Annotated in this window: 58 protein-coding genes (1 of these 58 running past the window's edge); 5 read left to right on the forward strand and 53 right to left on the reverse strand. The window is 41.7% G+C overall.

The window, feature by feature from the left end; genetic code table 11:
- Positions 1 to 316: 316 nt before the first annotated feature.
- The 10 genes from HPK16_RS16795 to HPK16_RS07305 all read right to left on the reverse strand — a co-directional run bounded on the left by HPK16_RS16795 (position 317) and on the right by HPK16_RS07305 (position 8,040).
- Positions 317 to 547, reverse strand: coding sequence for an arsenate reductase/protein-tyrosine-phosphatase family protein (locus tag HPK16_RS16795; RefSeq protein WP_246369328.1), 231 nt, complete (start codon positions 545 to 547; stop codon positions 317 to 319).
- Complete coding sequence (locus HPK16_RS16800; protein ID WP_246369330.1) at positions 532 to 729, reverse strand: arsenate reductase/protein-tyrosine-phosphatase family protein; 198 nt, start codon at positions 727 to 729, stop codon at positions 532 to 534. Before HPK16_RS16800 ends, HPK16_RS16795 begins: the two co-directional genes overlap by 16 nt.
- Before the next feature lies 1 nt (position 730).
- Positions 731 to 1,777: an L-threonylcarbamoyladenylate synthase gene (locus HPK16_RS07270; protein WP_181676342.1), complete on the reverse strand. Its 1,047-nt coding sequence runs from the start codon at positions 1,775 to 1,777 to the stop codon at positions 731 to 733.
- Positions 1,740 to 2,012, reverse strand: a complete 273-nt coding sequence (locus HPK16_RS07275; protein WP_181676343.1) for a hypothetical protein — start codon at positions 2,010 to 2,012, stop codon at positions 1,740 to 1,742. Before HPK16_RS07275 ends, HPK16_RS07270 begins: the two co-directional genes overlap by 38 nt.
- 77 nt (positions 2,013 to 2,089) lie before the next feature.
- The gene (prmC, locus tag HPK16_RS07280; protein ID WP_181676344.1) at positions 2,090 to 2,935 is read right to left on the reverse strand and encodes a peptide chain release factor N(5)-glutamine methyltransferase; all 846 of its coding nucleotides are present in this window, start codon (positions 2,933 to 2,935) and stop codon (positions 2,090 to 2,092) included.
- Between the two features lies 1 nt (position 2,936).
- Positions 2,937 to 4,013 carry a peptide chain release factor 1 gene (gene prfA / locus HPK16_RS07285; protein WP_181676345.1) on the reverse strand — a complete coding sequence of 359 codons (1,077 nt, stop codon included), beginning with the start codon at positions 4,011 to 4,013 and terminating at the stop codon, positions 2,937 to 2,939.
- 33 nt (positions 4,014 to 4,046) lie between these two features.
- Complete coding sequence (locus HPK16_RS07290; protein WP_181676474.1) at positions 4,047 to 4,619, reverse strand: thymidine kinase; 573 nt, start codon at positions 4,617 to 4,619, stop codon at positions 4,047 to 4,049.
- A 206-nt stretch (positions 4,620 to 4,825) separates the two neighbouring features.
- Complete coding sequence (gene thrB / locus HPK16_RS07295; RefSeq protein ID WP_181676475.1) at positions 4,826 to 5,692, reverse strand: homoserine kinase; 867 nt, start codon at positions 5,690 to 5,692, stop codon at positions 4,826 to 4,828.
- Entirely contained in the window at positions 5,692 to 6,750 is a 1,059-nt protein-coding gene (gene thrC / locus HPK16_RS07300) for a threonine synthase (protein WP_181676346.1), read from the reverse strand. Before thrC ends, thrB begins: the two co-directional genes overlap by 1 nt.
- A 3-nt stretch (positions 6,751 to 6,753) precedes the next feature.
- Positions 6,754 to 8,040 (reverse strand): homoserine dehydrogenase, encoded by a 1,287-nt coding sequence (locus HPK16_RS07305; protein WP_181676347.1) that lies wholly within the window; start codon positions 8,038 to 8,040, stop codon positions 6,754 to 6,756.
- A 254-nt stretch (positions 8,041 to 8,294) separates the two neighbouring features.
- Here HPK16_RS07305 and HPK16_RS07310 point away from each other — a divergent pair, with 254 nt between their 5' ends.
- Together HPK16_RS07310 and HPK16_RS07315 are read left to right on the forward strand one after the other, a co-directional pair.
- Entirely contained in the window at positions 8,295 to 8,726 is a 432-nt protein-coding gene (locus HPK16_RS07310) for a MarR family transcriptional regulator (RefSeq protein ID WP_181676348.1), read from the forward strand.
- 16 nt (positions 8,727 to 8,742) lie between these two features.
- The gene (locus tag HPK16_RS07315) at positions 8,743 to 10,116 is read left to right on the forward strand and encodes an MATE family efflux transporter (RefSeq protein ID WP_181676349.1); all 1,374 of its coding nucleotides are present in this window, start codon (positions 8,743 to 8,745) and stop codon (positions 10,114 to 10,116) included.
- Between the two features lie 44 nt (positions 10,117 to 10,160).
- Here the strand turns inward: HPK16_RS07315 and gorA are convergent, their stop codons facing one another.
- The 7 genes from gorA to HPK16_RS07350 all read right to left on the reverse strand — a co-directional run bounded on the left by gorA (position 10,161) and on the right by HPK16_RS07350 (position 19,293).
- Positions 10,161 to 11,513, reverse strand: coding sequence for a glutathione-disulfide reductase (gorA, locus tag HPK16_RS07320; protein ID WP_181676350.1), 1,353 nt, complete (start codon positions 11,511 to 11,513; stop codon positions 10,161 to 10,163).
- Between the two features lie 438 nt (positions 11,514 to 11,951).
- Positions 11,952 to 12,197 carry a type B 50S ribosomal protein L31 gene (locus HPK16_RS07325; RefSeq protein WP_036065627.1) on the reverse strand — a complete coding sequence of 82 codons (246 nt, stop codon included), beginning with the start codon at positions 12,195 to 12,197 and terminating at the stop codon, positions 11,952 to 11,954.
- 102 nt (positions 12,198 to 12,299) lie between these two features.
- Positions 12,300 to 13,571: a transcription termination factor Rho gene (gene rho, locus HPK16_RS07330; RefSeq protein WP_181676351.1), complete on the reverse strand. Its 1,272-nt coding sequence runs from the start codon at positions 13,569 to 13,571 to the stop codon at positions 12,300 to 12,302.
- Positions 13,572 to 14,156: 585 nt separating this feature from the next.
- The gene (locus HPK16_RS07335; protein WP_181676352.1) at positions 14,157 to 15,428 is read right to left on the reverse strand and encodes a UDP-N-acetylglucosamine 1-carboxyvinyltransferase; all 1,272 of its coding nucleotides are present in this window, start codon (positions 15,426 to 15,428) and stop codon (positions 14,157 to 14,159) included.
- A gap of 438 nt (positions 15,429 to 15,866) precedes the next feature.
- Positions 15,867 to 17,012, reverse strand: a complete 1,146-nt coding sequence (locus tag HPK16_RS07340; protein WP_181676353.1) for an FAD-dependent monooxygenase — start codon at positions 17,010 to 17,012, stop codon at positions 15,867 to 15,869.
- Between the two features lie 227 nt (positions 17,013 to 17,239).
- Positions 17,240 to 18,094, reverse strand: coding sequence for a class II fructose-1,6-bisphosphate aldolase (fba, locus tag HPK16_RS07345; RefSeq protein WP_181676354.1), 855 nt, complete (start codon positions 18,092 to 18,094; stop codon positions 17,240 to 17,242).
- A 281-nt stretch (positions 18,095 to 18,375) separates the two neighbouring features.
- Positions 18,376 to 19,293 carry a diacylglycerol kinase gene (locus tag HPK16_RS07350; protein ID WP_181676355.1) on the reverse strand — a complete coding sequence of 306 codons (918 nt, stop codon included), beginning with the start codon at positions 19,291 to 19,293 and terminating at the stop codon, positions 18,376 to 18,378.
- A 453-nt stretch (positions 19,294 to 19,746) separates the two neighbouring features.
- On the opposite strand from HPK16_RS07350, the gene HPK16_RS07355 reads away from it, so the two are divergent.
- A complete protein-coding gene (locus tag HPK16_RS07355; protein ID WP_181676356.1) occupies positions 19,747 to 22,047 on the forward strand; it encodes a GW domain-containing glycosaminoglycan-binding protein in 2,301 nt (766 codons plus the stop codon).
- 55 nt (positions 22,048 to 22,102) lie between these two features.
- On the opposite strand, the gene HPK16_RS07360 is transcribed toward HPK16_RS07355, so the two are convergent.
- The 14 genes from HPK16_RS07360 to HPK16_RS07425 form a co-directional block, all read right to left on the reverse strand.
- Entirely contained in the window at positions 22,103 to 22,927 is an 825-nt protein-coding gene (locus tag HPK16_RS07360; protein WP_181676357.1) for an aldo/keto reductase, read from the reverse strand.
- Positions 22,928 to 23,203: 276 nt separating this feature from the next.
- The gene (locus tag HPK16_RS07365; protein ID WP_181676358.1) at positions 23,204 to 23,848 is read right to left on the reverse strand and encodes an ABC-2 transporter permease; all 645 of its coding nucleotides are present in this window, start codon (positions 23,846 to 23,848) and stop codon (positions 23,204 to 23,206) included.
- A 17-nt stretch (positions 23,849 to 23,865) separates the two neighbouring features.
- A complete protein-coding gene (locus tag HPK16_RS07370) occupies positions 23,866 to 24,501 on the reverse strand; it encodes an ABC-2 transporter permease (protein WP_181676359.1) in 636 nt (211 codons plus the stop codon).
- Positions 24,502 to 25,374 carry an ATP-binding cassette domain-containing protein gene (locus HPK16_RS07375; RefSeq protein WP_181676476.1) on the reverse strand — a complete coding sequence of 291 codons (873 nt, stop codon included), beginning with the start codon at positions 25,372 to 25,374 and terminating at the stop codon, positions 24,502 to 24,504.
- 12 nt (positions 25,375 to 25,386) lie between these two features.
- On the reverse strand, positions 25,387 to 25,761 hold the full coding sequence (locus tag HPK16_RS07380; protein ID WP_181676360.1) for a GntR family transcriptional regulator: 375 nt from the start codon (positions 25,759 to 25,761) through the stop codon (positions 25,387 to 25,389).
- A gap of 247 nt (positions 25,762 to 26,008) precedes the next feature.
- Complete coding sequence (locus tag HPK16_RS07385) at positions 26,009 to 26,818, reverse strand: ABC transporter permease (protein ID WP_181676361.1); 810 nt, start codon at positions 26,816 to 26,818, stop codon at positions 26,009 to 26,011.
- Positions 26,815 to 27,729 (reverse strand): ABC transporter ATP-binding protein, encoded by a 915-nt coding sequence (locus HPK16_RS07390; protein WP_246369332.1) that lies wholly within the window; start codon positions 27,727 to 27,729, stop codon positions 26,815 to 26,817. Before HPK16_RS07390 ends, HPK16_RS07385 begins: the two co-directional genes overlap by 4 nt.
- Positions 27,726 to 27,917 (reverse strand): PLDc N-terminal domain-containing protein, encoded by a 192-nt coding sequence (locus tag HPK16_RS07395; RefSeq protein ID WP_425487925.1) that lies wholly within the window; start codon positions 27,915 to 27,917, stop codon positions 27,726 to 27,728. Before HPK16_RS07395 ends, HPK16_RS07390 begins: the two co-directional genes overlap by 4 nt.
- A 116-nt stretch (positions 27,918 to 28,033) precedes the next feature.
- Positions 28,034 to 29,629 carry a CTP synthase gene (pyrG, locus tag HPK16_RS07400; protein ID WP_181676363.1) on the reverse strand — a complete coding sequence of 532 codons (1,596 nt, stop codon included), beginning with the start codon at positions 29,627 to 29,629 and terminating at the stop codon, positions 28,034 to 28,036.
- 388 nt (positions 29,630 to 30,017) lie between these two features.
- Positions 30,018 to 30,560 (reverse strand): DNA-directed RNA polymerase subunit delta, encoded by a 543-nt coding sequence (rpoE, locus tag HPK16_RS07405; RefSeq protein ID WP_036094225.1) that lies wholly within the window; start codon positions 30,558 to 30,560, stop codon positions 30,018 to 30,020.
- Between the two features lie 138 nt (positions 30,561 to 30,698).
- Positions 30,699 to 30,848: a hypothetical protein gene (locus tag HPK16_RS07410; RefSeq protein WP_181676364.1), complete on the reverse strand. Its 150-nt coding sequence runs from the start codon at positions 30,846 to 30,848 to the stop codon at positions 30,699 to 30,701.
- Between the two features lie 61 nt (positions 30,849 to 30,909).
- Positions 30,910 to 32,580 carry an arginine--tRNA ligase gene (argS, locus tag HPK16_RS07415; protein WP_181676365.1) on the reverse strand — a complete coding sequence of 557 codons (1,671 nt, stop codon included), beginning with the start codon at positions 32,578 to 32,580 and terminating at the stop codon, positions 30,910 to 30,912.
- Positions 32,577 to 33,026 carry a YwiB family protein gene (locus tag HPK16_RS07420; protein ID WP_343064806.1) on the reverse strand — a complete coding sequence of 150 codons (450 nt, stop codon included), beginning with the start codon at positions 33,024 to 33,026 and terminating at the stop codon, positions 32,577 to 32,579. Before HPK16_RS07420 ends, argS begins: the two co-directional genes overlap by 4 nt.
- A gap of 68 nt (positions 33,027 to 33,094) precedes the next feature.
- Positions 33,095 to 33,748, reverse strand: coding sequence for a site-2 protease family protein (locus HPK16_RS07425; RefSeq protein ID WP_181676366.1), 654 nt, complete (start codon positions 33,746 to 33,748; stop codon positions 33,095 to 33,097).
- 78 nt (positions 33,749 to 33,826) lie between these two features.
- Here HPK16_RS07425 and HPK16_RS07430 point away from each other — a divergent pair, with 78 nt between their 5' ends.
- Complete coding sequence (locus HPK16_RS07430; RefSeq protein WP_181676367.1) at positions 33,827 to 34,012, forward strand: 2-hydroxymuconate tautomerase; 186 nt, start codon at positions 33,827 to 33,829, stop codon at positions 34,010 to 34,012.
- A 75-nt stretch (positions 34,013 to 34,087) separates the two neighbouring features.
- On the opposite strand, the gene HPK16_RS07435 is transcribed toward HPK16_RS07430, so the two are convergent.
- The 13 genes from HPK16_RS07435 to HPK16_RS16975 all read right to left on the reverse strand — a co-directional run bounded on the left by HPK16_RS07435 (position 34,088) and on the right by HPK16_RS16975 (position 45,479).
- Positions 34,088 to 35,416, reverse strand: a complete 1,329-nt coding sequence (locus tag HPK16_RS07435) for an HD domain-containing protein (protein WP_181676368.1) — start codon at positions 35,414 to 35,416, stop codon at positions 34,088 to 34,090.
- Between the two features lie 21 nt (positions 35,417 to 35,437).
- On the reverse strand, positions 35,438 to 36,283 hold the full coding sequence (gene lipL, locus HPK16_RS07440) for a lipoyl-[GcvH]:protein N-lipoyltransferase (protein ID WP_181676369.1): 846 nt from the start codon (positions 36,281 to 36,283) through the stop codon (positions 35,438 to 35,440).
- A gap of 193 nt (positions 36,284 to 36,476) precedes the next feature.
- Positions 36,477 to 37,307 (reverse strand): TIM barrel protein, encoded by an 831-nt coding sequence (locus HPK16_RS07445; RefSeq protein ID WP_181676370.1) that lies wholly within the window; start codon positions 37,305 to 37,307, stop codon positions 36,477 to 36,479.
- A gap of 24 nt (positions 37,308 to 37,331) precedes the next feature.
- Positions 37,332 to 38,438 (reverse strand): beta-galactosidase BglB, encoded by a 1,107-nt coding sequence (gene bglB / locus HPK16_RS07450; protein WP_181676371.1) that lies wholly within the window; start codon positions 38,436 to 38,438, stop codon positions 37,332 to 37,334.
- 26 nt (positions 38,439 to 38,464) lie between these two features.
- The gene (locus tag HPK16_RS07455) at positions 38,465 to 38,704 is read right to left on the reverse strand and encodes a hypothetical protein (protein WP_181676372.1); all 240 of its coding nucleotides are present in this window, start codon (positions 38,702 to 38,704) and stop codon (positions 38,465 to 38,467) included.
- Positions 38,705 to 38,727: 23 nt separating this feature from the next.
- Complete coding sequence (locus HPK16_RS07460; RefSeq protein ID WP_220132281.1) at positions 38,728 to 40,167, reverse strand: MFS transporter; 1,440 nt, start codon at positions 40,165 to 40,167, stop codon at positions 38,728 to 38,730.
- A gap of 271 nt (positions 40,168 to 40,438) precedes the next feature.
- Entirely contained in the window at positions 40,439 to 41,245 is an 807-nt protein-coding gene (locus HPK16_RS07465; protein ID WP_181676373.1) for a gluconate 5-dehydrogenase, read from the reverse strand.
- Positions 41,246 to 41,267: 22 nt separating this feature from the next.
- Positions 41,268 to 42,098: a 5-dehydro-4-deoxy-D-glucuronate isomerase gene (gene kduI, locus HPK16_RS07470; RefSeq protein ID WP_220132285.1), complete on the reverse strand. Its 831-nt coding sequence runs from the start codon at positions 42,096 to 42,098 to the stop codon at positions 41,268 to 41,270.
- A gap of 21 nt (positions 42,099 to 42,119) precedes the next feature.
- Positions 42,120 to 43,124, reverse strand: coding sequence for a sugar kinase (locus HPK16_RS07475; RefSeq protein ID WP_181676375.1), 1,005 nt, complete (start codon positions 43,122 to 43,124; stop codon positions 42,120 to 42,122).
- 2 nt (positions 43,125 to 43,126) lie between these two features.
- Positions 43,127 to 43,774, reverse strand: coding sequence for a bifunctional 2-keto-4-hydroxyglutarate aldolase/2-keto-3-deoxy-6-phosphogluconate aldolase (locus tag HPK16_RS07480; RefSeq protein WP_181676376.1), 648 nt, complete (start codon positions 43,772 to 43,774; stop codon positions 43,127 to 43,129).
- Positions 43,775 to 43,983: 209 nt separating this feature from the next.
- Complete coding sequence (locus tag HPK16_RS07485; protein ID WP_181676377.1) at positions 43,984 to 44,736, reverse strand: IclR family transcriptional regulator; 753 nt, start codon at positions 44,734 to 44,736, stop codon at positions 43,984 to 43,986.
- 319 nt (positions 44,737 to 45,055) lie between these two features.
- The gene (locus HPK16_RS07490; RefSeq protein ID WP_181676378.1) at positions 45,056 to 45,262 is read right to left on the reverse strand and encodes a hypothetical protein; all 207 of its coding nucleotides are present in this window, start codon (positions 45,260 to 45,262) and stop codon (positions 45,056 to 45,058) included.
- A gap of 82 nt (positions 45,263 to 45,344) precedes the next feature.
- A complete protein-coding gene (locus tag HPK16_RS16975) occupies positions 45,345 to 45,479 on the reverse strand; it encodes a hypothetical protein (protein ID WP_281368027.1) in 135 nt (44 codons plus the stop codon).
- 346 nt (positions 45,480 to 45,825) lie between these two features.
- Here HPK16_RS16975 and HPK16_RS07495 point away from each other — a divergent pair, with 346 nt between their 5' ends.
- Entirely contained in the window at positions 45,826 to 46,491 is a 666-nt protein-coding gene (locus tag HPK16_RS07495) for a CPBP family intramembrane glutamic endopeptidase (RefSeq protein ID WP_181676379.1), read from the forward strand.
- A gap of 230 nt (positions 46,492 to 46,721) precedes the next feature.
- Here the strand turns inward: HPK16_RS07495 and HPK16_RS07500 are convergent, their stop codons facing one another.
- From HPK16_RS07500 to rpe, 9 genes are all read right to left on the reverse strand, one after another.
- Entirely contained in the window at positions 46,722 to 48,629 is a 1,908-nt protein-coding gene (locus HPK16_RS07500; RefSeq protein ID WP_181676380.1) for a beta-glucoside-specific PTS transporter subunit IIABC, read from the reverse strand.
- A gap of 215 nt (positions 48,630 to 48,844) precedes the next feature.
- Positions 48,845 to 50,611, reverse strand: coding sequence for a right-handed parallel beta-helix repeat-containing protein (locus HPK16_RS07505; RefSeq protein WP_181676381.1), 1,767 nt, complete (start codon positions 50,609 to 50,611; stop codon positions 48,845 to 48,847).
- Between the two features lie 107 nt (positions 50,612 to 50,718).
- On the reverse strand, positions 50,719 to 52,374 hold the full coding sequence (locus HPK16_RS07510) for a peptide ABC transporter substrate-binding protein (RefSeq protein WP_181676382.1): 1,656 nt from the start codon (positions 52,372 to 52,374) through the stop codon (positions 50,719 to 50,721).
- A 111-nt stretch (positions 52,375 to 52,485) separates the two neighbouring features.
- On the reverse strand, positions 52,486 to 53,100 hold the full coding sequence (locus tag HPK16_RS07515; RefSeq protein WP_181676383.1) for a DUF1648 domain-containing protein: 615 nt from the start codon (positions 53,098 to 53,100) through the stop codon (positions 52,486 to 52,488).
- Positions 53,101 to 53,122: 22 nt separating this feature from the next.
- Positions 53,123 to 53,758: an isochorismatase family protein gene (locus HPK16_RS07520; protein WP_181676384.1), complete on the reverse strand. Its 636-nt coding sequence runs from the start codon at positions 53,756 to 53,758 to the stop codon at positions 53,123 to 53,125.
- A 6-nt stretch (positions 53,759 to 53,764) separates the two neighbouring features.
- Positions 53,765 to 54,283, reverse strand: a complete 519-nt coding sequence (locus tag HPK16_RS07525) for a dihydrofolate reductase family protein (RefSeq protein WP_181676385.1) — start codon at positions 54,281 to 54,283, stop codon at positions 53,765 to 53,767.
- Positions 54,264 to 55,298, reverse strand: coding sequence for a zinc-binding alcohol dehydrogenase family protein (locus tag HPK16_RS07530; protein ID WP_181676386.1), 1,035 nt, complete (start codon positions 55,296 to 55,298; stop codon positions 54,264 to 54,266). Before HPK16_RS07530 ends, HPK16_RS07525 begins: the two co-directional genes overlap by 20 nt.
- Positions 55,299 to 55,364: 66 nt before the next feature.
- Positions 55,365 to 56,984, reverse strand: a complete 1,620-nt coding sequence (locus tag HPK16_RS07535) for an RNA-directed DNA polymerase (protein ID WP_181676387.1) — start codon at positions 56,982 to 56,984, stop codon at positions 55,365 to 55,367.
- 133 nt (positions 56,985 to 57,117) lie between these two features.
- On the reverse strand, positions 57,118 to 57,671 hold the 3' portion of the coding sequence (gene rpe, locus HPK16_RS07540) for a ribulose-phosphate 3-epimerase (protein WP_181676388.1). The gene runs 88 nt beyond the window's last position; only the last 554 of its 642 coding nucleotides appear in the window; the start codon falls outside the window, past its right edge; its stop codon occupies positions 57,118 to 57,120.

Genomic DNA, 57,671 nt, shown 5'->3' on the forward strand with positions numbered 1-57,671 from the left:
AAAAGCAGAATCAGCCCGTTTAACTCCGAAAAAAACTGGAGCGGCCGCAGTAAAAATCCGCTCTTGATTTTTATGAAGGGCGTGAAGTTTTCGAGGAGTTGGCTGATGGAGCTAGATCTAACGAAAAGCAGAATCAGCCCGTTTAACTCCGAAAAAAACTGGAGCGGCCGCAGTAAAAATCCGCTCTTGATTTTTATGAAGGGCGTGAAGTTTTCGAGGAGTTGGCTGATGGAGCTAGATCTAACGAAAAACTTAGCCACCTTAATCCCCAGAAATAAATTTGAATTAAAAATAGGAGGACACCAAAAAGTATCCCCTAGACATCCAACAAAAACCGTCGCGCAATCATCTCTTCCAACTCCGCAAACGTGTACTCATAATCAGCCTTACTTCCCCCATAGGGATCCGCCACATCAAAATCATAAGGGGAAATCAGCTCCGTTTTTTTATTCGGAAACTTATCCACAAGCGACTGCCGGTGTTGTTCTGTCATCACAAAAATTTTGTCGGCTTCTTCTACTAAGTCACTAGTCAGCAATTTCGCCATATGATATAGGTTGGTAAGCCGTGTTCTTGCAATACTTCTTTTGATTGCATCGACATCGGTGCGCCTGTCTGTGCCGCAAGTCCAGCTGAACGGATTTCCCATTCTGGCTTGAACCACTGTAACATTTTTTCGGCCATCGGGCTTCGGCATGTATTTCCCGTGCACACAAATAAAATATTCATTCTAGCTTTCCTCACTTTGCTTGATATAATGTCCGCCTGCTGCTTTATCAAGACGATTCATTACCGCTTCCCCAATACCAATTTTCGCAAAAGGTTCGGCGTAAATAAGCGTCACAGGTGTATGGTCAAAATGGCGTAATCGGTCGTATAAACGGTAGGCGATTTCCCCTGGGTAAGCCTTACTTCCGAGACCCATCATATAGTCCGACTTCCGCAACTGTTCCTCTAGCTCATCTGAAACGAGCACACCGACGATTTCTCCGCGTTTTTCAGCTAGGTCAATCTGTTTTTGGAAAAAAGCCGTATCGCCCTCAATGATTGCCACAGGAGCTTTTGGTGCGTAATGCGTGTATTTCATTCCTGGTGATCTCGGTGCTTCTTGTTGCGCGACTTCTTTCGCTTCTGAAATAACGGGGCCAATTACCGCCTCTATCTTCTCTTGCGAAACGCCTCCTGGTCGTAAAATCGCTGGAGTTTCGAGCGTGCAATCAATCACCGTTGATTCGAGACCTACACCAGTTTTCCCGCCAAAGACAATACCCGCAATCCGTCCTGATAAATCTTCCTCCACATGTTCCCCGGATGTCGGACTTGGTTTTCCTGATCGATTCGCACTTGGAGCCGCCACAGGAATTCCAGCTACTGCTAAAAGGCCGAGCGCGATAGGGTGCTCTGGCATTCGTACACCGACGCTATCCAATCCTGCCGTCACATTTGTAGCTAGTCGACCGGGCTGTAATGGCAAAATGATTGTCAACGGACCTGGCCAAAATTCGCGCATGAGTTTTTTTGCGTTGCTCGGGATTTCCTTGACGAATTCATGAATTTGCGACTGATCCGCGATGTGCACGATAAGTGGGTTATCGGATGGCCTGCCTTTTGCTTCGTATATTTTAGCAACGGCTTGTTCATTTGTAGCGTCTGCGCCAATGCCGTATACCGTTTCAGTAGGAAAAGCCACCGTTTCTCCCGCTTGTAAAAGTTTCGCAGCCTCGAGATACGTCTGTATTTCATTTTCCTTCGTTATATGCCAAATCTTTGTTTCCATTAGGATTTGCTCCTTTACATTGCTTTAATCTTATTTTAACGGTTTTGGTGCATTTTTTACAGCCTGAGATTGATTTATTTGAAAAATTGGCTTTCATCCACAAAGTTATCCCCAAACTGTGGATAATAACTTTGTCAATGTGGATAACTAATTGTGAACCTGTGGATAATGTGTATAAGTGTGTTGATAACTGGGTTTTAATTATTAAGATTTGATTAAAAATATTTTTTTGCACAAAGTTTTATCCCCAATGCTGTGGATAATTAGCCCGAATAAAAAAGCACTTCATCCATAGAAATGCTTTTATATCCGCTAGTTATGGCAAATAACCATCCGATCTTTACCATTGATGTCTTGTTGAATCGTGACGCTTGCCTGTGGAAAACTTTTTTCGAAAAACTGTTTTACAGCGGAACCTTGTGTGTAACCGATTTCCATGCCAATCCAAAATAGGTTATCCACAATATTTGGCAATTGCTGAATTAGGCGTTCGTAAATCGCTAAACCGTTATTGGGTGCGAACAGGGCTAGTTCTGGTTCGTGATCCAGAACGTAATTTGACATCTCCAAGCGTTCACTATCTGCAACATATGGTGGATTTGCTAGAATCATATCGAATTTTTCACCGGTTTGTTGGAAATAATCTACGAGGTCGCTGTGGATAAATCGGACATCTGTTTTTAAACGGGTATTATTTTGTTCCGCAATTTTGAGAGCTTCCTTGGAAATATCTGAGCCAGTGACCAAGCACTCAGGAAATGTTGCTTTTAGTGTGATCGGGATAATCCCGCTACCTGTGCAGACATCCAAAATGCGCTGAACTCTAGCTGGATTTTTTTCGATAAATTTCTCGGCGGCGTAAACAAGCTCTTCGGTTTCTGGACGGGGGATTAGAACACTTGGTGTGACATAAAAATCGCGACCATAAAAAGGAGCCACTTCTAAAATATACTGAACTGGCTCCCCATTTATATAACGTGCGAAATCGCTGTCAAACTGGGCCTTTTCGCTCGGACTTAGCTCTTTACTTGTCGACATCCATAGTTCAGATCGTGTCAGACCAAGTCGCGTTTCAATGATAATTTCTGCTATGTTGAGGTCCAGATCGTGAGCGCCCAGTTCCGCTTTTGCTTGATGCAAAATTTCGGCGATTGTCATCTTACATACCGTCGCTTAGATGATCGAGTCGGCTCGTTTGGTCTTCCATAATAAGCGCGTCGATAACTTCATCAAGCTTGCCTTCCATGATTTGATCGAGCTTTTGAATCGTCAAACCAATGCGGTGATCTGTTACACGATTTTGTGGATAATTATACGTCCGAATCCGCTCAGAACGGTCACCGGTACCAACCGCAGATTTCCGATGCGTATCATATTCCTCACGTGCTTCACGCTCAAATTTATCAAAAATACGCGCACGCAAAATTTTCATCGCTTTTTCTTTATTCTTAATTTGAGAACGTTCATCTTGCATCGAAACAACAATCCCCGTCGGAATATGCGTCAAACGTACGGCTGACATCGTTGTATTAACACTTTGTCCGCCCGCGCCACTTGAAGCAAACGTATCCGTCCGAATTTCGTTATCTTTAATGTCGATTTCCACATCTTCAGCTTCTGGCAAAATCGCAACCGTTGCCGTCGACGTATGAATTCGACCGCCTGACTCGGTTTCTGGAACGCGCTGTACACGGTGGGCACCATTTTCATATTTTAGGCGAGAGTAAGCTCCGGCACCGTTAATCAATACGATAATCTCTTTATAACCACCGATTCCCGTCGCGTTTGCTTCCATGACCTCGGCCTTCCAACCGCGAGATTCTGCATAACGTGAATACATCCGGAATAAGTCGCCAGCAAATAGAGCGGCCTCATCGCCACCCGCAGCTCCGCGAATTTCCATAATAACGTTTTTGTCGTCATTTGGGTCTTTTGGAACGAGCAATAGTTTTAAACGCTCCTCTAGTCGGCTTTTCTCTGCTGTTAACTCGTTGAATTCTTCTTTCACCATTTCTTTCATGTCATCGTCGAGCTTCTCGTTCATCATCTCACGTGTTTCTGCAAGCCCCTCGGTCACTTCTTTATACTCACGATACGTCTCCACTGTTTCCGAGATGCTCGATTGTTCTTTGGAATAGTCTCGTAGCTTTTTCGCGTCACTGACTACGTTCGGGTCGCTCAGCAATTCGTTCAATTCATCATAGCGATCTTCCACCGCTTGTAAACGATCATACATTTAGGTTCACCTCATTTTTTAGTTGTTAAAACGTTAAATTGATGGGTTGGCGTGACATTTTCGGCATACTGGATAGTAACGATCGTTGCCACCAATCATGATTTGGTCGCCTTTATACATTGGTTTTCCTTCTTCATCGACACGTAACACCATCGTCGCTTTCTTCGTGCAAAACCAACAAACTGTCTTCATTTCCTCGATTTTGTCGGCGTATAGCAATAAATACTTAGAACCTTCGAACAGCTCATTTTGAAAATCGTTTTTTAGCCCATACGCAATGACGGGAATGTTAAGTCCATCTGCAATTTGCGCTAACTGTAAAATATGTTTTTTCTCCAAAAATTGCGATTCATCGAGTAATACGCAATATGGTTTGGGATCTATTTTTGCTACTTCATCGTGCAAATTTGTTGTTGAAAATACTGGTGTTGCCTCACGTTTCAAACCAATACGACTCGAAATAACCCCGACTTGTTCGCGGTCATCGATACCAGATGTAAAAATCACGACCGGTTTATTTTGTTCCTCATAATTATGTGCCACTTTTAAAATTTCAATTGTTTTACCGCTATTCATTGACCCATATCTAAAGAAAAGCTGTGCCATTGCCTCAAAACCTCTCATTCCCATGTTAAAAACTCTTTTTCATTCTATCACAGCGCGTAATTTGGGACAACAGGTATTGTTTTGAAGAATGTCTGAAAGTAGCAATAGTCGCATTCTAAAGGTGATTTTCTATGTAGCTTTCTTACATGCGCATGACAAAAAAACTACAAGTAAAGCGCAAAAACGATACTTTACTTGTAGTTATTTCATGAGAATATCGTCGAGCCGTTTCCTTCTACGTTTAGCGAAAGAACTGTCGCTGTTTGATCGAATTCTTTCATGACCTGGATTAGATTCTCGCTTTCTGACTTTGGAGCGAAGATCAGAATCGTTGGACCTGCTCCACTCAAACATGCCGCGTAAGCACCATTTTCCTTCGTCAATGCACGCAATGGCGCCAAATGTGGTACGAGTTTTGCACGGTATTTCTCATGCCATAAATCGCGCTCCATCATGTCACCCGCTAATTTCAGATCATTTTGCAAAAGCGCTGCGATCATCACATTAGCGATACTGCTTGCTTTGACTGCCTCTTTATAGGGAAGCTGGTCTGGCAAAACACCGCGACTTTCGCTCGTTAGCAGTACTTCTTGCGGAATAAACGCGAGCAGGGCACAGTCTGGGAAAAGGTGCCGAACGTAAAAATCTTCGCCATCCAATTTTGCACCAACGACAAAATTACCGAGTACTGCTGGGGCAACGTTATCTGGATGGCCTTCGATTTCCGCGGCAATCTCCACCTTGCGTTCTGGCGTCAACTCCAAATTCGCGAGTATATTCGCAAGCTCGATGCCTGCCACCACGGCCGCCGAACTACTTCCAAGTCCGCGCGCCGCCGGGATATCGCAGAGCATTTTCAAGTTGTGCGGTTCAAGATTTGGCGCGATGCTAAGCGCGGTTTCGACAATGACGTTCGTTGCGTCCATCGGGATTCCGTCACCTAAATCATGCGCGATATGCCATTCTTTTGCTGGTTCTAAAACTTCTAGCGTTAAATAAAGCGATAACGCAAGGCCGCACGAATCAAAGCCTGGTCCAAGATTCGCTGTTGTAGCCGGAACTTGGATTCTAATCATTTCGTCACGCCTCCACGCAAGTATTCACGCATTGCGTCCACGCCTTCCACGTGGGAAATTGGAACTTCATGCACGCTCATCGCCGTATCAGGGTCTTTCAAACCGTTTCCAGTGAACACACACACGACTGTTTCGCCTTGTTTGATCGCGCCACTTTTCACGTGTTGAATCACGCCAGCAAGCGATGCCGCCGAGCCTGGTTCAATGAAGACACCATCTTGCGCTGCGACTTTTTTATAGGCATTCACAATCTCGTCGTCTGTTACAGAATGAATATATCCCTGCGATTCGTCACGCGCCGCCTCAGCCAATCCCCAACTTGCTGGATTACCAATTCGAATCGCCGTCGCAATCGTCTCAGGATTCTTAATTGGCGCGCCTTGAACGATTGCCGCAGCACCTTCCGCTTCAAAACCGTGCATCCGCGGTAAGCCAACGCCAAAATGACCGTCCCATTCTTTGAAACCTTTCCAGTATGCCGAAATATTTCCTGCGTTTCCAACCGGGATTGCCAGCACGTCTGGTGATTTACCACCTAATTGTTCGCAAATCTCGAACGCCGCTGTTTTTTGGCCTTCTAAACGATACGGATTCACCGAGTTAACAAGTGCCACGGCTTCCGTTTCCGCAAGCTCACGAACCGCGTCCAAAGCTTCATCAAAGTTCCCCTGAATCGCGATGATATCCGCGCCATACATCACGGCCTGCGCCAACTTACCAAGCGCCACTTTGCCATCTGGAATCACCACATAAGCCTTCATTCCAGCACGAGTCGCGTACGCAGCAGCAGCCGCCGACGTGTTTCCAGTAGAAGCACAAATAACCGCCGTCGCGCCCTCTTCCTTCGCCTTCGCAACTGCCATCACCATACCGCGATCCTTAAACGATCCCGTCGGATTCAAGCCTTCATATTTTCCATATAACGTCACGCCAAGTTCCTTCGACAAATTTGGCAACGGAATCAGCGGTGTATTCCCTTCAGCCAAGCCAATCAGCGGTGTTTTATCAGTGATCGGTAAATAGTCCTTATAACGTTTCAATAATCCTTCATACATCATTTATCCCTCCACAACTTGATATTTCGCTTCGACTTGCATTTGCGGTTCCAGCTTCACTTTTTCAATCGCTTGTTCCAGTTGCGCCTTGCTCGTCACATGCGTCACCACAACAACCGTCGCCGTAAACTCGTCCAGCGGTTCTTGCAAAATTTTATCAAAACCAACGCCCGCTTCCGCAAAAATCTGCGTTAACTTAAGGAACGTTCCAGTTTTATCATCCATGACAATCCGCAAATAATATTTCGAGAAAATTTCTTCTGGAACGGTTTGTTTCGTGTCATGTTTATAACTATTGAATGCATTGCCATTTGTGCCTAACTTGCTGTTTTTCGCGACCGTAATAATATCGCTGACCACACTCGTCGCCGTCGGTAATTCACCAGCACCCGGCCCGTAATACATCGTTTCACCAGCCGCGGCACCCGTTACAAACACCGCATTATTCTCGTTGTTCACGCCCGCCATCGGATGGTATTTCGGCAAGAGTACAGGCCCAACACTAACAGCAACCGAACCGTTCTTCTCTTCCGCCGTGCCGACCAATTTAATCACGTATTTCAACTGCTCCGCAACTTCCATATCACGCGGCGCAATCCCGCGAATTCCAACCGTATCCACGTCTGCCAAATCGACATTCATTCCAAATGCCAACCGCGTTAAAATGACCATTTTGCGAGCCGCATCGATTCCGTCCACATCATTCGTTGGATCAGATTCTGCAAACCCTAAGTCCTGCGCCTCTTTCAAAACATCCTCATAATCCCGCTTCTCCGTCTTCATTTTTGTCAACATGAAGTTCGTCGTACCGTTCACGATTCCCATAACTTTCTGGATTTTATCAGCCGCAAGCCCGTTCACAATCGTCCGCAAAATCGGGATTCCGCCAGCAACACTCGCTTCATAGAATAAATCACATTGGTTCGCCTGTGCCACAGCAATTAGTTCATCCCCATGTAACGCAATTAAATCCTTATTCGCCGTTACCACATGTTTCCCAGCTTTCAATGCTTGTAAAACATACTCGCGCGCCGGTTCGATGCTTCCCATAACTTCCACAACCACCGAAATGGCTGGATCATCTAAAATGTCAGAAGGTTCCGTGGTCAAGCTAAATCCTTTCGTCTCGTAACGACGATTCTTTTCTAAGTCGCGTACGAGCACCGTTTTGACGCTCACTTGGTAGCCGGTCATTTGACTAATTTTCTCCGCATGCTCTTCTAAAATGTGAATGACACCACTACCAACTGTTCCAAATCCTAAAATTCCAACTTCTAATTTCGCTTCCACTTGTCAACCTCCTCAGTTATAAAACCATGTAATTATGCTTATTATACGCAATTTCCCATCATAAAGCAAAGGATTATTTGACATATCAGAATATTCATTTAGGACAATGTTCACAAGAATATCACATCTAGAATGAAAAACGTGTAAAAGACTGCTTAGATTTTCTTTTTAACTTAGATGCTTGACAGTTAGAATCCTATCTATTATAATCATTTTATCAAGTTAGAATTCTAACTATAAGGAGTCGAATTAAAATGACCAAACAACCACTAAATACCCCTTATTCCGATTTATTCCGCGGAGTTGGGATGAAAATCAAGATGAATGCCGATGCTAGGCTTCGCGAATTAGACCTCAACGGCCAGCAAGGACGCATGATTGGCTATATTTATGAGAACCAAGAACGCGGCGTTATTCAAAAAGATCTCGCCACACAATTCAACCGCAAAGGCGCCAGCATCACGAGCATGCTGCAAGGCCTCGAAAAAAAAGGGTACATCAAACGCGTCGTTCCAAAAGATAACGAACGTCAAAAGAATATTTATGTCTTAGATAAAGGCGTGGCGTTAATAGAAGAATTCAATACCATTTTTGCAGAAATCGAGAGCAGTATCACAAAATCCCTCACCGCTACCGAAGCCGAACAATTAAAATCACTTTTAACAAAAGTAAGTAACAACCTATAAGGAAGAAGGAAAGAACATGACAAAGAAATTTTCAGATCAATATTATTTAGAAAACGCACCAGTGAAAAAAGCCATCGCCCATTTATCGATTCCAATGATGATTGGGATGTCGGTCGGCACTATTTATAACGTCATCAACGCCTATTTCATCGGACTCTTACACGACACAAGCATGCTCTCCGCGATTACGCTTGGCTTACCAATTTTCACGGTTCTCATGGCTTTTGGTAACGTATTTGGCGTTGGTGGTGGAACATTCATCACCCGCCTCAATGGTCAAAAAGACACAGAAAGAGGCAAGCGCGTCGCCGGTTACACATTCTACGCCAGTATCATTGCCGGACTTTTACTCGCACTCCTCGCTCTCCTTTTAATTGATCCGATTGCCCAACTGCTCGGCGCTGATGCAGCAACCTTTGATTATGCCAAAACCTACGCACTGACCCTATTTGCTGGTGGTTTCATCGTCATACTGAATTTCGCCCTCGAGCAGTTAGTCCGGTCTGGCGGGGCTTCCAAAGAATCCATGTACGGTATTTTTATCAGCACTGGGCTCAGCTTGATTCTTGATCCAATCCTTATCTTAGGTCTAGGCTGGCATGTTGCAGGAGCTGCACTGGCCATGGTTTTATCCCAACTAGGTTCCGCCATTTACTACCTTTACTTCCTAGAAAAACGCAGCGAACATTTGCAAGGTTTCCTAAAACACTTCAAAATATCCATCAAAGACCAGCTCGAAATCTATAAAATTGGCGTCTCCGAACTATTACAGTCTGCCTTTTTAATCGTGACAACCTTACTGCTCAACAATTTTGCCATTCAATATGGTGATAATGTCATCGCAGGATTCGGAATCGCACTACGCATCGTTCAAATTCCAGAATTCTTAGCCATGGGTCTAATTCTAGGTTTGATTCCATTCTTCGCATTTAACTTTGCTAGTAAGAATATTCCGAGATTTAAAGCGGGAATAAAACAAGCCTCCCTATATATCGGCGTCATTTCCGTTACATTTGTTGGCTTAGTTTACCTATTTAGAGCACCAATCCTCCACCTGTTCTCAAGCGATCCAAATGTTCTAAGTATTGGTGCCTATATCCTCGTAGCTATGCTCGTATCGGCAATCTTCAACGGCTTTACCATCCTGTTCATCAGCCTTTTTCAAGCAACAGGTCAAGGCACGGCGACGATGGTCATGTCCGTCACACAGGGCGTCCTTTACATCCCGATGATTCTGATTTTGCACGCTGCATTCGGCCTCCACGGCGTTATTTGGTCCATGGCAGTCACCGAAACCATCACCTTAATTATGGGACTTATCTTCTTCATCGCCTTCCAGAAAAAATTGAAAACAACCGATTTAGCAGATGCAAAAGTCATCCCAGCATAAAATTAAAGCGCCGTTCCTATATCTCAGGACGGCGCTTTATCCTATTAACGCATTGTAACAAACTCTTCTGATCCCGTTGGATGAATCGCGACTGTGTTATCGAAATCAGCTTTCGTTGCGCCCATTTTCATCGCAACGGCAAAGCCTTGAATCATTTCATCAACACCCGTACCAATTCCGTGCAGGCCAACAACTTTCTCATTATCACCGGCACAAACCAGCTTCATTCGGCAAGGCTCGCGATGTTCTGTAATCGCAGTATACATCGAGGTAAACGAAGACGTATAGACTTTCACTTGTGCCTCTCCATATTTTTCAATAGCTTCTGGTTCTGTCAAACCTATCGTCCCAATCGCCGGATGACTAAAAACAACCGTCGGAATCAGGTTATAGTCCAAATGCTCATCCAATTTCCCGTTAAATAACCGTTCAGACAAGCGACGTCCCGCAGCAATTGCAACTGGGGTCAGCTCAATATGGCCCGTGATATCTCCGACTGCATAAATCCCCGGAACCGCTGTATTTTGGAATTTATCTACTTTAATGTAGCCTTTTTTATCAAGTTCCACCGCCGTCGCCGCCAAGTTAAGCGTCTCGGTCACCGGTGTTCTGCCAATCGCCCAGATTAATTTTTCTACTGTCTGCGTGCGACCGTCCTCTAAGTGAAGCGTCACCGTTCCATCCTCATTTTTCGTGACCTCTTTAGGAATCGCCTCTGTATGAAGCGTTAACCCTTGCTCCTTCATGACTTCCATTAAAGTTTCCACTACTAAAGGATCAAATCTGCGTATCGGCGTCTGTTTACGAACAAACAAATGCGTCTCCACGCCAAAGCCCTGCAATACGCCCGCAAGCTCCACCGCAATGTAGCCAGCACCAACGACCGCAACGCTTTTAGGCAACTCCGTCCATGCAAAAAAGCCGTCCGAATCCGTCCCATATTCTGCTCCTGGAACGTCAGGCCAAGCAGGTTTTCCACCCGTCGCCACCAAAATATGATCCGCCGTATAATGCGTACCATCCACCTCAATCGTATGCTCATCAACAAATGACGCGTAGCCCTTCAAAATATCGACCTTATTATGATCGAGTCCGCGCTGATACGAGCCATGAATCCGCTCAATATACGCCTCCCGATTTTCCACCAACTTCGCAAAATCAAAATTTTCTTGTTTCACATCAAAGCCATAATCTGGCGCATATTTGTTCATCGCCTCAGAAATCTGAGCCCCATACCACATCACTTTTTTAGGCACACAACCAACGTTTACACACGTTCCACCAAGATGTTTCGGCTCCACAAGCGCACATTTCTTCCCGTAACTAGCCGCACGATTCACCGAAGAAATCCCGCCGCTGCCTCCACCAATCGCTATATAATCATAATGTTCCACCATATGAAAACCTCCTTTATTTCTCTATCCTCCAATTCTACCCTAAGCAAGATTGAATTGAAAATGTTTGGATTTTGTTTTGAGGTTTATGTTTTTCTTATGTTGATTGGTACTCTGTACACAGAAGGTCTGAAAATCATCTAATGGGCCATCAACTTTTATTTTTTATGCGTAAGACGTACATTCCGCTTTACACAAATCGAGCGAAAGCGGTTGCAATCAAGTGGTTTTGTGAAAGCCAAAAGCGGAGCGTATTGGCGCAAGTGATGACTGAAAACAGGGAGGGAGTAGCTTCCCCGACCATGTAAGAAGTTAAGCGAAACTGCTCTTGTGTAGCAGAACCGGAAGTTCATAAAACCACTTGATTGCGAGCGCTTGCCGCCGATTTACCCCACGTAGGTTCAAGGTATCAAATAAAAAAGCCACCCGAGGGTGACTTTTTTATTTGATACCGTATTTTTTGTTGAAACGGTCGACACGTCCGTCGGCTGTCGCATGTTTTTGTTTACCAGTATAGAATGGGTGAGAATCAGAACTGATCTCGACACGTAGTAATGGATACTCGTTGCCATCTTCCCATTGAATAGTTTCGTTCGAGCCCTTAGTAGAACCAGAAAGAAATTTGAAATCTGTACTAGTATCAAGAAATACCACTTGACGGTATTCCGGGTGAATTCCAGCTTTCATTGTTTTCAACTCCTTCGCCCTGAATCATCTGAAACAGAGTAATTTCTGCACACTTGCACACAGTAAATTCATTATAACAATGCTTTTCTAATTTAGCAAGGCTTATTTTTTAAACATTTCTGTCTGGATAACTTCGAAAAAATCTGCATTTGTTGGTGTCTTTTTCAAATAGCGAATAAAGCGCTCGGAAATGTCTAATGCATCGCCTTGAATCGGCATAATTTTACGGATTTTCCACAGCTGTTCTAGGTTTTCTTTTGGAAGTAATAGCTCTTCTTTACGCGTTCCTGAGCGGCGAATATCAATAGCTGGGAAGACGCGTCGCTCTGCCATCGCACGATCGAGATGGAGCTCCATATTTCCGGTTCCTTTAAATTCTTCATAAATCACGTCGTCCATTCGCGAACCTGTGTCAACAAGTGCTGTTGCCAAGATTGTTAAACTTCCGCCTTCTTCGATGTTTCGAGCAGCCCCGAAAAAGCGCTTCGGTCTGTGGAAAGCGGCTGGATCAATACCGCCAGAGAGCGTTCGCCCGCTTGGTGGAATAACAAGATTATACGCTCTAGCTAGCCGCGTAATACTATCCATCAAAATAATAACGTCACGCTTTTGCTCCACAAGACGCATCGCTCGTTCTAAGACCAGCTCAGCAACTTTTATATGATTTTCTGGAACTTCATCAAACGTCGAGCTAACAACCTCTGCTTTGACCGAGCGCTCAATATCGGTTACCTCTTCAGGGCGTTCATCGATCAATAGTACAATCAGTTCTGCATCCGGACTATTTTCTGTAATCGCGTTAGCAATTTCTTTTAAAAGAATCGTTTTACCAGCCTTAGGAGGAGCTACAATCAATCCACGTTGTCCGAAACCAATCGGGGCAATCATGTCGATCATACGCGTTGAAATCGGCTCTTGACCAATCTCCATACGTATTTGGCGATCAGGATATAACGGCGTTAAACCTGGGAAATGAACACGTTCTTTCGCCACCTCGGGATTTTCGCCATTAACCGCCTCGACGTGAAGCAAACCAAAATAGCGCTCATTTTCTTTTGGAGGGCGAACTTTTCCTGAAACCTTATCACCAGTTCTTAGATCGAAACGTCTGATTTGGGAAGCCGATATGTAGATATCTTCGGAGCTTGCAGAATAGTTGATGGGGCGCAGGAAGCCAAAACCTTCCGAGGCAATAATGTCAAGAACGCCTTCCATAAAGAAGAAGCCTTGTTTTTCAGCACTTGCCTTTAGCAGCGCAAAGCTGAGTTCTCTTTTAGTGAGCTTGCTATAATAGGGAATCTTATGTTCCTTTGCAAGCGCATAGATTTCTTTAATTGTCAGTTTTTCCAGATAAGAAATGGATATGTCCGGCATATAATTTGACCACCTTTTGGATTTTTTGTAAAGAGGATTTTAGGAGAGCTGAGGATTTAAGTATATTTTTCATGATTTACTACTAAAATTTCAATGGAGGCAACTCGTGTTTCAGAGCAGACTACAAACTCACTTTGTTCCTTTGCATATTAGGGTTGTAACTCGCTTCACTTCAAACAAAGGTGCGTGCTTTACCGCCAACTGGTGTTTCAACGCCATCTCACGATCTCCCACCAAATCTCAGCGGAGCGACAAGCGCTCAGATTCTAGGCAAAGCCGCGCACCGGAGCGGAATGTACTAAAGTACATGAGCACTGGAGCACAGGCTTTGGATAAGAACTACAAACTCACTTTGTTCCTTTGCATATTAGGGTTATAACTCGCTTCACTTCAAACAAAGGTGCGTGCTTTACCGCCAACTGGTGTTTCAACGCCATCTCACGATCTCCCACCAAATCTCAGCGGAGCAACAAGCGCTCAGATTCTAGGCAAAGCCGCGCACCGGAGCGGAATGTACTAAAGTACATGAGCACTGGAGCACAGGCTTTAACGACGAAGATGAGTGCTTGTCGCTCCGCTGAATGACTAGACGATTTCGGAGGCGTGGGAAACCTTACAAATATCAGCACCTATACCTTCTAATTTTTCGATAATGCGGCCGTAGCCTCGTTCAATATGTTCCACGCCATGGATTTCCGTAACACCATCTGCAGCGAGGCCTGCGATAACAAGTGAGGCTCCCGCACGTAAATCTGATGCGGTTACTGTAGCGCCCCTAAGTTGCGTTGGGCCTGTGACTATGGCTGCACGGCTTTGCAGTTTGAAGCGGCCACCCATGCGTTTTAGCTCATCGATATGTTTAAAACGACTTGGATAAATAGTATCTGTTACAACACTACTTCCATGGGCACCGGCTAATAACGCAGTCATTGGTTGTTGTAAATCGGTTGGAAACCCTGGATAGGCGTAGGTTTTGATATCTACTTTTTTCAGTGAACCACTTTTCCCAATGTAGGCAGAATCTTCATCCATTTCAATGGATACGCCGGCTTCGACGAGTTTCGCTTTCACTGCTTCCATGTGGGCTGGAATAATGTTTTCGACCTTGATTCCAGAGCCCGCTGCTGCTGCTAAAATCATGAAAGTTCCTGCTTCGATGCGGTCAGGAATAATCGTGTGACGGCATCCGTGGAGTGTTTCAACGCCTTCGATACGGATAGTATCTGTGCCAGCACCTTTTATTTTTGCTCCCATGCTCGTAAGAAGAGTCGCCACATCGATAATTTCTGGCTCCTTGGCTGCGTTTTCGATAACTGTTTTTCCAGTTGCTTTTACAGCGGCAAGCATAATATTGATGGTTGCGCCGACGCTAACGACGTCTAGATAGATACGGGCACCTTTTAATTCGTCAGCACGTAAATAGATGGCTCCTTGCTCATTTGTAACTGTAGCTCCCAGTGCCTCAAAGCCTTTAATGTGTTGATCAATGGGACGCGGACCTAAATAACACCCACCTGGAAGCCCGATAACCGCTTTTTTGAAACGGCCTAGCATCGCACCCATGAGGTAGTAGGAAGCGCGTAATTTTTTTACATTGCCGTTTGGTAGTGGCATATCCATTAAATTAGACGGATCAATTGTGACTGCATCTGTGTCAGCATGAATCGTTCCGCCAAGTTCTTCTAAAATTGCATATAATGTGTGTACATCGGATATATCGGGTAAGCCTTCAATGGTAACATCTGAATCAGCGAGAATTGTAGCAGGAATAAGCGCCACAGCACTATTCTTAGCACCATCCACACGCAACGTCCCAGATAATTCTCTTCCACCTTTTATTACTAATTTCTCAATCATACCGTTCCTTCTTTCTAATCAAAAAGATTTCACTTGTTGCTAATTATCCCTGATATTGAGGAAATTTGCAAATATTGAAAAGCTGAAGAAGCCCGTTAGACCCGAAAAAGCTTGGAGCGACCGCAATGAAAACCCACTCTTGGTTTTTATGGAGGGCGCGAAAGCTTCGAGGGGCTGGCTTCTGAAGCTGGATCCGGAAGCGCTGGTTTTGACGCAGCACATGGATTACATGCTCACATTCGTTCTCATGCATATTGGGCTTCTAATTCAGCTCAATACGCTTCTTAAGAATCCCAACAAAGCTGAAACGGCCCGTTCAGCTCCGACAAAAACTGGAGCGGCTACCAGAAAAAGCCGGTCTTGACGCAGCGCATGGATTACATGCTCACTTTCGTTCTCATGCATATTGGGGTTCTAATTCTCCATTCCTCAAACCCCTCAACTATCCAAATCCACATCATATATATATTCCAATTGTTTCCGCTGTGCCGAGGCTGGTGCTAAGCGCATCCCCATATTTCGTACCTTGCATACAAACGGCGCCTCGAATTGAGCAACTTTTCCAATCAGCCGTGATCGCTCTGTGATTTTCTTTGTTCTGCCAACCCTCGCTTGACTAAATGCCTCGAAAGCCAGCTCCACATTATCGATTTTTTTCAAATAATTACGCAAAATAATCGCGTCTTCCATCGCCTGACAGCCACCCTGCCCCAAATTTGGTGTCATCGCATGTGCCGCGTCTCCCATTAAAACCGCGCGCCCCTTTGCAAAACTTTTCATAGGCTCCAAATCAAAAATATCTCCACGTATCAGCTTATCTGGATTTGTAGCTTCCAGTATGTCCCGAATCGGCTGATGATAGGAACCAAAACGCTCTACTAGATGCGATAATTCATATGTTTGATGCGCAATGCTGTTCTCAGAAGCCCCAACTACCGCAAACCAATATGTTTCCTGGTTTGCTAGAGGGACAATTCCTACGCGTCCTTTTGTACCCCAAGTTTCAGTGAATAGCTTTGTATCTGCATCTTTCGGCTGGGTTTTAGCAACGCCACGCCAACAGGTGTAGCCCGCATAACGAAGCGGCTGTTTGCCAAAAATACGATTCCTTGCAACAGAATGAATCCCGTCTGCAACGATTGCGTAATCCCCGCGAACCTCAGAGCCATCTTCCATCTGTAGCACAACTCCTGAAGCGCTCTGTATCAAATCTCGACATTTGCTTCCTAATCTTAGCGTGCCTTCTTTCAATGTGTTTAACAGAATTTCCTGCAAATCGGCTCTATGTATCGCATAAATCGGGAAAGTAAACTTCTCATCATCTAATTTCGTTATAGCTTTTCCAGCTTCATCCACAATCGCTATTCCTTTAGAGCTGACATTTCCCATCGCCTTTACTTGGTCGGCCAAGCCTAATAACTCCAGCGCTAACATCCCATTTGGCGCAATTGTAATGCCTGCCCCAACTCGTTTTATTTCCTCAGCCTGCTCATAAATTTCTACAGAAAAACCAGATTGTTGTAATGCTATTCCTGTCATCAAACCCGCAATTCCGCCACCTATAATTAAAAATTTATCTGCCATTTCTCGCACTCCATTCTTTGTATGCGTTCTCTTTTTAAGTGTATCAAGCTTTGGGAAAATTGGATATCCAACTTTTGGTTTATGTATTGGGGTTCGCTGTCTTGACCCGGTGCATAAAAGGATTACTTGCTCTCATGCATATTGGTACTGTAATTCACTTCGTTCAAACAGTACCAACAAAAAATAACGAGCCAAAATTTGGCTCGTTATCATCATTAAGTATAAAATTATGCTTTGCCGTTTGAACCAAATTCTTGGATCTTAGCAACAACTGTTTTAACAATCGCAGCTTGGCCAGGTCCGATAACTTTACGTGGATCGTAAACTTTATCATCTGTAGCTAATTTTTCGCGAACAGCGGCAGTCCAAACGATTTGGCATTCCGTGTTAACGTTGATTTTGCTGTGACCGTGTTCGATTGCTTGTTTGATTTGGTGTTCAGGAATTCCAGAACCACCGTGTAGTACTAGAGGAGCACCAGTTAATTTCGAGATTTCTTCCATTTCTTTGAATCCTAGAACTGGTTCGCCGTGATAAGGACCATGTACAGAACCTAATGCTGCAGCAAGTGCATCAATGTTAGCTTCTTTAACAACACGTAAACATTCAGCAGGATCAGCATAGTTGATTCCGCCTGTTACGCCGTCTTCTTCGCCACCAACAGTTCCAACTTCGGCTTCAACAGAAACGCCTTTTGGATGTGCGTAGTCAACAACTTTTTTAGTCATTTCAACGTTTTCATCGATTGGGTGATGAGAACCATCGATCATAACAGATGAGAATCCTGCATCGATTGCAGCTTTACAAGAATCAAAAGATGAACCATGATCCAAGTGAATTGCAACTGGTACAGTGATTTTTAGGTCATGCATAAGTCCTTCAGTCATTTTAACTACTGTCGTAAATCCGCCCATGTATTTTGCTGCTCCTTCAGAAACACCAAGGATTACAGGGGATTTTTCTTGTTCTGCAGCTTCTAAAATAGCGCGAGTCCATTCAAGGTTATTGATATTGAATTGACCAACAGCATATTTACCAGCTAACGCTTTGTTCAACATTTCAGTCATACTAACGATAGGCATAATACAATTTCCTCCTCAGGAATATAAGAGGTCTCGTGCATCCATCGGGTAAATCGGCGGAATACAAACGCTTTCGCTCGATTTGTGTAAAGCCTAGTTTACGTCCTACCCATTTTCATGGTTTGGCGGTCTTCGGCTCTGTTCGAGTTTGCTTTAGACTCTTACAAAATTTGATTTTCTGCTGTGAAAAATAACGGTTGCTATTTTTCCTAACACTGTAATAATACCAGATTTGTGAGTAGTTTACCATAGTGAAGGTCGATATTTTTGATGTAATCGTTTTATTTCTGTAAGCGATGCTCGATTCGGGTTGCATCTGCCAAAATTGCCAATTTTTCTGGTAAAACTTCCAATATATACGGTGTTTCACCTCCGTATACGCCGTCATAACTTATGTTCAAACTCGCATCGCATTCGATTTCTACGTGTTTTGTTTTGACGTACACCACATCCTCGCTTTGAAGGTGGGAACCGTTTTTAATAGAAGCAAGCAACTTGAGTAGTTTTATTGGTGACACTTTTTTCAAAATTAGTAAATCCATATAACCGTCGTTCAATACAGCTGGTGGGCAAAGTTTTTCCATGCCGCCAACACTATTTGTTAACGCCCCAAATAACAGCAAGATTTCGCCTTCAAATACGCCTTTATCGTGTGTTATTCTTACTTGTTTTGGTGCTAATTTCGGTAATAGTGTTATTCCGCTTACTAGATAGGCTAGACGCCCGATTTTGTTTTTCATCGATTCTTTGACGGCATAGGTGATTTCGGTAATTTTTCCACCGGCTGCGTTGTTGATGAAATATTGATCGTTTGCCTGTCCCACATCCACTTTTATCGTCGCACCGGCCGCAATAATATGCAAGGCTTCCACTGGATCTTTTGCCATTCCTAGTGCGCGCGCGAAATCATTTGTTGTTCCTACTGGTAAAACGCCAAAAATAGGTTGCGTCGGTGCTTGCATTAACCCGTTGACAACCTCATTTACCGTGCCATCTCCTCCAGCTGCAATAATAAATTCAAAACCATCTAATACGCCTTGCTTCGCGATTTTAGTCGCACTTTTTGCTTGCTCGGTTGTCGGAATCAAGGTGACATCAAACCCCGCCTCTTCCAAAACTTGTTCTGCAACTGGCATCAGCTTGTGAAACTTGCGCTGCCCAGCAACAGGATTGTAGATGATTAACATTCGCTTTAACATCTGTTTTCCCCTTCTCTCATGCAGTGATAATCTTAGTTTCTTATTTTCCTCCTTTCTTGTCAAATTGGGTGCCTCAAAGAAATATTTTTCATGTAAAAAATTTGACGCAATATGTTCCATTTTTTAAATTTAAAGGCCTATTGACCACTTTTAATGTCATATAATTTACTAAATGACTTTTTTGACGCTGTTTCGACACGAAATTGTAGGTAATTTGTCAATTTTCGAGTTGGATTCCCTAAAACTGTTGGTATAACTCGCTATTCCCCTCCTAATCAATAGTTACATTCGCTCAAATTGCGCCCAAGATAGGGAAACTCTATTGACTCTCTTCTGGATTTTCTACATAATAGGAGTATTCTTTGCATACGTAGGGAATAGACTGAAAGCAACCAAGTTTATGCTATGTGGTTTTTATTACCAAAGGGGACTTTTTAGAATGGAGATGGACAATTGAAGACTTTATTAAAATCAGTTATTGTGACTGTTGGGCTGACAACTGTTGTTTTGCCGATATCGGTCCTAGCTGATGAGCAACAACCTGCTGATAATAGCGCGGTCACTGCAAAAGATGGATCACAAACGATTCAAGATGATTCAATCTATGTACCAAAAGCAGAACGGGAAGGCACATTCACCGGAGATTTACATGCCGATGAGGATCAAGAAGCACCAATTCCTGATCGCAGCCGAGTTTTAAACGCAAAAGCTGCCTATCCAAATGTGAACAACTATATCAAATCAAATAATTTTGCAAACGCAAAGTTGAGTAGCCAGATTCAATCGCAATTCACGAAATTCAACTATCGCAATGGTTACGGCAAGCCAGAAGGTGTTGTCTTGCACGAAACGGCTAATCCGAATTCAACGATTCAGAACGAAATTGACTACATGAGTCGCAATTGGGAGAACGCTTTTGTGCATAGTTTTGTCGATAAAGGCAATATTATTCAAATTCACCCAACCGATTATGGTGTTTGGGGCGCAGGACGTTTTGCCAATGCTCGCTTTGTTCAGTACGAACTGGTGGAGCACAATACATTTGATGAATTTGCCCGCTCGATTAATAATTATGCCTATTACACGGCCTACATCCTGGATAAATATAAATTACCGATTGATAGCGCTGAAACAGATGGCGTTGGAACGGTTTGGACGCATAATGCTGTCAGTAAATATCTTGGTGGCACAACGCATACCGATCCAATTGGCTATTTCAATAAATGGGGCTACAGTTACAACGAGTTCCTGGCACTTGTAACTGAGAAATCCAAAACGTTTAGTAAAGATACCATTCTTTCTAACGTTCCTTTCACAGCGACAACTTACGCCAATGTCAAATCTGCAGCTGGAAACACGGTTTGGTCGGCACCTTTTAATACTGCCGGAGCCAACGAAGTGAACCCACTCTCCGCTTATACTGGCAAAAATTTAAAACTGTTACGCACGGCAAAAACGCAAAGTGGTACGTGGTATCAATTTAGCATTGACGGTCGGACAATCGGATGGGTGGAAAATAAAGCGGTCACTGCTTTTTACACACCTAGTATGGAACAAACCGCGAATCTAACGCGCTACGTCAACGTTCCTACAGAATCCATTTATTATTTCCCAGTTATAGACAGCTCGATGCGTAAAGGAACATTAGCTTCCTATACGAATAAACCACTGCTTGCAAATAAGCAAATCACACTGAACGGTACATTATGGTATCGCCTCATGAATGGATCCGAAGCAGTTGGCTGGGTTCGCGCTTCAAGCCTAACAACAACGGCTTTCGATCAAATTGTTTACGATAAAGTAATGGGGGCTACGACTTATGCCAGCGTTAAAACAGCGACCGGTAATAATGTCTGGACCGTACCAAACGGAACACTTGGAGCTAAAGTTGTGAATCCACTTTCTAGCTACACTGGTAAAAACCTAAAACTGATTCGTGAAGCCAAAACAAGTAAAGGTATCTGGTACCAATTTGCCATCGATGGTAGAACAATTGGTTGGGTGGACAGCAAAGCCGTATCGATTTTCTACACACCAAGTATGGAACAAACGGCTAATCTACCACGTTATGTCGCGCTTCCGAAAGATTCTATTTATTACTTCCCAGTAGTTGATAGTTCCATGCGAAAAGGCGATTTAACGAGATATCTGAACTTGAAGCTAACGGTTCATAAACAAATCAAGGTTAACGGTACGCTCTGGTATCGCCTAATAAATGGCTCTGAGTCGATTGGTTGGGTTCGCGCAATGAGCGTTACGCCGACTAATTACGACCAACCCGTTTACAACAAGACCTTGACCGCTTACGGTAAAACGAAAACAACAGCGAATCAATATATTTGGAAGTTAGTTCCGAACACATACGGCATTAATTCTAAAATTGCACCACTTTCCAATTACAGTGGTAAAAAGCTCCGCATCTTGCGCGAAGCTAAAACAACTGGCGGTTTATACTACCAAATCAGTTCCAATGGTCAACTTCTTGGTTGGGTCAACGCAAGTGCCCTGACGAAATTTTATGATGGCGCCATTGCTGAAAAACCAGTAAACCTAACGAAAAGAGTCGCCAATACAGCTGGTGTCCTATACTCGTTCCCAGTAGATGATCCTCCGATTAAAGTTGGAACACTAGCTACTTTTGCTGGCAAAACTTTAACCGCAGATCGTCAAGCTAACATCGAAGGAAAAGTATGGTATCGCCTCAAAAATGGCAATGTCGTTATCGGTTGGACGTTAATGGCAAATATTAAATAACATGAAAAAGCAGTAAATCCACGTAACGAAATGGATTTACTGCTTTTTTTCTCATCTAGAAATTAAAATTGTCAGGATCAGGACCTGTACGTTCATTCTGATTCAAACTATCGATCAACTTCATCTCCGAGTCTTTCAACTCGAAATCAAAAATATTCGCATTTTCGATAATACGGTTTTGATGAATTGATTTTGGAATCGTTACGATGCCGTGTTGCAGATCCCAGCGTAAGATGACTTGTGCAACCGACTTCTCATAGATTTTGGCGATGGAATTAATGACGCTATTATCAAGGATTTTACCACTTCCAAGCGGACTCCATGCTTCTACTATGATATTTTTATCTGCACAATATTTGCGTAAGGGTTCTTGAGATAGCAACGGATGCAACTCAATTTGATTCACCATAGGCGCAATTTTTGCTTCTTTTAATAGTTCATCCAAATGATGCTCATGAAAATTACAAACACCAATCGCGCGTACTTTTTTATCTGCATATAGTTTTTCAAAGGCGCGCCATGTATCGACAAATTTGCCTTCCACTGGCCAATGAATTAAGTATAAATCGATATAATCTAAGCCTAATTTCTCCAAACTCGTGTCAAAAGCAGCTAATGTGGATTCATAACCTTGATCCGCATTCCATAACTTCGTCGTTACAAAAAGGCTATCGCGCGCCACGCCAGATTCCTTGATTGCGCGTCCCACACCTTCTTCATTTTTGTAAGCAGCGGCCGTATCAATGCTCTTATATCCCGTTTCGATCGCCCACTTCACGGAATTCACTGCCTCTTCTCCATCATTCACACGCCAAACGCCAAAACCAAACTGCGGCATCTCCACGCCATTTGCAAGTGTTACCGTATCATTAATGTTCATTTTACCAGCCTCCCGATTTCTATTTACCTCTCTACTATACACCTAATGCCCCCCAGAGATGCAAGCCTTAAGCCTCCTAATTTCTAGCCACAAAAAAACCACCGCGGAAAAAGGGGGGAAACCGCGATGGTTAAAAAGGGAGTTTTGTCGGATGAACAACTACTAAAAAGGGGGGAAAAGTAATTGCTATCCTCTTTACATTCTCTATAATACAGGTCGTACATGATAACCCCTCGAGAATTAGATGAGAAATTCATGAAAAATATATCTTGATGTTTATAAATCTTTTTTTGCAAAAATACGTAAAGAACAGAATAGCGATATCGTATAGGCTAAAATAGAAATAGCCAGAAAGAAACCTGCAAGCATAGCATTCGAAGTATTCATCAAGTACTGTAATAGCCAATGACCAAGTTCAGATTGATACAAACCCACTAGCATCACACCTAAAATAACTACTAGAGCTGTATACATATAACTCAATCGCTGAAACCCCAGCCAGTAGTAACATGGCAAAACAATAGCAAAAAAGAAACATAGTCCAGCAAAAACAAAACCTATCGAAATAAAATGTTCCTTTATCCCGCCTCTATTTCCAATAAATAAGCCAATAGTTAATGTGACTATAAAAATAAAAAGCATAGCAAAAATCATATATGCCAAACTAGATACATATTTCGAGATAACTACCTTTGCCCTTGAAATCGGCCAACTTACTATCAACTCATCGCCACTTTTATCATCATAGCTAAATGCTGCGAAAATAGGAGCCATTGAGATTATAGTCCCCCCTAAAGCATAGAGCACCCATGTTACAAAATCTTGGCTCATCCATAAATTTAATAGCGCCACCACAAAAATAAGATAGTATGCCACTACTTTTGTCTGAACACGAAAATCTTTTCTTATTAATGCATACAATATAATTCCCCTCCCCCTTATAAATCTGTGAACCCTAAAACTCGAATGGAGAGGCGCATTGATACCAGATAAAGTATCATCATCAATCCAAGCAGTAGCATTAGTATCGAGCTATATCCCCATTCTACAATCCATTTTATAACTCTCTGCACACTCGGGAGACTTGTTAGGAATGTCAATAAAGTATAAAAAATAATCAATCCGCTCAATACATATTTCATCGAGTCGTAGCCAAGCCAGAAGTATATCGGAAAAAGAAGCGTTGTTACACCAAGTACTATCACCAGAGCAGTCCCTGTGCTTACAAAAAAATCCGCTATCGGAATAAATGTCCACATGACAATACTTGTTACGATGTACAGAAATACTATCGCTGTAAGCATACTAATTAGCGTACCGATGTAGCGCGCCATCACAACATCTTTTCTACTAACTGGCAAAGAAGTCACAAATAACAATGTATGGTTATCTTCATCTCTACTAATCGATTTGGCTATAAAACTTCCACCTGCAACCAAAGCTCCCAACAACAAGAAAATAAACGCCGGCATTCCGATATTAGCACCAAAAATCACAATACATATTAACAATACCGCAAGTAATATAATCGAACCTCGTTGAATCATCACATCTTTCCAAATCAATTGCCACATCTACATTACCCCTTGTCGTCTCTTCTTAGTGGCTTGGACTGTGTAGTACATAATGTCCTCTATGGTCGGTTTTTCAAAAATAACTTCCTCACCAAAATAGAATCTAGCTTCCTCCACTTGTTTGGACAATCCTTGGAATCCCAACGTTCCAATTTCCACATCAACAAATAAACTTTTAGCCTCACTATCCAATAAATCTTGATCTCCCTTAACAATCACATATTGCTCCAATAAGCTATCTTTCTCCTCGCTGAAAAAAACTCGCCCCTCATGTATATAGGTAATAAAATCAGCCACTCTTTCTAAATCAGCGGTTACATGCGTGGAAAATACCACAGATACTTCTTCTTTCATCACTACAGTTTGCAAAACACTAAGCAACTCGCGACGCACAATTGGATCAAGTCCTGCAGTAGGTTCATCCATAATAATCAATTTCGCATGATGACTGAGAGCAATCGCAATACTGTATTTCATCTTCATTCCTTTAGAAAGTACTTTTATTTTCTTGTTGCTTGGAAGTTCAAACATCTTCATGTAATTCTGATATGCTGCCTCATCCCAATTCCGATAAAAAGGCGCAATAATCCGTTTCATTTGCTCACAGGTCAAATGCTCGTAGAAATGGTTGTCATCGAAAACAAAACCAATGTCTTGCTTTATTTCTTCCATTGCATCGTTCGTATTCTTCCCAAAAATAACAACATCCCCACTATTTTTCTGCACTAAATCCATAATTATTTTTAATAACGTACTTTTTCCCGCACCGTTCACACCAATCAGCCCCATAATATAGCCTTTTGGTAATTGAAAAGAAATATTTCGCAAGGTAAAATCTTTATATACTTTCGAAACACGCTTTACTTCTAAAATACTATCCATACTCTACTCCTCCTCTGCCAACGAATCCATCATGTCACGCACATCCTTATATGTTAGTCCCAAATCCTCTGCTAATTGTAATAGTTGAATTATCTTTTTCTCCAAATCCTTTACCTTATGCTCCCGAATTAGTGTCATATTTTGATTGGAGACATATGTACCTTTCCCAGCGACAGTATGAATAAAGCCATCATGTTCCAGCTCCTCGTACGCGCGCTTCGTTGTAATAACACTAACCTGTAATTCCTTCGCCAATGCCCGAATTGAAGGTAATTGGTAGCCTCCAACTAACTCACCATTGATAATCTGGTTGCGAATCTGTGAAGCAATCTGCTCATAAATCGGCAATCTGGACGTATTCGTAATGATTATCTTCATACGCACCTCCACATAATTGTGTATATAATATATATACAGTATACACGGATAAGTTCCATATTGCAATCCTAAGAACGCACAAAAAAACCAAGCTGGCAGGGGAACCAACTTGGGAAAAAGGAGTTTAGATATCCTATTACTAAAAAGGGGGGAAAAGTAATAGCTATCTTGTTTACATTTCCTATATTACATGAACCGTCTAACATTGTGAGGAAAAATACATGAGATTTCCATTAGAGTTTACAATCTATTCATGCGAACTACCAATATGGAATTTTTTCTTCGTCAATAAGAAAATCGATAGCCCAAGCAACGCAACGATAAAGCATAGCGTAACCATCAAATTCCCTACAAAATAATCCTTCACATCGTCCGTCATAATAACGCTAGCCGCATTCGCACTCAAATAAGCAGGATTGAAGATTTGTACCCATCCCGAGGCTCCACTTACCAACTCCAGAATAATCGCGCCACCAGCTCCTATCATCGCGACAACTGCTGTGCTACGAAATACGATTCCTAAAATGAGCACTACCGAGACTATAAACAACAACCATACAAAATAAATTCCAAATCCGGCAAAAATACTTGCCATCTTAATTCCACCATATAATAAGTAAACATAATAATATGCCGCAAAATATCCTAACCCTAGCGAAATAAACACTAATAAGGCTTGAGAAAACCATTTTGCTAAAATATACTGCCAAGCTTTTACAGGCCTTGTTAAAATAAACGCCAGCATCCCATTATTCTTTTCAGAAATAATCGCGCCCATTAATGCCACAATCAAAATAATAATTCCAAGTTGATCAAACTGCGAAGAAAGCGTTCCAGCCATCACTTGTTGGGCATTCACAACTCCCATCAAATCAGCAATTGCCGCCCCCTGCTCACTACCATCGCCACCCATTGCCCCCATAATTTCAGGTAAATAATACATCATCAGCGGTTGCATCATGCCAAGAATCGCAAACACAACCGGCAGCCAAATCCATTTCAAGCTTCGCCACTGCTCCATCTGTTCTTTTAGAAAAAGCGTCGTTACGTTGTTCATTTCCCCACCATCCTTAAAAAGACGTCTTCAAGCGTCTCCTCGGCTTGACGCACACTCGTCCAAGCCATTCCAGTCGCCGTAAGCACACGCAAAATAGCTTCGCGCGCCGCATCCGCATCTTCCTGATAGTACAAGTATAACGCGCCATGGTTGCGCTCCACTCGACTAATCGCTGCCTCATCCATAATTAAACGTTCAAATTCCGACGCACCCATGTCACCTTTCAGCACAAAAACAGGCGTCGCATTCGCTTGAACTAGACGAACAATCCTATCATCTGCCACAATCTCGCCATCTCGAATAATGCACACAAGTTCACATACTTCTTCAACATCCGCTAATATATGCGTAGAAAACAAGAGCGTCGTCTCACCTTTCAAAGACTGAATCAACTCAATAATTTCACGACGCCCAATCGGGTCAAGCGCTGAAACAGGTTCATCCATAATCAATAACGCCGGTCGGTGCAAAATCGCCTGCGCAATCCCCAATCGCTGCCTCATTCCTCCTGAAAAAGTAGCAATTTTCTGCTTCGGCGCCGCGTCCAGTCCAACTTGCATCAAAACCTCAGGTATCCGTTCCGCCAAGGCTGCCTTGTCCATACCAGAAAGTTTCCCCATGAACTGCAAAGCATCCGTTGCCGTCATCCAACCATAAAAATTAGGATACTGTGGCAAAAAACCAATTTGCGCTTTCATCTTCGTATGCTCTCCGCCACAAATATGAATCGTTCCGCTATCCGGATTTATCATATCCACAATCATCTTCAAAATCGTTGTTTTCCCAGCACCATTAGGCCCAAGCAAAGCCACACATTCCCCGGCCTCTAACTGAAAAGCGACATCCTTTACAGCCTGGTATGCATCAAATCGCTTCGATAAATTCGTAACCTCCAATATTTTCTCCATCATCGGTAGTCCTTCCTGCCAAAAATAAAGTAAATAATCGATCCAATTGTACTAACAAATAAAATAATCACTAACCAAACAACCGGATTTTGCCGACTGTTCCAATGCCGAATTAAATCCACCAAGGCTGTCACCAATAATATTACGTATAAAATAAAAATTGGTGCTAATAGGGCTAACGTATTTGACATCATGCTCATCCTCTCTAAAACTAACTGTTATACAAATAATATAACAGATGCATCTGAAAGTCAACACAAAAAAAGCCGAGGATACACATCACGCATATCGCTCGGCTTCAAAAAACTTATTCTTTCAATGATGCCGCAATAAAATCATGGAATAGACGCTGCGGACGAGTTGGACGTGAGATGAATTCTGGATGATATTGACAAGCCACGAACCACGGGTGATCCGTAATCTCCACAACCTCAACAAGACGACCATCTGGACTCGTTGCTGATACTGTCATTCCTGCATTTTCTAACTGTTCGCGGTACTCATTATTGAACTCATAACGGTGACGGTGACGCTCTTCAACCAACGTCGCGCCATAGGCTTCCGCTGTTCTTGTACCCTCTTTAATTCGTGCTGGATAAAGACCTAGACGCAATGTTCCACCCATATCCTCCACATGTTTTTGCTCTGGCAATAAATCAATAATCGCATGCGGTGTTTTCGGATTGATTTCCGCAGAATTTGCATCTTCCAAGCCCATCACATTACGTGCATATTCAATCGTTGCCAACTGCATACCCAAACAAATACCGAAATACGGCACTTTATTCTCACGTGCAAATTTAATCGCAGTAATTTTGCCTTCGATGCCGCGATCTCCGAAACCACCAGGAACTAGGATACCATCCGCATGACCAATTTTTTCTTGGACATTCTCAGGCGTAATTTCCTCTGAGTCAACCCAGTCAATTTGAAGCTCAGCATCGTTCGCATAACCCGCATGACGCAGTGCTTCTGCTACAGAAAGATACGCATCCGGTAACGCAACATACTTACCAACCAGCGCGATACGAACTTTTTTCGTCAAATTCTTCACTTTATGGACAAGCTCTTCCCATTCAGACATGTCAGCAACAGGTGCCTCCAACTGCAAGTGATCCAATACAATCTGGTCCATTTTTTGCGCTTGTAAAGATAGCGGTACATTGTATAACGTGTCCTCATCACGCGCCTCGATAACTTCTGACGCTCTCACATCACAAAATAGCGCGATTTTCTCTTTCATTTCTTGAGAAACAGGTTGCTCCGTCCGAACAACAATAATATTCGGCTGAATACCGTAGCTACGAAGTTCCTTCACACTATGTTGCGTCGGTTTCGTTTTCATTTCGCCGGCAGCCTTAATATAAGGAATTAACGTTGTATGAATGTAAAGCACGTTTTCCGCACCAACATCACTCTTAATTTGGCGAATCGCTTCAATAAACGGTAACGACTCAATATCTCCAACCGTCCCGCCGATTTCCGTGATAATAATGTCAGAATCAGTCATACGAGCCGCACGGAAAACACGATCTTTCAGTTCATTCGTGATATGCGGGATAACTTGCACTGTTCCGCCAAGATAATCACCGCGACGCTCTTTCTTAATAACCTCGGAATACACTTTCCCCGTCGTTACATTGCTGTACTTGTTCAAATTAATATCGATAAAACGCTCATAATGACCTAAATCCAAGTCAGTTTCCGCACCATCATCCGTGACAAAAACCTCTCCATGTTGATACGGGCTCATCGTCCCAGGATCGACGTTAATATAAGGATCAAATTTTTGAATCGTTACACTAAGTCCTCGGTTTTTAAGTAGTCTACCAAGTGAAGCAGCCGTAATCCCTTTACCAATCGATGAAACGACGCCACCTGTCACAAAAATATACTTTGTCATTGTTCTAAAATCTACTCCTTTCGCCTTATCGAAATTTATTTTCGGGGTGGAGAACCTTTACTTGCAAAATTTCATTGCTAAAAAAGAAAATCGCCAACAGCATCTCTATACTTTTGGCTCATACTTCTAACGTGCGATAAGTTTCATCACACAAAAAGAAAACGCCCACTTACTCGTCTTGCAAAGTAAGGGAGCGCAATATTTATATCCGTCCTTATAAAAAGGAGCCCAAATAAAATATTACCTAGCTAGCGCAAATAAGTCAACCCTTTATTTCATGAAAACGCCCTCAAGCATTGCAACCAGAGGCTAAAAATATTTTTCAATCGTTTCTCATTTCTTCACACAAAAAACCTGCCTCTTGATTCAGAAGCAGGTATTCATTTTTTTATTTCTCGAATTCATCTTCAAACTCACTATCGTCTTCAACAATAGTAGTCAGATCTCCTTCGATACCATCCGGCAGGTGACCTTCTTCTGGATCATCGTCATCACTAACAAGACCATCTGTGAGAACTACCTCTTCTTCTCCAAGTTCCTCTACCACATCGTCTTCTTCGTAATCGATATCATCATCAAGAATGTCCTCATCGATTTCTTCGTCATCATCATCGTCATCATCTGATTTACGTTTCTTCTTAGGTTTTGTCTGCGTTTGAACTTCTTCGTCAATCGCATCAATCGGATACCACGCACGTAGTCCCCAAGTATTATTACCAAGAGAAATAAAATTACCCTCAATATTCATATCCGTGTAAAATTGAACAAGTCTCTCTCTTACTTCGCCTTCGCTTAAATCAAGAAACTTCGTAATCTCATCCACAATCGCTTGGAATGGCATTACTTCTCTTCTTTTTTCAAGAACATAGTGCGCCACTTCAATCAAAGATAACTCTTTACGTTCTTCTTTTGTCAATTGGCTTAAATCCAAAGCTGGCACGCCCCTTCTATAATAAAAAATAATTTCCTAAACTGCATTTTTCTGACTCTATCTATTCTACATGTAAATGACGCTGAACACAATAAAATTATAACATACTCTGCAATAATCCTTATATCAATTCCATATTCATAACTTCTTCAGGACACAATAACCAATATAAAACAGCAAAATCGCGAGCAATAGTATCGGGATAGAGCCTAATTGCATGCTATATAAAATCGCCGTCGCAATGACAAGCAGCAAAAAAATAATACACATGAAAATGATATAGCGCATAATTCGCAAAACCCCGATCTAAAATTTTTCTAGTGCTCGTCTTGTCAAAATAGCTTTCTGATTACATTTTTTCTGGTGCAGAAACACCAAGTAATGTCAGTCCATTACGCAACGTGATTTGAGTCGCCTTAATCAAAGCAAGACGTGCTTCTGAAACCTCTTTATTCTCCATGTCCAATACCTTATTAGAATTATAAAAACGATGGAAGGCAGATGCTAAATCATTCAAATAGCGAACAATACGATGTGGGATTCTTTTCTCTGCAGCCTCCGCCACAACATCTGGAAATTCACCCAACACTTTCAGCAAGTTGTAATCTACCTCAGAGTTCAACAAAGCAATATTCGCATCCTTACTTAAAGCAAAACCTTGCTCCACACCTGAGCGTAAAATACTCGAAATCCGAGCATGTGCATATTGTACGTAATAAACTGGATTTTCAGTAGACGTCGATTTTGCAAGGCCCATATCAAAGTTCATATGTGTATCTGAACTACGCATCGCAAAGAAATAACGCGTCGCATCCAAGCCAACTTCTTCAATCAAATCGCGCATCGTTACTGACTTACCAGTACGTTTACTCATCTTCACTTGCTTACCGTCCTCGTAAAGGTGAACCAACTGGATAATCTCTACCTCAAGGTGATCTGGGGTGTATCCCAAACTCTCAATAGCAGCACGCATCCTAGGAATATAACCATGGTGATCCGCTCCCCAAACATCAATCAGAACATCAAACCCACGCTCTAACTTATCTAAGTGGTACGCAATATCTGGCAAGAAATACGTGTAGCTACCATCTGATTTAATAAGCACGCGATCTTTATCATCACCAAATTCTGTTGTCCGAAGCCAAGTAGCACCTTCCTCTTCAAAAATATAACCATTATCGCGAAGTTTCGCTAGCGCAGGCATAATTTTATCGTTCTCATACAGTGTCGTTTCCGAGAACCAACTATCAAAATGAACACGGAATTCCGCCAAATCTTCGCGTAGTTTCGCTGTTTCAAAAGCCAATGCTTCTTTACGGAACAACTCCCGCCTCACATCAACATCTTCATTGACATACTTATCTCCGTATTTTTCAGCTAATTGCTTTCCAAGATTAATGATGTCCGAACCACGATAACCATCTTCTGGGAACTCTGCGTCAATATTTAACGCCTCTAAATAACGAGCTTCCGTCGACAAAATTAAATTATTAATCTGATTGCCGGCATCATTGATATAGTATTCACGAGATACACTGTAACCTGCCATCGTCAAAATATTGGCCAAAGAATCACCAATCGCCGCGCCCCGTGCATGGCCTAAATGTAAATCTCCTGTTGGATTCGCCGAAACAAACTCAATCTGAAACTTCTTGCCTTTGCCCGTATCACTTGCACCATAAGTATCGTCAGCATCCATAATGACAGGTATTAAAGCCGTCAAGTAAGCATTATCTAAGTAAAAGTTAATAAACCCTGGTCCAGCGATTTCGATTTTATTGATTAGCGTATGGTTTTCCCCAATTGCTGCTACAACTGTCTCCGCAATAGCCCGTGGTGCTTTCCTCGCAACGCGCGCCAACTGCATAGCGATATTGGTAGAATAATCGCCATGTTGTTTGTCCTTAGGAACTTCCAACAAAATAGATGGTACCTCCGCTTGCTCAATACCCAATCCTTGTACCACTGCTTCTTTAATAATTGCGATTAAATCTTGTTGACTTTTTTGACTAACATTCATTCTTTATCCTCCTCTAAAATCATCGAGACATCAAAAATTCCAATGTTCACACCTCTGTCTAACAACTCATACTGAAAGTCAATTTTCCCCGAAAAAAGATCTTCCTGTACATAAACCTCTTCTATATTCAAAAGCTCCGACTCCATCATCAGTTTACCGACACCGTAGTCTACGCTAACAGTACTACGCTTGCGCTCTCTGAAAAAATGCATGCGCATATTCACGGCACCACTTCGCATCAACAAAACTTCTTGATCTGTTATTTTCAAAACGGTCCTAATAGCCCCAGCTTCTTGTTCTTCTTCATAATGAAGGTAACGACTTCCCGTGGTATGATCCAAATAAAACACACCTGATAGCGTTAACTCCGTACGTTCTTCTTCCATTTCCTGCTTAGAAATCGTCTTTAAACGCAACTGTACCGGCGTCTTTTCCTTATTACTCACGCTTTAAAGTCCCCCCATATAATTTCGAATGCACTACATTATAGTTAAAAAAAGGCTAAAATGCAACCTCAAATTTGAAAAAAAAAGTAATAAAAACTAGCTATTTCCCCTGTTATCCAAGGAATAAGTGTGTTAAAAATCGGCGATATCGTATACTTCGAAAGTGGCGTGATAACTAAAATCAAGAAAAACAATAATGCGTAATTCTCATAAGCCTGTACCTTTAATCGCCATTTCAAAGGTAAAAACTCCGACACAATTTGATATCCGTCTAATGGTGGTAATGGTAATAAATTAAAAATAAATAAGATCACATTCAGCGACACGAACAAATTGAAGAAAGGCAAGATAATCTGTGAATAAGCCACATCCATTTGTAAAAATAAAAAATAAAGTCCTACTCCAATAAAAGCAAGCAACAAATTGCTAACTGGGCCAGCCAAACTCACTAGCACACTTCCAACTCGTCGGTGCTTCATTTTATACGTATTAACAGGTGTCGGTTTGGCCCAACCGAATCCAGCGATAATAACAAAAATAAAACCAATCGGATCAATATGCTTCAACGGATTAAGCGTAATACGCCCCTCGTTCTTCGCAGTATCATCGCCAAATAACAAAGCAACCCAAGCATGCGCCAATTCATGTATCGTAAAAGCAATCAAAAGCGTCACAATAACGTAAGGCAAATCTTGCAACGGATAGGCTAAAAAATTGTCCATGAATAATCTCCTTCTGTATTGTAGTACTTCAATTATGTTATAATACACTCATTAAATCAATACTTAGGAGTGAATTTCATGCCGTTCGTAACAATAAAATTTCTAGAAGGTAGAACAGATGCTCAGAAAAAAGCGGTCGTAGCAGACGTAACAGAAGCTGTCTCGAAGAATTTAGGTGCACCAAAAGAAAACATCCACGTCATCCTAGAAGAAATGAAAAAAACGGATTATGGCGTAGCTGGCGTTCGGAAATCTGACATTTAAAGCACTAAACTCTTTTCCACTAAAAGCGTTGCATCACGGTCTACTTCTGTAGCAAACTATGATACAGCGCTTTTTTCAACGTTTATATTCTTTCAAAGAATGCGCATGTATCAAACTTACAATTTCCTCTGAAATAGCGGCATTAATACGTCCACTCTCTATAAAATCAAGCGGATAGTACAACTTAATATCCACACGTCTCTTACCAGCAATAGCCTCCACTATAGAAGATTCCGTCGATAGTTCATGCAATTCTCCGTTTGGCATTAACAATTGAATAGGCGACCTCCCAGCGACGTCTCCCGGCTCATATAAGTCATACGGTAAATCCGACGTCGAATCAATCACCAAATAGTATTCTGGATCAATATCCGCCTGCTCCAGCAACCCTTTTAACTTCAAATAAAGTTCCGCGTCCACTTTTGAATCATAATTAATATAGTGCAACAATCTTCTATTCAAAAATCGGCTACATAAATCGCTCAAAATAGCATCATCTTCATACTGCCATACTGAAAAGAAATACATTAAGACCGTATCGTCGAGCGTAATATATTCTTCTAAAGAAACATCGCGATTCAAAAACGGTAACAACTGCACTGGTGTCTGCGAAAAATGATAGTCTCTTTCATGTAAATTCTGCGCACGCTCTAGTATTTTCCATAGAAGGACCTCCGCACTCCTACTCACCGGATGAAAATAGACCTGTTGGTACATCTGGTAACGGCTCACAATATAATCCTCTACCGCATGCATTCCTGAAGCTTTAATAATAACCCCATTCCCATCCGGACTTGGTCGCATCACACGCATAATTCGTTCCATATCAAAATTCCCATAACTAACCCCGGTATAATAAGCATCTCGCAACAAATAATCCATCCGATCCGCATCAATTTGACTAGAAATCAACTTAACGAGCGTCTGGTTCTGATAGGTTTTATTGATCACCGCAGCCACTTTCTCTGGAAAATGTATCCCCGCTCGTTCCAAAACAGTTCGTACCTCGGTATTCCCTGTTATAATTGCCATCGTATAATGTTCATGATCCGTGCTAAAAACCTTCTCAAAAGCATGTGAAAACGGGCCGTGTCCTAAATCATGTAACAATGCCGCGCACAAGGCTACCAACCGTTCTTCATTATCCCACTGAATCTCATTCGCAAATGTTCCTTCTACAATGTGTCGCGTCACTTCATATACACCTAACGAATGATTAAATCGACTGTGTTCAGCCCCGTGAAAGGTAAGCGAGGTTGTCCCTAACTGATGGATTCTGCGCAATCGCTGAAATTCTTTCGTCGCTATCAAATCCCAAATAATTTGGTCAGAAACATGCACATATCGATGTACAGGATCTTTAAATACTTTTACTTCTGGTAATTTCGTCTCTAAATATGTCACATGTCATCTTCCCTCTCTAAACTATAATAGATTGGCTAAAACCTTCTCATTCCTTAGTATAAGCCGTTCGTAATAAGCTGTATACCAATCTAGCTCTTCTCCCATTAGACGACTGGACTCCAAACGCCCCGCGAAATGATACAATGCATTGAGCAACTTCACCATCACATCGTTCACCTCAAGCGGCTCTTCAAAAAGCTCTGACAATGTGGTCATAACAGCTGGATCGACATCTGGATACGTATATTTTTCTTGCTTATCTTTCCCACTAATACGATAGAATTCACGGATTAACTCCGCCCGCTTCTGTTGGTCTCCATTGACCGCTAAATATATTTGGACCGCAACCCCCTTCGCCATACGACGCTGAGATATGCCTGCAAATTTCTTACCATTAATGCTTAAATCATAACTTCCCGGACAATAAGATCCGACTATTTCACGCGCTTCCATCTTATAGGAAAAGGCTGGAAACATGTGTTTAATAAGCGCGAACATCGTCTCATATCCACGGTCTATCGCAATCCCTCGCTCCACATCTGGAAAAACTAATGACAAGTTGAGCACCCCAGAATCCAGTACCACTGCCAAACCACCAGAATTCCGAACCACTGCTCGATATCCTTGCTCGCGAAAATAAGCAATACCCGCCTTTAAATCAGGCAACTTTGTATCTTGAATCCCCATTGAAATCGTATCATGATGCACCCACGCTCTCGTTGTAGGAGGCGACATCTCACTCCCAACCGAGCGGCACAGCGTATCATCCGTCGCAAACGATTGCAAGGCGTCAAAAGCAATTTGCACCGTTGTTTGATCGATAAATCGCCAATTTTCTTGCTTTAATAAATCAAGTCCTTCTTTCATCTTATTGACTCCATTTCCAGTAATCTTTGTTGTTATTATAGCATACTCCCACCACGAATTGGAGCACTCTACGCAATTTTGCATTTTAAATGAATACGCGTTTTTTCAACCCCTTACTATCATCATTTAAACAGCAAAGAACAGCAATATAAAATCCAACTTCCAGATTCTACATCACCGTTCCCGCGCCTTATTACATAGTAGTCAATCGCTGTACTGCTTTTCCAATCCACGCATCTTTCGTTTCTTCTAAAACGACAAAGCTATGCGGTTTATAGCGTGAAATAGTCGATAATATCTCGTTCACTCGTATCTGACCTTCAAATAAAGGAACTGGCTTCACCGCGCCATTTTCTAGCACAAAATCTTTCAAGTGAACCGCACAGATTTTGTCCCCGAATGACTCAAAAGCCTGCTCAACCAGCTTTACTTGATTCGCATAACTCTCCGCCGCAATTAAATTAGTTGGATCTAAAATAATACCGAGAAAATCAGAATCCACTAATTCAATTAAGCGCGCCGTTTTTTCAAGCGAATGAATAGGATGATTCAGCCCTGGTTCAATTCCAATCATCATCCCGTGTTTCTCGCCAACCGCCACCAGACGCCTAATCACTTGCACCGTTTCTTGAAAAACCTCTTCCGTAAAATTTTCTGTCGTATAGGATATTTCCGGAAATACACACCCAGTTTCTGTGGCAACCATCGAAGCACCAAAATAGTTCGCGTTCTTCACATACGCTTCGAATTTCCGCAAAAGCCGTTCCCTTGTCGCTAAATCTGGATGAATCATATTAATATAACAACTCAGAATAGCTATATTAACACCATGCTCCGCTAATCTTGTTTTAAAATAGTTACCCATCCCAGGATTGATATTAGAAGTATCCGATGGCATATTCGGAAAAGATATCCCCAGCGCCAACTGCATATTTCGAACACCTGAAAGTTGTGTTTTAATCCCTAAATCTTCAATTGAATTGATATTTGTTAAATCATGTCCACGAATGGCAAATTGCAACACAAGGAACACTCCCTCCGTATTTTTTTAACAAAATGAAACTAGTAATTCCGTCAAACAAAGGATAGTCAGTGACTGGCCATATGGCATTGCTGTCATGTCGATTTCACGATAAAAATCTAAATGGTCGCCCATCCCGGTTCCCACTGACACATGCTGCACCTCTCCATTTTCATCAATCTCATTTAGTAGCCCAGCGATAGCTTTGTAGGCGACTTCCTCATATTCGGCACTGATATAATGCTTATGCACCGCTTTTAAAATGCCGTATGCAAAACCAGCTGTAGCGGAAGATTCGAGGTAAGAATCTTGGTCATTAATGAGCGTATGCCAAAGTCCAGATTCATGCTGATACTTCTTCAACGCAGCTACTTGAGCATTTAGCGTATGAATCAAGAAGACCCGCAATTCATCGTTCTCCGCCAGTTCAAGAATCTCGATAATCTCTGGAATGGCAATCGTAATCCAACAATTCCCCCGAGCCCACAGTGCCTCGGCATAGTTATGATTCCCTTCAAATGTCCAGCCGTGATACCATAATCCCGTTTTACGATCCTGCAAATACTTCACATGAATCAAAAATTGATATCGCGCTTCTTCTATATATGCAGGACGATTCAGCAGTTTTCCGATTTTAGCTAAAGGAAGAACCGTCATCATCAGCGTGTCATCCCATAGCTGATTTTTATTTTCCGGGCCATATGTCGCATGCTGCAAACCATTTTCTTCGGTTCTCGGCATGTCGTGCATCACCCACTCTGCCCACTGCTCTAAATAAGGTATATACTTAGAATCACCAGTATCCTCGTAAAGATACGCCATGGTGAGTAGTGGCGCCATCGTGTTCACATTTTTAGGCGGCGCGCCCTCCTTCATCCGGTTTTCAATCCAGTCCTGAACTACCTGCAACGCCTTATCATTCTTCGTAATTCGGTAATTTTTATAGATACCAAACAAACCAACGCCCTGTGGCCAATTCCAGACAGACCAGCTTTTATCGTCCACTTTCAATCCGTCAAAGTCTAACAGAAACTCACCTTGATCATCACGAATCGTCGTCAAGTTATCTATTAATAAATCGATTTTATCCTCTATTTCCTCTTTTCCAACAAATAATTCTCGTTTTATAACCATACTGGCACCCTCATCTCTGCATTTATTTAATAAAAACCGTTGATATTCTTGTTAATCGCAAGCATCATTTTCTTAAAATCACTATCATTATTCAGCTTGAACTGGCTTGCTTCTAACTGATTAAATTGATTGACCAGCAGATACGACTGCAAGTATAGTGACAAGCTTTCTTTAGCCACTCTTTCCTTATCTGGCCCCTCAACTTGGTGATTTTGTAACACAGCATATGCGAATTTTTCTGGATCAATCTTGATTTTCTCTGGCATTTTGTTTACTCCTTTTCTAGTTATTATTGTTTGTTAATTTTTCTAAGTGCAGCTCCGACTTCTAGCGTCTTCACTCGGGTCAAGGGGTACGCGAATAATAGGACAATTGCTGAGACGAACAAGCAAACTGCTGGTAGTAAATTGGCTAGCGCATAAATTCTATTTTCCACAACTAGCGTTTGGATTGCGCCACCTGTTGTCGAAGATTGGTAGCCAATGAGGGTCAGCATAATTCCTCCGATTAAACCGGCACACGCCTGACCAAATTTTCGAGCAAAAGAGTTCACACCGTACACCGTTCCATCTTCACGCAAGCCTGTAATGTATTGATGGTAATCGATGACGTCTGTAATAAACGCCCAAACCATTAAGTTGAACAGGCCAGTTCCAAGCGTGGCAACGAAAAGTAATACGAGATATACCCAAGGATTTTCAATATGCATAAAGTACATGGCGAGGTATAGCACCGAAGAAACTAGCAATGCGAATACACTCGCTTCTTTCTTACCAAACCGCTTCGTTAAACGTGTAGCAAAAGGCGCTAAGACAATAACTGTTCCATACGTGAATAACAGAGCAAATGACATGGCTTGTTTATTATGGAAATAGTCATTAAATAGATAAGTCGTATTCGTTCCTGCAAGAATCTGGTTAATAACGATAAAAATGTCGACAATAACTAAAACGACAAGCGCACGATTTGCTAGTAGCCCTTTTATCAGCACTTTTGCTTTTACAGGTTCGTGTTTTTCAACTTGAACTCGCTCTGTTGTCAGGCGATACGATATATTATAGCCAACAAACGCGATTCCTGCGCAAATAATCGCGATGATAAAAAAGCGCATTCCGGAAACCACTTGCTGACCGTTTGCTAACGTCACATACATAAAAATAGGAATCAAGAAACCCGTTGTTCCGCCACCAATAGCTGAGCCGATACTGCGGAATGTCGAGAGTGATACCCGATCATCTGGATTCGAACTAATCGCCGATGCCATCGATCCGTATGGAATATTAATTGCCGACAAAAGAATGCCAAAAAGAATGTAGGTGGCAAACACATAGCCCAATTTTAGTCCCATCGGAAAGTAGTTTACAAAGGGCAAAAATAGCACAATCGTAATTAAACAAAATGGATATTTCATTCTGCGTATCCACGGTCGAAATCTGCCTTCTTTCGTTAATTTACTGATATCGCATAGGCGGCCAATCGTCACATCTGCAAATGCATCAAGAATCCGAGCTCCAAAAAACAGCATACCAACGACTGCACCGGCAATTCCCAACACGTTTGTATAGTAAATCAGTAAAAAACTATTGACTAATCCTAAAATAAAAGTGTTAGCCAAATCGCCAAACATATAACCAACTCTATCTCTTACTCCAAAAGGCAATTTCTTGCTAGATTCTTCATACGCCTTACCTGCTAATTCTATTTTTGATTCTAAATTTGATTCTTCCATCATTTTCATCTCCTGATCGATACGAATTTTTCTTGATAGATTAATTGTCGAACTCAAATTTTTGATAGAAAGATTTATCTTATCCTCATCGATGTAAGGGCTTACTTTTTTACAAATCTATTATTGTATAGTAAAATTCTCTACGTATGCTTTAAAATAGGGTGTACGTGGAATGCTGAATAGACGATACGTTCATGTACACAGCGATTTTCGAGGGGCAATCTCGAATGATTCTCGCTATGTGCATGAATCGTCGCTCAGCATTTTTTATTTAATTCGGTTGCTTGCCGATATAAGCTAAAATACCGCCGTCTACGTAAAGTATGTGTCCATTTATAAAATTAGACGCGTCAGATGCTAGGAAAACGGACGGTCCTGCGAGATCGATGGCTTCCCCCCACCTCGCTGCTGGTGTTTTGGCAATGATGAACTGGTCAAATGGGTGCCTCGAACCATCTGCTTGTGTTTCTCTTAGCGGTGCGGTTTGCGGAGTCGCGATATAGCCAGGGCCAAGACCGTTACATTGGATATTGTGCTCCCCGTACTCTGAGGCAATATTTTTAGTTAGCATTTTCAGTCCACCTTTTGCAGCGGCATAGGCACTCACCGTTTCACGACCTAATTCGCTCATCATCGAACAAATGTTAATAATTTTTCCGCCGCCTTTTTGAATCATCGCTGGAATGACTGCCTTAGCCATAATGAACGGTGCGTTTAGATCGATATCAATCACTTCGCGGAACGCTTCTACCGACATTTCTGTCATTGGCACACGCTTGATAATTCCAGCATTGTTTACCAGAATATCAATGACGCCAACCTCTTTCTCGATTTGCTTCACCATGCGCTGTACAGCCTCTTCATCCGTCACATCGCAAACGTAGCCTACCGCATCAATTCCAGCTTTTTTGTAACCCTCTAAGCCTGCCTCTACACTATCCTGATTCAGACTATTAAAAACAATCTTTGCTCCCGCCGCAGCGAGCCCACTTGCAATCGCAAAACCAATGCCATAAATCGCCCCAGTCACCAACGCAACTTTTCCATCTAAGCGAAATTGTTCCATCTCAAAATTCATCACTCGACTCCTCCTATCTCGCTCATTTCAATTGATCCATGGAGACCATATCCATATCCGTGTATGTAATATTCTCGCCACACATAGACCAAATAAACGTGTAGTTACTCGTTCCTACACCAGAATGAATCGACCAACTTGGTGAAATAATTGCTTGCTCATTGCTAACAACTAGATGCTTGGTCTCGTCTGGTGTTCCCATCATGTGAAAAGCACGAGTATCCTCTTCCATATCAAAATATACATACGCTTCCATACGTCGTTCATGCGTATGACAAGGCATCGTATTCCAAGCACTTCCAGGCGCTAGCACCGTATACCCCATCTGCAATTGGCAACTTTCACATACGTTCGGATGCACATACTGATAAATCTTCCTTTTGTTCAATGTCAGCGAATCTCCTGTTTCCATCGGCTTAATGCTGTCAATCTCAATCTTCACGTTTGGATATTTATGATGGGCAGGTACACAACTGATATAAAATTTAGCTGGGTTCGCTTGATCCACACTTGAAAAAACGACGTGCCTAGTCTCCTTCCCAATATAGTAACCGTCCTGATTCTTCATGCTTTCTTTTTCACCATCGATTTCAATAAATCCAGGTCCACCAATGTTAATAACACCTAATTCGCGACGCTCGAGAAAATAATCCACGCCAAGCTCTTTATCCAGCTTAATCTCGAGCGGCATCTCAGCTGGCGTCACTCCGCCAAAAATCATGCGATCATTATGTGTATAAATCAAATGAATATTCCCCGGCTCAAACACCTGCTCCATTAAAAATTCTTTCCGTAACTGCTCTGTCGAATAGTGCCTAATATCCTCCGGGCTGTGCGTATAACGATTCTCCATTTTTTGCATAAAATCCAACTCCTATCTCATTATTTTTCCAGACTCTGCTGTCATAAATTCATGTACCTCGTGTTCACTAAACTGATTACAATCACCATAAATTGTATGCTTCAAAACTGCCGCCGCTGTTGCAAAATCAATAATCTCTTGTGGCGTTTTCTGCTCTATAATGCCATGTAAAACGCCTCCCGAGAATGCATCACCTCCACCAATTCGATCTACAATCGACCTTATTTCATATTTTTTTGACTCATAATATTGCCCATTTTGCCAGTAAGCGCCCGTTAGTTTATTAAAATTTGCAGATAGAACTTCCCGTTTTGTCGCGTATAGGACTTGAATATTCGGATATCGTTTTTGTATTTCGGCATAATAGTGAGCAAGTTCCTCCTCACCTCCTTGATATGCGGGAATTCCCAACAAATAAAGCGCATCCAATTTACCCAAAGAACAATAATCAACTAATGGTAAAATCTCTGTCAACATCTCACTCGCCTCTTCTTGCGTCCAGAGCTTCGCGCGATAGTTAACATCAAAACTGATTTTACAGCCTGCCTTTTTGGCTTGTTGCAACAACTCGCGAGTTAAGTTCCGCCAATCAGAAGACAAAGCTGGCGTAATTCCAGAAATATGAAAAAGCTCGATGTCTTTAAAAAGCTGGGCACTGTCCCACTCATTTTCGTTTATCCTAGCAAATGAGGAATACGCGCGATCGTACAGGACTTTTGCGCCCCTTTCCCCAACTCCTACCTCTACGTAATACGTTCCTAATCGCTCTCCCCCACGCAAAAGGGCATCTGTTTTCACCTTGAAATGTTGCAAATGGTTTTTAAATCCGTCACCTAAACTATTGTTGGGGACTTTACTTGCAAAAGAAGCATCATGTCCATAGTTAGCCAGTGATATCGCCACATTCGCCTCGCCACCTCCATAATGAAGCGAAACAGTTTCTGTATTGGATAAACGTGTACCTGTCGCTGTTGAAAAACGAAGCATCCCCTCGCCCAACGTTAGAACTTTTCCCATAACTATTCTCCTTTAATTTGCTGATACTTTGCCATATAAATCGACGCCATTTCCGTAACTTCGGCAAAATTATTTGTTTTGGCTGAGGCTAATAGATTGCCGCCTACACCGACCGCGACCGCACCTGCTGCAAACCAATCCGCCATATTTTCTACATCAACCCCACCTGTTGGCATCATATTTAAATGCGGAATTGGTGCTTTGAAGGCTTTGATAATAGCTGGCCCGTAAAGGTTTCCTGGGAATAGTTTAATAATATCCACTCCAGCCTTTAAAGCAATTCTAGCCTCACTAATAGTCATACATCCTGGTAAATATGGAATTTGATATAAATTACAAACTTCGGCCGTGTCCAAATCGAATGTCGGGCTAACAATGAACTGCGCGCCAGCCAAAATCGCAAGCCGTGCTGTGAACGCTTCCAAAACAGTCCCGGCACCGATGATTATTTCTGGATTATCCTGATATTTATTCCTCAGTTCTCGGATAGCTTGATCCGCATCTGGAACGGTAAATGTTAACTCGATTCCTTTCATCCCTCCTGCAATGACCGCGTCACTCGCTTTTATTGCACCCACTTTCGTATCGTGTCTGATAACTGCGATAACCCCTGCCAACTGCAATGATTCTAAAAAATGTAGCTTTTGCATGTTAACCCCTCCGATTTCCTATATAGAAATATTTATTTCTTATATGTAAAATATGTGTTTATTATATACAGATTCAAATGAAAAAGCAAGCCCCTCTGTTGAAGAACTTGGCCAGATTATTATTCATATGGCTACTAAATTAACTGCTGACCACATTATATACAAAAAAAAACACCCCATTTTATTTTTTTGGGGAGCTTCTTAAAAATCTATAAAATAGCTTCAATTTCTTGTTTTGCACGTATAATTGCTGTTGTAATTTCTTTTTTATAGGAATCTGTGATGCGATATTTGGGAACACTAATACTAAATGCCCCAATAATTTCTTGCTCTTTTATCAATGCTACACCTACACAGATGATGTCGTTCTCTACCTCTTCGTTATCATAGGCGATGTTTGTTTCACGTACCTTTTCAATTTCCTTCTCTATTTCAGCTGTATCCGTGAGTGTATGTATTGTATATTTCATCAAATCCGTCGTCCTCAAGTATTTCTGATACGCTTCTGTACTAAACTTAGCCAATACCGCCTTGCCCATCGCTGAACAATAAAGAGGTCTTGTAATCCCAATCTTAGATGACATTCGGATCACCTGATTTTTAGGATCTAATTTGTTAATATACAAAATCTCGTTCATATTTAAAACACCCAGATGTATCGTTTCATCAATTTGATTTTGTAATTTTTCCAGATAAGGAAGTGTTGTTGCCACTAATTCCGTCTGTTTACTATCTTGATTCGAATACTTCATAAATTTAGAACCAATCCGATAATTTTTTCTATCATCACGGCTGACATAGGACACCAATAAAAGCGTATCTAAGATTTTCAGTACGGTTGAATTCGTCATTTTCAGCCCATCCGAAATTTCTTTCAAAGAACTGTTTGGATGTTCGAATAAAAAATCTAGAATATCAACGGCTTTCAGCAGAACCGATCCATATGGTTTTTGATTCGTCATTGTTTCCCTCATTCCTTCCTTTTAAAATTATATTTACATTTTGCGGGCACCTTTTATTTCACACGACGTTTTTTACTAGTCAAAATCAATTTGGCTACTAGTGCAGCTACAGCTAACTTCCCTACATTATTCCAACCTTTCTTTTTCACGATAACCGCCCCCTCTATACTAGTGTAAGTTTTTTTCAAGCAATGCACAAATGAAGCCACTTATTTTTTGTGTTTTATTTGTCGAATTCCATAAAAAAAGCCCGAACACATGGCTCAGGCAAAATTTAAAACCTAGGGAGTTTTAAATGAGTATATAGTTTAAAGCGGTTTTACCATTCGTAGCGATCGTTCTTACTTGCGTTACGACGGTGACAGTTACGTGGGTTACCCCAAATGCGATATAGCAGATACACAACAAGTGCTAAACCTAGAAGTGGGAATAGGAAGTGCATCGTGATACCAATGACTTTGAATAGGATATTAAGCCCAATAATAGCTAGAATAACGGTGAATAAGTATTTGAAAAAATTGTTCATTTTAATAACCTCCAAATTTTATTATATCAACTTTTAACGTTAGCATGATTAAAATCTATGTGAAATCGCTTAAGTGCCACGATTAGTTTTTAACGTCTAGAATTTGAGCTGTTGATGGCTCGGCTGGAATGGTGGTATGTAGTTTTACCGTTTTCGCAGGTACGATAATTGGCTGTGTCTGTGTTCCAACTAGCAACATAATCATTAATGCTGACATTAGACCGAAAATCCCTTTTTTCACGTCGTTCACGCCCTTTTGTTTGGTTGATACGTTTATTATAGCTGGATTTATTTTTTAAAACGATAGGCTCTGGGCTGAAAATTCGTACGCCCCAAGTCGGATTTGTTGGGAGCCTTTGAAATGAATTAGGCTCCCAATATGCATGCGAATGAAATGAGCAGGTAATCCTTCGTGAGCCTTCGAGGACGCCACTCCAAACATAAAACCAACCTCCCAACCCAACTCCTTTCATCGCACCATATGCCCAAACCATCTTCCCCTTGGAACCTACCCCCATTTAATGCTATGATAAAGAACATATCAAACACTTGGAGGGAACAAAATGTTAGAACAAAATCAACCGCGAATTTGGACAATTATTTGGGTTTTCGGTGTTTATTTATTACTATCGCTTATATTCCAGATTGCGAGTATCGTTTGGGATGTATTTGCCGGGAATGACGCTTTGGATATGGTCGTCACGTGGCACAGTGAACTTCTTAGTTTAGCCGCGATGCTCATTACGCTGGTCCTTGCAAGATGGCAACGCATTCGATTTTTCAGTCGCGCTCGGATTAGTTGGAAAGGATTTCTGTTCGCAGCTGTTGTGATGCTTGCCGCGATTGGCATTAGTTCCGTGGTAGATTACCTTGGTCAGAATTTCTCTTCCTATACGAATACGCAAAACGAGATTCTGTTGGAGGATGTTTATTCGCACGCTTCTTGGTTGCTTAGTTTTATGTCAATTGTTATTATCGCGCCCTTTGTGGAGGAAATTATTTTCCGCGGATTTCTGATGCAACAACTTTTCCGAAATCGACTATGGCTCGGCTGGATTGTTAGTAGCTTGCTTTTTTGCGCGGCACATGTTCCGACAGATTTCGTTAGTTTTCTGCTTTATTTGATTCCAGGCATTGCGCTTGGCGGGATTCTGTACAAAACCAGACGACTCGAACTCACTATTTTCGCGCACTTTTTGAATAATTTTATTGCGTTTATTTGGACGTAAAAAAGCAGCGACAAAACTCAATATAAAGCAAAAGCGCCCTCCCATTTTTTCGGGTAGGACGAAAAATTTTGCTTTATTCAAATCGAGCGAAAGCGTTTGTATTCAGGGGATTTGGTAGAAGCCGGAAGCGGAGCATACTGGTGTATGTGAGAACCGGAAGTCTGCCAAATCCCCTGAATGCGAACGCTTGTCGCCGATTTATCTGGGTTATGTCCCAGACCCCTTTTGATTTAGATAACGAGTGTGATAACGCGGTCACCCGGTTTTACTTCTTCTTCATCGACAACCATAACGTCTAAATATTGATTCGTATTTGTTACGATAATCGGCGTCGTGATGTCATAGCCTTCACTTCTGATGCCTTCGATGTCGAATTCTGTCAGTAATTGACCCGCTGTAATTTTATCGCCTTGTTTTACGTGGACGGTGAAGTATTTTCCTTCTAGTTGAACTGTGTCCATTCCGATGTGCATCAGGATTTCAGCGCCTGAATCGGTTGTGATTCCTACTGCGTGACCTGTTGGGAACACCATTGTTACTGTCCCATTTGCTGGTGAATAGAGTTTGCCTTCTGTTGGCACAATTCCCAAACCTTTGCCGAGTGCGCCGGATGAGAATGCTTCATCTTTAACGTTTACAAGTGGGATAAGTTCACCTGCAAGTGGAGATACTAAAACTTCTTGTTCGATTAGTGTTTCGCTTTGTGTTACGACTGGCGTTACGGATGCCGCTGTTTCTACTGGATCTTTGAAGCCAAAGATGAATGTTAAAATGAGACCTAGTACAAAGCTGACAACCATCGCTAGCATAACCATCCAGAATTGGGTTCCGATTGGGCTACCTGGTTCGATGAAGTTCGGGATACCGAAGACACCAAGTCCGCCAAGGATGTACCCTTGTGAGCCTGCAAAACCGATGATTCCGCCACCGACTGCTCCGGCGATACAACTCATGATAAATGGTTTTTTAAGTGGTAATGTAACCCCGTATATGGCTGGCTCTGTTACGCCAAAAATTCCGGAGATGAATGCTGGGAAACCAAGTGTTTTGATTTTTTGATTCTTTGTTTTTAGGATAACTGCTAGAACGGCACCGATTTGTGCAAAAGATGCGCCGAATGTCATTGCTAGAATTGGATCTGCATGTAGTGTCGCAATGTTGTTGAGTGCCACCGGGATAAGCCCCCAATGAAGTCCGAAGATTACGAATACTTGCCAGAATCCGCCTAGGAATAGACCTGCGATAACTGGACTTAAGTTGTAAACCCATAGTGTTCCTTGACCTAGTAAGTCGCCTGCCCATACTGCAATTGGACCGATGACGATGAATGTTAGTGGAACAACGATTAGTAATGTAAAGAATGGCACTAAGAAAGTTTTGACTACATCTGGAATGATATTTTTGAGTCCTTTTTCAACTTTTGAAGCGAAGAATGTTGCTAAAATAATTGGAATAACGGATGATGCGTAACTCATTAGAATGACTGGTATTCCAAGGAATGTAACGTGAATTGGTGATTCAAAAAGCGTCCCTGCAAATAATGTGTACAAGGGTTTTCCGGCTGTTAATCCTGATATTGCTGGATAGACGAGCGCGCCACCAATGGCCATCCCGACGAATATGTTACCGCCGAATTTCTTGATGGCTGTGTAACCTAGGAAAATTGGGAAGAAGTAAAATAGTGCGTCCCCAATTGCGTACAAGATTTGATAGGTTCCTGATGTTGCTGTCACCCAGCCGAATGCTAGGAACATCGATGCGAAACCTTTAATCATACCGGTTGCGGCTAAAACGCCTAGAACTGGAGTAAATACGCCTGAAATCATGTCGATAAATTTATTGAAAAGGTTGCCGCCGCCGTCATTGGCTGATCCTTCTGCGCCTTCTGCAGAAATACCGCCAACAGATAGTACCGCTGCGTATACATCTGGAACGTGGTTTCCGATAACAACTTGATATTGGCCGCCACTTCTAAGTACGGAGATGACGCCATCCATTTTTTCTAACTCTTCTGTTTTCGCAATACTCTCATCTTTCAGTTTAAAACGCAATCGCGTGATACAATGGAATACACTATTGATGTTGTCTGTTCCGCCGACTTTTTCGAGAATGTCTTTAGCGAGTTGTTCATATTTCATAATATAAACCTTCCTTCTTACCTTATTTTTGCACAAAGAAAAACCCAAACCGTTTCATGGGAGAATACATGTGTATCCCACGAATCAGCTTAGGTAATGCCCGTAGATTGGTAACAATCCTTTGCGATGTCTATAATATATCACAGGTTGAAAACGATTACAAGTAGTTTTTTTAAATTTATTTATTTTTATTTATGGCTTTAAAATTTGTGCTGTTATTTGACTTGATAGAGGATTGTGGAATTATTTGTATAGTTTCCTTTTGATTCTGATATTTGCATTTTAATTTGATTACCTCGAACGAGTTTGATTGGAATATTGAAGTTTGTTGCATTACTTTTGACTAGTTTATGTTCGGGTGTCAGTGCTTTGCCTGCTAGATTTGTGATTCGGATGTATTTCGTTTTTGTTTCATCGGCATTCCAGATGACCGTTCCTTTTATTGCTTTATTGGAGTAAGTAATGGATTTTAGTGTTGTGCCGATGTAATTTCTAGCCGTTTGATAGAGTTTACCGTTGTTTTTATTGTTATTTAGAAATAGAAGTTGTAGCGCATCTTTTTTACTGGTGGAAGAGCCGTCGACCATACTTCCTAGATTGGTACTGCGAATAGTGTTGTTAAAAACGCTTAGTAGTGCGGTTGGGTAATAAGCTGTACGTTTATTTTCTATTATCGGGACTTCGCGAACATTGATGAGCGAGCGGTAGTAATTGTTGATTTTACCGACAATTCGGAAGTTGTTGGCTTGGATTGTGATCCCGTTTAGAAGCCCTACATCACTTATTCCTGCAAAAATTCGGACGGGATAATAGATATTTCTGGATGTGAAACTGTTGCCTGTGAGGACGATTGCTTTGGGTCTGATTAAGGTATTGCTTTTGCGCATATTGGCTGTAAAAAAAGAGAATGTGTCTGGGCTATCGATATTGATTGTGTTGCCTTGATATAGAGCATATTGGGCACCACTTGCTCGGAGCGCGGTATATCTTGTATAATTGGGAACCGTTTTGAGACGCCATTTTTTTGCGATCAGTGGATTATTAGGGTTTACCTTATTTGCCCCTGTGGATAGGTTGATTTGATTATTTTTAACGGTAATGTATTGATTTGCAGGGCCATAGCTATCGATTGCGGCATCTTGCATGCTGTCCAAGGTTTCACCGCTTTTTTTGACTGCGTCGTAGTGGTAACTGCCGTAACGCTGCATCCAATCGATGACTTGATTGTTGGAAATGTTGATGCCACTGTTTCCGTAGTACATCACAATGCCACTTCTGCCAAGGTTTTTCAGACGATTATTTGTGAGAGTGACATTATCTGAATAGGTTAGCGAAATACCACTTTGTAAACCAGAATTTAAGAGCTGTGTCTTTTGAATGGTGATATTTTTTGCTTTAGCGATGTTGATAATACTCGTGCCAACATTGTTCGCATTGAATATCATATTGGAAATTTTGATATTTGTTTTTAGCGCTTTCTTGGTGGCGGCTTTGTATCCTGCGGAGGTCTCCGTTTTTGTAATCATCCCAATATTCAGGAGATTATCTTGATAAAAGTTAGTTGGATTCGATAGATAGTTGAATTTAGATATGGCGGGATTATATTGCAGTGTAAAATTTTGAAGGGTTATATCTGTAGCAGATTCTTGACTTGTTTGTGTAGAATCTGTGGTCATCGGGGCATTGTTCATTGTTAGCGTTGTCGCTGTGGGAGATGTGGTTGGGCCAGTTAGGACAATATGCGATTTCAAAATAATTTTACCGTTTATATAAAATAAACCGGCTGGTAACGTTACCTGTTTCGCGCTCGTTGCAGATGCTTCGTTAATTGCGGTTTGCAATAACTTGCCGTTTTGCGTTGCGATTTCTGGTGTTGTGCCTTTCGTTAAGGGTACAATTTCTGCCTTAGCTATTTGGGGAATAAGGAAGAGTAGAACTAGGGTGAAAATAATTCCTGCGCTATACGTGATGGTTTGCTTCATGTGAACCACCGCTTTCTTTAAATGTGTCGAAATTGTGACTTTTTATTAATATACCGCAAAAAAATACATTTCAAACGCACAATTCTGCATTTGAAATGTATTTTTATTTACTTATTCGTTTTTGACATCCATTTGTAATTCTCTGAACCGATGGGATATGCGATGTAATCTTGTAAAGCTGCTTTTTGGAGATATGCGCGTCCGCCTTGGTATAGTGGTACCAATGTAGCGTTATCTTTGAGTAAAATTTGCTCGGCTTTTAAGAGTGCTTCCCAACGTTTTTCTGGGTCATTGGATAGGGATCCTTTTGCGCCTAGTACTAGTTTGTCATACTCTGCATTAGAAAAACCGGTGTGATTTCCTGGGCTGTCTGTTAGGAATAGGTTGAGATACGTTAGTGGATCTGAGTAGTCTCCGCCCCATCCCCCTAGTAGCATTTCGTAGTCTTGGCTAATATCGGCTACGAAACTTGCTTTTTGTGTGACTGTTTTAATGTTGACGGTTAAGCCTGGCAGATTTTTTTGAAGCTGGTCTTGCATGAACTCTGTTTGTTGTTTTTGAAGGGATGAATCGCCGGCTGTTAAGGCAATGGTTAAGCCTGATTTGCCGATTTCTTTTAACCCTGATTCCCAGTATTTCTTAGCTTCTGTTGGATTGTAGCTTAAAAGATCGCCATTTTGTTCGCGGAAATCTTCTTTTGTTTTTGGATCAAACATGATTTTAGTAGGCACATTTCCATTTAGTACTGCTGAACCGTTAGCAAGTAAACGGTCTACCATGGATTGTTTATCGATTGCCATGGCCAGTGCGCGGCGGATATTGACGTTTGCTAGGTCGGTTTTCTGGCCATCTTTGCCTTGGTTCATTTTAAGGTAGACAGAGCGCCCTGTGAATGTTTTATTGAAATCTGGATCATCTTTGTATTTGGAAACGAATTCGCCGTCAAGTTCGATACGATCTAGTTTGCCTGTCGTGTATAGATTTAACGCCTGATTCGTGTCTTTTACAACCTGAACGTCGATTTTATTCGCTTTCACGTTCTTTTTGTCCCAGTATTTATTATTCTTAACGTAATCCCATGTTTTTTTCGTGCCGTCCCAATTCTCTAGTTTGAATGGGCCGTTGGAAATGAGGTTTTCGCTGGATAAAGCGTAGCGGTCGCCTTGACTCTCAATATACGCTTGGTTTTGCGGGAAAAATGTGCCGGTCGTCAGCAAGTCTTTGAAAATAGGTACTGGGTTTTCAAGCTCAACTTGTAGCGTTTTGTCGTCCAATGCTTTGACGCCAAGCTGATCTGGGTCCATGTCCCCTTTCAAGATTTGCGTCGCGTTCTTCACGATTTCTTCCATCTGTGGGCCATATGCGGCGGCTGATTTCGGATCGACGACTTTTTTCCATGCGTATTCGAAATCAGCGGCGGTCACTGGTGTTCCATTCGACCACTCGGCGTCTTCACGAATTTTGAAAATCAGCGTTTTACCGCCATCTTTTTCTTCTGGTTCTGCGGCAGCCATGGCGAGTGCTGGTTTGCCATCTTTATCTAAACGATATAATCCTTCATATACTTGATTAATTGCTTTAAAACTGACGCTATTGTCCGCGGTCGTTGGATTCACGCCCGGTATTTCGCCGGTTTCCATGATGTTAATCGTGCTGCTTTCTTTTTTCTCCGTGTCTTTTACTGCATCTTTTGACTGACAAGCGGCAAGTAATACAAGTCCTAAAAGCATTAGGATGCCTAACATTTTTTTGCGCAAAATCATGTCCCCCTTTTCATTTTGGCCTAAAAAAAGACCAAAGATCTGTCTCCTTTTCAAGACATCTCTTTGGCTTTATTAAACCACAAACTGTATTCATTGTAAACTGGAACTGTACTATTTTTTATTTAAGTAGACGCCGGACCCGACGATGATAATTGTCATTGATAATAGCGCTGCAAGCATGATAATAGAGGGATCGTTGAACATGAATATGCCGAGAAGCAGGAATGTAAATCCGACTACTGACAACGTTATAACAGTTATTTTTCTTAAGCTATTTCGTGATCTTGCGTCTATCTTTTTAAAGCCGATGAGTGTGAGCCATAAGAATATTTTTTTGGAATTTGAAAGGTACATTGCGGTCAGGACTAGGAGCGCTCCAACAAGTAGTAGGCTGTAGCGGCCTGTTGGGATTTCGTAGCCTAGACTGAACAGGATAATCGTCACCTGAATGATCGCGAGTAGGATTAGTAATGCGTAGAACATGTACTCAAATTCCAAACGATTATCTGGTTTTACTTTCTCTTTCCCGTAGTATTCTGTGCCGGTAAACATCACCATGAGGAAGGGAATTAAAATTAAGCCAAGCCATTTTTGGACGAACATATCGGGTGAAAAATCCGTTCCAAAATGTACCGCTACCTCGCTTGGGAGTAAGGGATACGTTGCTAAGGTTAAAACTAGTGTCGAAAAAATAACCATGCTTGGAAACATTCCAATTCTTTTCATTCGTCTCGCCTCTTTCCTACATTTAAATTTGGCGATACGTGGCTAATTCAGCTCGGTCCTTGGCTATCCTGACGTTTTTTAGAGTTCCCAGATGCGCTGCTGTGTCGTGATAACCGCGCTCTGTCAAAGCACGCGTCGCAGGCAAATATACAACAACCGCGAAACCTGCTCTTGAAAGCTGTTCCACCGTCGTTTTTACACAAAAATCAAAGGCTAATCCTCCAACAATAACAAGGTCTATGTCTCGCGCTCTCAGAAATTCAATCACGCCGGTCGACAAGTTCTCGCGAATATCGTGATAACAGGCGCCATATGGATGCAAATCTGGCTCCATTCCTTTCCAAACAAAAAGATCATATTCGGATGGATGTGGCAGGCCTTCTAGTAATTCAAAGCCCGGCGTTCCCGAAATACAGTGCTTCACCCAAGTGAGGTCGGCATCTGGAAAATCGAGCGGCTTTAGCATTTCTTCAGGGGTTGCGACTGTCCATACCGCCTGTTCTGGATGTGCGTCTTTGCTACCAATCCGAACGCTTCCCATCGTTGCCATAAACTCTAGCTCTGGAACGATGCGATCTCCTTCTGGAATTGGAAGTTCATCTGGGCAAAGTGGTGTGAAACCTTTTTGTACGTCGACATCAAATGTTGCTATTTTCATGATTGATTACTCCTTTTTGCGATATGTCATCTGCGTGAATTGGCCATATTGAACGACTTCTTCTAATAATAGTTGTTCCCGTGCGCCTTTTTCAAAAAGTGGGATACCGTCTCCAAGTATGATTGGTGCAACGGTGATGATAAAGCGATCAATCTGTTTTTCTTCCAAAAATTTCTTCACAAGTTGCGCACCACCGACAAGCCAAATACTCTTGCCTTCTGTTGTCTCAAGCCAATTTTCGACGGAGCCATTTACAAATGCTGCGTTTTCATCTTTTGTACCCGCTTTTTCATTGGAAAAAACATAAACATGCTTCTTGCTATATGGAAATGTATCGGTGAGCGTGAATAATTGCTTGTAGGTTGTGTGGCCCATTACGACGGTATCAATTTCATTCAAAAAAGTCGTATAACCGTTGTCACCAGTGCCTTCAATCTCTTCCAACCAGCCGACGCTTCCTTGTGTGTCCGCTATATATCCGTCTAAACTCATCGCAATGAATAACTCAATTTTCTTTTTTGACATCCTCATCAAACCCCTTCACTACTAGTTTTCCGATCGACTTCCCTGATTCTAAAATTCGGTGGGCTTCTTTTATCGTTGTGGCGTTTATTGGCGTTAAGGCCTGGTTCAATGTTGATTTTAAAAATCCTGCTTCAAATAACTCTGCGGCTTTTGTTAAAATATCGTGCTGGCGTACTTTATCAGGCGTATTGTATTTGGAACGGGTGAACATGAATTCGTAGCTCACTGTCACGCTTTTGTCTTTGATGAGGCTCATGGATACTGGTTTTTGAAGTTCTACGATCGAACAAATATGACCTTGCGGTAAAATAATTTCTTGCATCGCATCCCAATAAGCATCCGTGTTATGTAGACATAAAATATAGTCTACACCGTCAAAACCGAGTGCTTTTAATTGTGGCAAAAGGGCTTCCCGATGATTGATAACATGCGTCGCGCCCTGCTGTTTTGACCAAGCTACCGTCTCATCTCGAGAAGCCGTCGCGATGACTTCAAGACCGGCCCATGCGGCGATTTGCGTTGCGATGGAGCCAACACCGCCGGAACCATTGATAATTAGGAGCGACTTTCCCGCGTCCGCGTCAGGAATGATTCTGATGCGATCAAATAGCGCTTCCCATGCCGTTATGAGCGTGAGTGGCATCGCAGCGGCTTCTTCGATAGATAAGTTTGCTGGTTTTGGGCCAACTAAATGTTCATCGATAAGCTGGAATTCGGCGTAGCTTCCTTGTCGCGTCACATCCCCAGCGTAATATACGGCGTCACCAACTTGGAATAATTCAACAGCGTCACCGATTTCTGTGACAATCCCGACAGCGTCCCAACCGAGAATTCGCGGTGTTTCTTCCACTGTATCTTTCGGTGCACGCAGTTTTGTGTCTACTGGATTGACCGAAATGGCTTGGATTTTGACTAGTAGATCGTGTCCGCTTGCTTTTGGTTTATCAAGTGTGAGATCAAGAAAACTTTCTTCGGCTTCGATTGGTAGATATTTGTACAATCCTACTGCTTTCATATTTACAACACCTCGCTTCTTTATTATTCCCCGTCTCATTGGAAATAATGCGTGGATTGGGGAATTTTATTTTTTAATAAGCCTGTGGATATCTTCTTTCCTCGACATAGTATACTTAGCTAAAATATCATTATTATGTATACCAATATCCTTAAAAAATGGATTCTTCTCTCCTTTTGACAGTTTAATTTGGATAAGTTTCAAAATTTGTCTCTTTTCCCATTGATCTGCTCTTTTGTAATATTGACGTATTTCTATTACCTCTCCTCGAGTTAGTAAATCATCAAATGACTCCAGTAAAGCTCTGCCAATGTAATCACCTGAGTTCCTTCTTAATTTCCGAAAATAAGTTAATAAAATGTCCTTATCTGCTAAATTACCACTGCTAAAAACTCTGACTAAGTATACTAAAATATATTCTGGCACGTTCTCTTTCTCAAACCATAAAGCAAATCCCCTCTTTATCTCACCCAGTACCTCCGTATCATTTAATTCATTTTCATACTTTATGAGTACATCTGTAAAATATGGTATAAACTGCGGAAGCTTATCAAGCATTTGGGTAATATCAGCAAACAAATCATACCTCTTCTTTGCTACAATTATTTTGATAAACCTAGTTAGTTCTTCTGGCTGAATAATAATCATTTTTTTCAATTTTTCCAAATGTTCAGTTTCATCTTCCTCACTTAGTAACAATACTTCTCTTTGAGTTAGTGCTCTAAATTTAGTTGGTATAAGACCTGAGTATCCTCTTATTATTTTCGAAGACTCTAATGTTTCTTTTACTTCCTCAGAATCCCCTGATTCTACTTCATTATCAGTTATCTCAATATTATTCAATTTCAGTTGGCTAATATCCTTAACTTTAGTTTTGTGCGAATTCAAAAAAAGGCCTTCACGATTAAGAGCATCTGTTAGCAAAGACAGGTGATGGTAAGCGGTTGCAGAATCTTTAGCAAAGATTCTATAGTCATCAACAAATCTACAAAAATCAACATTCTGAGATATAAGATAATTATCAACTTCAATAAGTGCTGCTTCCGCCAGAATCCGAGAAGCATTAGAACCAATTGGTAGTCCATAAGAATCTCTATTTGCCCAAAAAATTAATAATTCATTTAATAACTTTACTGTAGATGCTTCAATCCTATTATTTGATAATAAAATTGATTCTAATCTATGTAAGTTTAAACGATCATAAAAATTTGCGATATCACACTCAATAAGTACTTTGACTGTTCGTATTTTACTTCTATCTGAAATGTACTTTTTAAATGAAGTAAAGTGATATTTCGTATCAAAAAGCAAGCCGTTTTTGGGTAATAATCTGTAAGAAAAAACTTTTTTATCTGATTTATTAACGCGCATCTGTTCAATATCCTTGGCTAATAGTAGTACCATCGTAAGATACTTTACTTCATCAACGATATCAATGAATGCACATTTCCTAAAATCAGAAATACTCTTCTTTGGAACCAATATGTGTCCAATTTTATTAAACGCCATTTTGTCAAAACTTCCAGTTGATAAAGCATCTGTTGTAAAATCAATTATTTCTTTTTCTATTTCTTCTTTTTCTAATAAATTTAATTCAAATGGTCTATTAAATAATTCTACATCTGTTGTACCTTCCTTTTGTATATTTTTAATGGCAGCTTTGCAAGCATTTCTAATTTTTTTCATAATTTCCTCCCTTTTTTGCATCTAATGATTTAGCAATACATGTGTGTATATTCACTAACCTCCATCTTATCATTTTATACAAATTTATACAATTAAAAAAGAGCTCTATACTAGATCCCTTTTTTAATTATTCTCATATTAAATTTAACAATGCTATTTCTAAATTTGGTGAATGAAACAGGTAAGAGCCTGCAACTAGGACATCCGTACCCGCTTTTTTTGCCAGCTCGGCGGTTTCTTGATTGATTCCTCCGTCCACTTCGATCAGGTAGTTATAATTATTCTCTGTGCGCCAAGTAGCTAGTTTTTCAATGTTTTCGAGCGTTTCTGGGATGAAGCTCTGACCGCCGAAGCCTGGATTTACTGTCATTTGAAGGATTAGGTCGGCTTCTGATAAGACGGCGTTCAAGGCTTCGGCTGGTGTGCCCGGATTTAAGACAACACCTGCTTTAGCGCCTGTTTTCTTGATTGCTTTTAGGGTCGCATGGATGTGTGGGCAAGCCTCAATATGCACGGAAATGATCGCCGCTCCTGCGTTAGCGAATGCCTCGATATAGCGTTCTGGTTCGGCGAGCATGAGATGGACATCGAGCGGGACGGTGGTGCTTTTTGCAATCTGAGCAACCATGTCGATACCGAATGTGAGGTTGGGTACAAAATGTCCATCCATCACATCGATATGCAAAT

The sequence above is a fragment of the Paenilisteria rustica genome (genome assembly GCF_013820765.1).
Lineage (GTDB): Bacteria > Bacillota > Bacilli > Lactobacillales > Listeriaceae > Listeria_A > Listeria_A rustica.

Coding starts and splice junctions, on each gene's coding strand:
- HPK16_RS16795 (WP_246369328.1), bottom strand. CDS start 547: ATGGCGAAATTGCTGACTAGTGACTTAGTAGAAGAAGCCGACAAAATT.
- HPK16_RS16800 (WP_246369330.1), bottom strand. CDS start 729: ATGAATATTTTATTTGTGTGCACGGGAAATACATGCCGAAGCCCGATG.
- HPK16_RS07270 (WP_181676342.1), bottom strand. CDS start 1,777: ATGGAAACAAAGATTTGGCATATAACGAAGGAAAATGAAATACAGACG.
- prmC (WP_181676344.1), bottom strand. CDS start 2,935: ATGACAATCGCCGAAATTTTGCATCAAGCAAAAGCGGAACTGGGCGCT.
- prfA (WP_181676345.1), bottom strand. CDS start 4,013: ATGTATGATCGTTTACAAGCGGTGGAAGATCGCTATGATGAATTGAAC.
- HPK16_RS07290 (WP_181676474.1), bottom strand. CDS start 4,619: ATGGCACAGCTTTTCTTTAGATATGGGTCAATGAATAGCGGTAAAACA.
- thrC (WP_181676346.1), bottom strand. CDS start 6,750: ATGTATGAAGGATTATTGAAACGTTATAAGGACTATTTACCGATCACT.
- HPK16_RS07310 (WP_181676348.1), top strand. CDS start 8,295: ATGACCAAACAACCACTAAATACCCCTTATTCCGATTTATTCCGCGGA.
- HPK16_RS07315 (WP_181676349.1), top strand. CDS start 8,743: ATGACAAAGAAATTTTCAGATCAATATTATTTAGAAAACGCACCAGTG.
- gorA (WP_181676350.1), bottom strand. CDS start 11,513: ATGGTGGAACATTATGATTATATAGCGATTGGTGGAGGCAGCGGCGGG.
- HPK16_RS07325 (WP_036065627.1), bottom strand. CDS start 12,197: ATGAAAGCTGGAATTCACCCGGAATACCGTCAAGTGGTATTTCTTGAT.
- rho (WP_181676351.1), bottom strand. CDS start 13,571: ATGCCGGACATATCCATTTCTTATCTGGAAAAACTGACAATTAAAGAA.
- HPK16_RS07335 (WP_181676352.1), bottom strand. CDS start 15,428: ATGATTGAGAAATTAGTAATAAAAGGTGGAAGAGAATTATCTGGGACG.
- HPK16_RS07340 (WP_181676353.1), bottom strand. CDS start 17,012: ATGGCAGATAAATTTTTAATTATAGGTGGCGGAATTGCGGGTTTGATG.
- fba (WP_181676354.1), bottom strand. CDS start 18,094: ATGCCTATCGTTAGTATGACTGAAATGTTGAACAAAGCGTTAGCTGGT.
- HPK16_RS07350 (WP_181676355.1), bottom strand. CDS start 19,293: ATGTTAAAGCGAATGTTAATCATCTACAATCCTGTTGCTGGGCAGCGC.
- HPK16_RS07360 (WP_181676357.1), bottom strand. CDS start 22,927: ATGAACATTAATGATACGGTAACACTTGCAAATGGCGTGGAGATGCCG.
- HPK16_RS07370 (WP_181676359.1), bottom strand. CDS start 24,501: ATGTGGCAATTGATTTGGAAAGATGTGATGATTCAACGAGGTTCGATT.
- HPK16_RS07380 (WP_181676360.1), bottom strand. CDS start 25,761: ATGAAGATAATCATTACGAATACGTCCAGATTGCCGATTTATGAGCAG.
- HPK16_RS07385 (WP_181676361.1), bottom strand. CDS start 26,818: ATGAACAACGTAACGACGCTTTTTCTAAAAGAACAGATGGAGCAGTGG.
- HPK16_RS07390 (WP_246369332.1), bottom strand. CDS start 27,729: ATGATGGAGAAAATATTGGAGGTTACGAATTTATCGAAGCGATTTGAT.
- HPK16_RS07395 (WP_425487925.1), bottom strand. CDS start 27,917: ATGTCAAATACGTTAGCCCTATTAGCACCAATTTTTATTTTATACGTA.
- pyrG (WP_181676363.1), bottom strand. CDS start 29,629: ATGACAAAGTATATTTTTGTGACAGGTGGCGTCGTTTCATCGATTGGT.
- HPK16_RS07410 (WP_181676364.1), bottom strand. CDS start 30,848: ATGCGCTATATCATTTTCATGTGTATTATTTTTTTGCTGCTTGTCATT.
- argS (WP_181676365.1), bottom strand. CDS start 32,580: ATGAATGTTAGTCAAAAAAGTCAACAAGATTTAATCGCAATTATTAAA.
- HPK16_RS07425 (WP_181676366.1), bottom strand. CDS start 33,748: ATGGACAATTTTTTAGCCTATCCGTTGCAAGATTTGCCTTACGTTATT.
- HPK16_RS07430 (WP_181676367.1), top strand. CDS start 33,827: ATGCCGTTCGTAACAATAAAATTTCTAGAAGGTAGAACAGATGCTCAG.
- lipL (WP_181676369.1), bottom strand. CDS start 36,283: ATGAAAGAAGGACTTGATTTATTAAAGCAAGAAAATTGGCGATTTATC.
- bglB (WP_181676371.1), bottom strand. CDS start 38,438: ATGGTTATAAAACGAGAATTATTTGTTGGAAAAGAGGAAATAGAGGAT.
- HPK16_RS07455 (WP_181676372.1), bottom strand. CDS start 38,704: ATGCCAGAGAAAATCAAGATTGATCCAGAAAAATTCGCATATGCTGTG.
- HPK16_RS07460 (WP_220132281.1), bottom strand. CDS start 40,167: ATGGAAGAATCAAATTTAGAATCAAAAATAGAATTAGCAGGTAAGGCG.
- HPK16_RS07465 (WP_181676373.1), bottom strand. CDS start 41,245: ATGAATTTTGAGATGGAACAATTTCGCTTAGATGGAAAAGTTGCGTTG.
- kduI (WP_220132285.1), bottom strand. CDS start 42,098: ATGGAGAATCGTTATACGCACAGCCCGGAGGATATTAGGCACTATTCG.
- HPK16_RS07475 (WP_181676375.1), bottom strand. CDS start 43,124: ATGGGAAAAGTTCTAACGTTGGGCGAGGGGATGCTTCGTTTTTCAACA.
- HPK16_RS07480 (WP_181676376.1), bottom strand. CDS start 43,774: ATGCAAAAGCTACATTTTTTAGAATCATTGCAGTTGGCAGGGGTTATC.
- HPK16_RS07485 (WP_181676377.1), bottom strand. CDS start 44,736: ATGACGAATCAAAAACCATATGGATCGGTTCTGCTGAAAGCCGTTGAT.
- HPK16_RS07490 (WP_181676378.1), bottom strand. CDS start 45,262: ATGAACAATTTTTTCAAATACTTATTCACCGTTATTCTAGCTATTATT.
- HPK16_RS16975 (WP_281368027.1), bottom strand. CDS start 45,479: ATGTCAGCATTAATGATTATGTTGCTAGTTGGAACACAGACACAGCCA.
- HPK16_RS07495 (WP_181676379.1), top strand. CDS start 45,826: ATGTTAGAACAAAATCAACCGCGAATTTGGACAATTATTTGGGTTTTC.
- HPK16_RS07500 (WP_181676380.1), bottom strand. CDS start 48,629: ATGAAATATGAACAACTCGCTAAAGACATTCTCGAAAAAGTCGGCGGA.
- HPK16_RS07505 (WP_181676381.1), bottom strand. CDS start 50,611: ATGAAGCAAACCATCACGTATAGCGCAGGAATTATTTTCACCCTAGTT.
- HPK16_RS07510 (WP_181676382.1), bottom strand. CDS start 52,374: ATGATTTTGCGCAAAAAAATGTTAGGCATCCTAATGCTTTTAGGACTT.
- HPK16_RS07515 (WP_181676383.1), bottom strand. CDS start 53,100: ATGAAAAGAATTGGAATGTTTCCAAGCATGGTTATTTTTTCGACACTA.
- HPK16_RS07520 (WP_181676384.1), bottom strand. CDS start 53,758: ATGAAAATAGCAACATTTGATGTCGACGTACAAAAAGGTTTCACACCA.
- HPK16_RS07525 (WP_181676385.1), bottom strand. CDS start 54,283: ATGTCAAAAAAGAAAATTGAGTTATTCATTGCGATGAGTTTAGACGGA.
- HPK16_RS07530 (WP_181676386.1), bottom strand. CDS start 55,298: ATGAAAGCAGTAGGATTGTACAAATATCTACCAATCGAAGCCGAAGAA.
- HPK16_RS07535 (WP_181676387.1), bottom strand. CDS start 56,984: ATGAAAAAAATTAGAAATGCTTGCAAAGCTGCCATTAAAAATATACAA.